The organism is Bradyrhizobium sp. USDA 4501 (assembly GCF_054062115.1).
Map to the genome: position 1 here is coordinate 3119456 of NZ_JBSSEX010000001.1, position 56713 is coordinate 3176168.

Genomic DNA, 56713 nt, shown 5'->3' on the forward strand with positions numbered 1-56713 from the left:
GAACTTCGTTCTCAAACGCGGAGAACTACGGAAACATAACTGCGCGTTGTGAGAAGAACAGGTCGAGTACGGTGCGTTAGGCGCGCACGTTGCGTGAACAGATCGCCGTAATATCCCGGGATAATAGCGAAGGCCGTCTGCGGATTCCCTGGGTCAGGAATCCCTGTCGCGATTGCGCCGGGTGAGATCGAGCCGATCGACGCGCTCGTCGATCCGCCGGTTCAGCTCCTCGTCTTCTCGCGTATTGCTGCCGCGACGGGCGCGAACCACCAATGCACAACATCCGAGCAGAACGATCGCGAAGAACGCGTAGTACCACCATGCCATGCACTGATCTCAAATGAACGCTCGCGATACCGCCGGAAAAGTCATCGTTCAGGCCGATGAGGACGCGCCGGCCTTGGCGCATAATAAGGGTTCACCAGACAGGTCGCCGGCATGCCCACAGCGCTGGCCTGGCACTGATCTATCGACGTGAAGATGCAGTCCATGCGCTCGCCGACCAACTCGCCGTAAACATGCATGCAGACGGGATAGCGCGGATCATACATTTGCGCGGATGCCGGCCTCGTCATCCAAAGCGCGCCCAGCGCAAGCAGCAGCGCTCCAAGCAACCTCACGTCACGTCTCCTGCTGTCGCCAAATACATTGCCGTGCCGACAAACTGTCCCGCGACATTTGCCTGAAGGCTGGAGCGGGCGAAGGGAATCGAACCCTCGTATGCAGCTTGGGAAGCTGCCGTTCTACCATTGAACTACGCCCGCAATCTATTGATATTATTATTATTTTTCTTTCAAGGCGACCTAGCTTGGCACGCTCTTGGCACGCTGTTGCGCGCTGACCTTATCGCACCAGCACATGAAATTCTATACCAATGGCTCTCTTCGATCGTTTCGTCACGATCGAAGAGTCTCAACAAAAACGAGTGGGCTGCCCCTACCCCCAGTCGAGAGCCAGTCAATAGGAAGCGGTCATTAGCAATCGGCAATACCGCCTGCACCTAATTATTCTTGCGCGGTGCTTTGCCAAATCGGCGCATCTTCAGGCGGCTCTTTGGCGCGTGAGCAACGAGAGCATACGCCCTCCGCAGTTCAGGCACTTGAGCCCACGCAAGATCACGGAGGGGCGGGCGTCGTCAATTAGCTATCGCCGAACGCGCAAGCCGTGGCCAAGCCTCACCGATCGTTTTCCACGGCGGTACTGGCCGAAATAGGCACTCACGAGATCAGAACCGCCACTCGGACCGAGGCGCGTTAGGTGGTGTGGACTCTAAGGATTCCCTTTTAGGCGCAAATCAGATTCAAGGCTGCTTTTGGGGAGGCCGCCTTGGGTGTGATGGACCGCTTGGTATTGAGCGACGCGACATGGGAGCGGATGGCGCCGCTGATCATCGGCCGGCCTGACCAGAAGGGTTCGACCGGACGGGACAACCGGATGTTTGTGGAGGGCGTACTTTGGATCGTGCGCACTGGCTCTCCCTGGCGTGATCTTCCGGAGGTGTTTGGAGACTGGAACAGCGTGTTTCGGCGCTTCAGTCGATGGAGCATCAAGGGGGTCTGGTGGCGCATATTCGAAGCGATGTCCGGTGACCGGACTTCGAGTATCTGATCGTCGACCTCCACCATCGTCCGGGCGCACCAGCACGCCGCTGGGGCGAAAAAAGGGGGTCTGAAGATCAGGCGATCGGTCGCTCGCGCGGTGGCCTGAGCACCAAGATACATATGGCCGTTCGCGGCCTGGGATGTCCCGTACGGTTCAAGCTCACCGCAGGTCAGAAGAGCGACGTACCGCAAGCCGCCGAATTGATCGAGGGATTACCTGCCCAGGTCGTCATGGCGGATACGGCTTATGACGCCGATCACTTGCGCCAGGCGATCGCTGCCAAAGGCGCGCTCGCCGTCATCCCCAACAACCCGTCACGTGCGCTCAAATATCCGCTGGACAAGCATCTCTATGCCCAGCGTCATCTCGTCGAATGCTGCTTCTCAAAACTCAAGCAGTTCCGCCGCGTCGCAACCCGCTTCGAAAAGACCGCCCGAAATTACCTGGCCGTCGTTACTCTCGCAGCCATCGTCTTATGGATGCGATAAATGTCCACACCACCTAGGTCATAAGTGGTCGGTGTACACCCAGGGTTAACTATGTCGACAGCAAACCGGCCCCGCTAAGGGAACCTTTTTAGGTTGTATCCGAACATTCGCTCCCGTGTGAGGGCGGGGGTTCTGACGTGACGAAATCAGTTTTGAGAAATCGGCTTTATTTTGGAGACAACCTAGACTGGTTGCAGAGGATCGAATCCAATACCGTCGATCTGGTATATCTGGATCCGCCGTTCAATTCCAATGCCACCTACAACATACTATTCCGCTCCCCGGTTGCAGAGGACGCATCGTCCCAAATAGCAGCGTTCGATGATACGTGGACTTGGGAGAACGGCGCTGAGCGAGCCCTGGACCACGTTCGTACACTGAGCCTCGATACGTTTGTACTTTTGGATGCCCTTCGCCGCACCTTTTTGAAGGAAGGCGACGTAATGGCTTATCTCGCCATGATGGCCCCGAGGCTGCTTGAAATGCGCCGGGTCATGAAGTCCACCGCGACGCTCTATTTGCACTGCGACCCGAGCAACAGCCACTACCTCAAAATGCTTCTGGATTGCGTGTTTGAGGGACAAGGCTACATCAATGAGATCAGTTGGAAGCGGACAACGGCGAAATCAGATTACGCGCAGGGAGCGACTCATTATCCCCGCGTACGCGACGTGCTGTTGGTTTATCGGAAGGATACGACCACAGCGGCTACGTTCACTCAACAATTTGCTGCCTATGACGAGACCTATATTGCGAAGAAGTATCGTTTGAAAGACCCTGACGGTAGAGCGTACCAGCTCGACAACATCACCGGCCCGGGCGGCGCAGCAAAGGGGAATCCCTCTTACCAAGTAATGGGAGTGACGCGGTACTGGCGCTACTCGCGCGCGAAAATGAACGATCTGATATCGAAAGGGCTCATTGTCCAAGCCCAGACCCGGCGCAGTTCCCCGGTTCAAGCGATACCTGGATACGATGCCGGGCGTGACGGTGAGCGATGATTGGGGCGATATCAGCGCCATCAATTCGCAGGCTAAAGAGCGCCTTCATTACCCGACGCAAAAGCCGTTGCAACTCCTCGAAAGAATAATAGCGACATCAAGCAAGGAAGGTGATCTGATTCTCGATCCATTTTGCGGATGTGGCACAGCAATTCATGCAGCCGAGAAGATGGGCCGTAGATGGATCGGGATTGATGTTACGTATCTCGCTATTCAAGTCATACAGGACCGTTTCAAAACTTGGCTTCCGCACGCGGCGTATGACGTTGACGGAATCCCTCGGGACGAACTCTCAGGCAGAAAATTGGCCGCACTTGACCCGTACCAATTTCAGCTCTGGGCTGTAGGAAGGGTTGGTGGTCAGCCGCGTGGAAAGGGTGCTGATCGCGGTATCGATGGAGAAATCATCTTTATGCGTGGCGCCAAGGACTATGGCAGAGCCATCATCTCGGTAAAAGCCGGGAAGAATGTCAATCCAGATATGGTCAGGGCACTGAAGGGCACCGTCGAACGCGAAGGCGCACATATGGGAGTCTTTGTTTGTCTTGATCAGCCGTCGAAGGATATGCGGACCGAGGCCGCGACCGGTCGCAATATAGAGTTGCCGGGCGGCATCCGGCCTCGCATTCAAATCGTGACGCTGGACGACCTTCTTGCTGGCCCGAATTTGGGAATCATAACCAATTTGAATACAGTGCAAGTCGCAGCTGCCGCGAAAGCGAAAGATCGCAAAAAGGCTAAGCGCGCGCCGACACCTGCGGAGGTTAGGGAGTCGCCTCCTTTCAAGTATCCCATTCGGGGAGGAAAATCGAAGGTCCAAGAATCCCTCCCGATGGACGAGCCTCTTTTGGTTACCCCGCAACCGCGATCTAAATCGAAGCGCCGCCGCAAATTAGCTTAGCCGCCAGTATCAAGCGCGCGGAGGGCGCACCTCAATTCTTCGTGCAAGGATAATCGGGTCGAGATCGCCCAGGCCGTGATGGAAAGGCGGAGAATGCACTACTTTCTTAAATGCCCGTCGCGGGAACAGCGGCTCTGACGATGGTTCATTGATGTCCGAACCGCGGAACAGCGAATGCGGAACGTCGCAGCTCCGAGATGTATATAAGCTGCCGTTGGCAACACGACTGACGACAGGCCCGTGTCCGGGTTCGCTTTCTTCAGCACAAAATTTTCGAGAACTTTCCTTTGTCCGGAGTTCTCTAGTCATGTCGTAGAATACGGGGATTCTAGAACAACAGACGTGGAGGCATCATTCTGAACTACCACCTTTTCGCTACTGTGATAGCCGAGAATTGCTCCTCGCTCAATCGCAGCACACCGCTTAACAGTGAATCGGCACAAGACGCGGACGCCCGCACCTAATCTTACTGCGTCACAAGCGATGATCTGTGTAGTGGTCGAACTTGATCGCACAACAAGGACATCTCGACAGCATTCGGACGAGCCCATGTTCGAGCCGCCGTCGCATCGTCGCGATCGAATTTGGAATGTGACGTTGGGTCCGCAGCGGCAGATCCGCGGGGTCTGTAATCTGCGGGAACGCGATCGAGCGGGATCGGCCGGGCGCATCGAGCGCCTGAGGGGGGAATCGTCTCCCGCTCGGAGATCAGGAATCCGTAGGCCGCAATGCACATCGTTGCGTGATGATGAAAGCCGCGCCAGCCGCGTCCCTCGAAGTGGCCGAGCCCGACCTCCTGCTTGAGGTCCTGATAGTCGCGTTCGATGCGCCAGCGCAATTTAGCCGTCTCAACGAGCGTCCGGAATGCCACATCCTCCGGCAATGTCGAGAGCCAGTATTTGGTAGGCTGGTCCTCGCCTTTCGGCCATTCGATCAGCAACCATTCCTGCGCTCGCCGGGTGGTTTGCCAATAATCACGATGCGCGGCACGAACCCGCACGCGGGCAAAGCGCGAGGTCAGCTTTTCGTTCGTTCCTTGCCGCCACGTGATGGTGCGCCAAGCTTTGGCCGGCAGGCCGATCGCGAGCGCCTTGACTGCGGCCGGCTGATGCTGACGGTTGCGGCGCATCAGTTTTGGTGGACGGCCGCGGCCCGACCATGGCTTCGGCGGCAAGGGACCGGTGCCGGGCGCCCATACCGTTGTGCTCGACAGAAGACCCGCCACGTAGGTCAATCCTAGCGCCGTGATCTCCGTGCGCAGGTCGCTGTTGTTGCCATAGCCTGCGTCCATCAGCACGACACCGCGCGGGAGGCCGCTTGCGCAGGCCCACTGCAACTGCTCCAGCGCGATCTCCGGCTTGGTCCGGAAGCCGGCTTCGACAGGAATGCCCACCTTGCTCCGCCGATCGCGGTCCTCAGTCCATTCCTTCGGAAGATAAAGGCGATAGGCGACAGGCAGGCTGGCGTGGTGGTTGGCAATCGATAGCGACACCGCCACCTGGCAATTATCCTGCTTGCCGAGCTGCCCACAATATTGCCGCGCAACTCCAACCGAATGTCGCCCCTGCTTGGGAAATCCGGTGTCATCGATGATCCAGGCTTCGATGGGGGCGCCTTGACGCCGTCTCTAGGCCTCCGTTCTAGGGAGAGGGAAGCGGAATATTCAATTCGCTCAAAGCATTGCTCGGCTTGCTCTTCGCAGCATTTCCCGCACGACCTCTCCCTATGCTTCGCTTCTCGATCTTTATCAGAGCGCCGCACGCGCTCTCGGCTCCTCACTGTGGACCACGACATGCCCGATCGCCGTATAGAGCGCCTGCCGCTCGCAACTCAGGGTTCACCTCTAGATTTCGCGCAAGACGCTGCCGGCCTGCCCCCCAAATGGTCTCGTTGCTGGGAAGCTTGCGCTCTCGCCAATCGTGCGCCGCGCGAAAGATACCGCCATGCCGGGAGATATTCGACCTCTTCTAGCTAGGCGACGCCTCCGCTTCTGCCCGAAAATTCGTCGAAGTACGCTCCGAAATGCCGTTGCACGGCGAGCACCTGTGAGGTCGTGACTTCTCCTCTCGTGGCGGCTTCCTTGAAGTCGATCGCCCTCTTTGGCGCAACAGAACACAACGCTTAACGACGTACTGCGTGCGTTCTCAGCCAAGGAGTATTGCAAGAGAGTAGCCATTCTTCCGAAAGTCCAACCAACGTCGATTGCCGGTTAGCGAAAGGCCATTTTAGGAATGTTGTTTCAATCACCACTATCTGCCGCTTTCTGCGAGGAAGTTGACAGTTTTGTCGCGTGAGGTACCATATTGTAGTTCCAGCCAATTCCTTCGCCTCGTGTGGCTTGTATCGCTTCCGACCACTCGGAATCGATAAGCAGCCCTAGGAGGCAGACATGTTCTTGACAAAGCTATCGAAAGAAACGCCCGCATACAAAGCAATCGTGGCGTTGAATAATGTGAATGGTTTGTCGCCTCGAGAGCGCCAGGCCTTCATAAAGATGATCGTGGACGACGAAGATCCGCTGTACGCAGCGACAGCCCTCGATTTTGCGAACAATGTGTCGCCAATTGAGGCGGAGCTTCTCGTTGGTAGAGTTGTGCAGGCGAAGAACCCCTGGCTTGCCTTTGATCTCCTGCATGGCATCGATCATCTCACAGAACGAGAGAAAGAGCTGCTGCGCCCAGCAGCAGTCTTCGATTAGCCATTTGAGCCGACCCACAGGTCGGCTCTTTTCAAGGTGGGTGTTATGGAAGACTCAGATAAAGTAAGTACTGTATCTGCCGATGCCCGTTATCTCGCCGCATGGTCGGAGGTTACCGCTCGGATTACGCAGCGCCAAAACGCGCTCTATATCTTTATGGCAACAAGCGGCGTTATAATTGGTTTTGCCTTCTCAATGAAAGGATTCCCGGTCGGAGCCAGAGCGCTCGTGTTGTTAGCCGTGCCTTTGACCGCGTATACAATGGCGCTTCTGAACGAGAAGCACAATCAAACTATCGCGTTACTTAGATCGTTTCTTGCACTGTGCGAGAAATCGTCCGACAAGACGACGCCCTCCCTGCGAGACATCTCCTATAACTGGCATATCGACTTCCGTGAAGCCGCACTCGCATTTCGTCGATATCACGATCGCGCATTTGCAATCGCCATTGCTGTTTTGTGTACGATCGGACTACTAACACTTGTAGTACCGCGGCTTGCATCTAAGGGATTTCCCACGAATCTTTCTGATGTGATATCGCCAGGATTTATTATATCTGCAGCAGTCTATTTGGCGATTTATTTGATGTCCTCGATTGTCGCTATGTTGGCTGTTTGGAGAACGGCAGTTTACGAGTTGGAGAGCCCGATCGAACGCCGTCGGCGCATCCAGTCTGGATTTTGATTGCTGCGGAGTTTCGTACGCATACGGCGACGACGTCTACGCCCACTGGCCCTGCACCGCACTCGAGGACGGCAGCGCCGAGCGGGCCCACATCCATCATATGGCATCCCCCGAGATCACCACTGCCGCGGTGTTAGCATCTCTGTTCGGACGATGGAGCGCGGAATTGCAAACGACCCCAACGACTCCGTCACGGGTCGAGACCATTCCCAGCCTGACTTTCTGGGTTCTATGAACCCAAGAAATCTTTACTTTAGTCGTCCGGCGGAGCCGTAAAGGTGGTGTGCGGTGAACCACGATGGGAGCATGCCTCGCCTTGGCGATCCCTTTAAAGCTTCGGCTGCGACGGGTGGACCTTCTCCCCCTGAAGCGTGAACCGAATGAGGGATATGTCTGCACGGGTGAGAGCACGCGCCACATCTGCAGGGATGGCTTCGCCATCCGGCAGAACAAGGAAGCACTTGCAGTCGCCATTCCCGGTAGCGTCGTGACCTACGACTTGCCCGATCGCAGTGTAGAGCGCCTGCCGCTCGCAGCTCGACTTTACCTCGTAGATTGCGGAAACGGGTTTGCCCTTATTGACCCGCACGGCGATCTCGTCTCGAGCGATTGAACTCGTCCGAAGTGCTCAGCAAAAATCCATCTCGTGTCTGGAAGCACAACCGTATTTCTTTCGTAACCGTTCGAGTAGCACACCTTCCGTTTGACGCTGCTCAAACTCCTCGCCGATGAGCCATTCATCTATTGTCCGCACGCGCGCAAATTGAGCGCGGAAGCCCAACTCATGCTCCCAGATTGTGCCCCAAAGTGATACTGACCCAATCGCGAGGGCGACTGGCCCTTGCTGGCCGGGCGGCGGAAGGAGCGGAGGGGACAGCCAAGTGTTTGCTAGCTCTCTCCGCGCTAACACGTTCCCGATGAAGCGCTCGACCTGACCCCTAGTCTTGAGGGCGTACACACCGCCGTGACCGGTTTGATTCACGTTGCCGCCTGACATGGGATCTTGAGGAAGCCAATGGCGCCAGCTATGAGGCCCAAATAGATTTCCGTCCCAAGACACGACCCAATACCGGTGGCCCACGAGTTCGCCGAGAGTAAAGCTCATGCAGGCTCCTTTTCGGGAACCTTGGTAGGGACTACCGGAAGGTCAGGCGGTTCTGGACTGATCACAGGTTCCTTCAGCGGGACCACCTCATGTCGCCTGAGAGGCTTACCGATATCGGGTTCCATGGCAATGGCCCTCGTCTGTGTTGCTCACCTTTGAACCCATTTCGACGTACTTTGTTCTTATTTTCTTCCGTAAAATGATGTGACAGGCCCCCAAAGGGGCGTGGACACATACTTTGAACGGTAATATTTTGCCTCGGGCACTGTTCAGCGCCGATAGGTTTGCCCAAAGTTTAAGTGTGTCAGAGCCCACGTCGGCAAAGAGCGCACCGCCGCGTCTCACCAGACCGCTGGCAGAAGTGATCACATCGGTTGAGCGGCGGCGGTGGTGGTCGCGAGATGAGAAGGAACGGCTAGTTGCAGCATCACTCGAACCAGGAGCCACTGTGTCCGAGGAGGCTCGCATGGCCAGCGTTCACGGTGAGACGAGCGTGGCGCCGTTCGTGCCGGTCGAGATTGGGCCGTCTGTGCCTGCGCGGGATGTGGCCGAAGCACGATCGACGACGGCGGCGGCGCGTCGAATGGAAGCTCCTGCGCCGAGGCGACAAGCCCGCCGGCCAGAGGCTGCCTGACCTTCACGCAACACCGTCATAGAGCTCGCCGTGCCCACGCGCATGCGTCAATCGGCGACCGACGCGTGTCGACACGACAAAGAAATCTGCTCTCAACTGCACCGTTCGGTTTCTGGCCGCCCATCTTGGCCTTGGTGCCGGCGATTCCCCTAGAGTCCTTTGTCGCGCGCCCTAGGGGCGCATCGAATATCGCACCCCAGTTGTGAGCGAAGGACCGCTTTCCAGAGTCTATTTAATCGAGAGCCCAGACACGTTTACAGTTTCGTCGCGAGCATCGAGTCGGCTAGGCCGGATGTGCTGAAATGGACCCCGATTTTGGGACCAGAGGCTAAGTTGGGAAAGGGCCGCTCCGTTTGATAGACGGAGGGCATGATGACGAAGAAGACACGACGGAAGATCGACGCGGCCGTTGAAGGCAAAGATTGCGCTGGAGGCGGTGCGGGAACAGGCGACGGTGGCGGATCTGGCGCAGCGCTATGAGATGCATCCGAACCAGATCTATGCATGGAAGAAGCAGCTGCTGGGCCAGGCGGCCCGGGCCTTTGACGCGGGTGTCGGGGGGAGAGCGAGGAAACGCGCGAACGCGAGATCGAGAAGCTGCACGCCAAGATCGGACAACTGACAGTCGAGCGCGATTTTTTAGCGCGGAGGTCCGGAAGGTGAGCACGCCGGACCGTCGAGGAATGCTCGATCGCGCCGACAAGGCGCTGTCGATCCGCCGGCAATGCATGCTGCTTGGCATTGCGCGCTCTGGGATCTACCGACCGCCACGGTCGGCCAACGACAACGACCTTGCCCTGATGCGGCAAATCGACGAGTTGCTCACCGCCTGGCCGTTCCTGGGCTCGCGGCGAATGACCGCGATGCTGAAGCTGAGGGGCTTCAGGTCAATCGCAAGCGCGTGCAACGGTTGATGCGTAAGATGGGAATCGCGGCGCTGGGACCGAAGCCAAGCACGACGAAGCCGGCGCCGGGCCACAAGATCTATCCCTATCTGTTGCGCAACATGACGATCGACCGGTCGAACCAGGTGTGGGCGGCCGACATCACGTATTTGCCCATCGGCCATGGCTTTCTTTATCTCGTCGCCATCATCGACTGGGCGAGCCGTGCGGTTCTGGCGTGGCGTATCTCCAATACAATGGATACCTCATTCTGCCTCGCTGCGCTCGACGACGCTCTGGCACGGTATGGCAGGCCGGAGATCTTCAACACCGACCAAGGCAGCCAATTCACCAGTGCGGCCTTCACCGGCGCGTTGGCGGGCGCAGGGATCCAGATCTCCATGGATGGCCGCGGTCGTTGGATGGACAACGTCTTCATCGAGCGGCTGTGGCGGTCGCTCAAGCATGAGGACATCTATCTCAAGGGCTATGCCGACGGCCGCGAGGCCAAGAAAGAGATCGCCAGCTGGATCGCCTTCTACAACGATCGTCGCCTTCATCAGGCCCTCGGCTATCGCACGCCGATGGCGGTCTGGCGCGAACGGATGCAGAGTCCGCGAAGGCAGTGGACATGATGGACAACGCTGACGCGTTGACCACATGCCCACAGCAACAGACAGAGTCTCTGGCAGCGTGATAGAAAAGGATCAGGAGCGGTCAGTTTCCAACTAATCAAGCGGTCCCGCTCCGCGGGTCCATTTCAGTGCTTGACGGGTTCTGTCGGGCAATTTCCAGCAGAGCCCCTACTAGATACTGCAGGTGATCAGCGTGCTGAGTTAGCTACGATGGTAGAGGCGCGTCTACGCGCGCTAATGGCTAACTGCCAATCGTGCACCATGCAAAGGGAATGATCGCTATGGCCGAACCTATCATCAAATTAGGCTCACAAGGTGAAGCAGTAAAGAAGGCGCAAAAGGCGTTGATTGAGAGATATTATCTTCATCCCGGAACAGCCCATGGCATCTTCGGACCGGTGACCCGAAAGGCGGTTATAAATTATCAAACTGATCGATCGGTAGGCCATGACTGGGCGTTCTCATTTCCCCTAAAAGTGGACGGCATCGTGGGGCCGGCGACTTGGTTCAGGCTAACGCCAGAGACCGTCAAGAAGGGCTCAAAGGGCGGCGCTGTGAAGCTCCTCCAGGAAATACTCAAGCACTACGCGGATCCTCAACTTGATCCTGGGGCCATAGACGGCGATTTTGGACCGAACACTGAGACCGCGGTAAAGGCATTCCAAGCATCCCACTTTGATTTCGACGGTAATCCCTTGAAGGCTGACGGAATTGTCGGTCCCAAGACGTGGGCCGCCCTCTGGAGTTGATCAAGCCTGTTTCAACTGCGACGCGAAACGGGGAGTTCGAAAGCATCACAATCAGCGACGCGCAAATAACCGACGCTTAAGGAAGCTTCATTTTGCAGAGGAAAGGCACTCGGGCCTTCCCTCTGCGCGCCGAAGAAGCGGACTGCCAGGGGCCAATAAGTGACAACGTTCCCGGTTTGGTGAGACTCCTGGAGAGCTTGGTCCATTCTAACCCAAGTGCGGCTGCGGAACGGTTCACCCGTGTCCACCAGGTCGCCCCTATAACGAAGTTTCGTATCCTCACCGGTTCGTCGATTTCTTCAAGAGGATGCTCAAGGAGGGAATCGCCATGGCTGTACCGCCGCTTGACAATTATGGCCACTATCCGCGGATGGCGCATTGGTTCAATCCAATCCTCCTCTTCAAACTGCTCATCAACGTCATTCTCTCGTCGATATTCGGCTCATACGCCGACCGGCGCCTTATGATCGCGGCGCTCGACACGAGCGACCCGGTCAAATTGTTTGATCGTGCTAAAGGCGCCAAAGATGCCTTTCCCAAAACTCCAGAAGGAGCCATCTGGATCGACTTCGTGGCCGATCTTGGAGATGGCTTTGACAGCACCTACGCCGTAGCAAGCCTGCTCGCGCGGAAGACCCTAGCGCTCGGCAAATTGACATTACCCCGGGGACAGGCACTTTTCATGGGCGGTGACGAAGTTTACCCGAAAGCCACAGAGAATGCCTATCGATATCAGTTGCGCTTACCATACGCGTGGGCGTCCCCGGATTTTCATCCGGAGTCAGAGGCGGGCGTCCCGCTCTACGCCGTTCCCGGCAATCACGACTGGTACGACGGCCTTGTATTGTTCTTGGCTTATTTCTGTGGGCTCAAGACAACGCGCTTTGGCAGCTGGCGCACGTATCAACGTCGCAGTTACTTCGCACTCCAGCTCACCGAAACTTGGTGGCTCTGGGCCATTGATATTCAGCTGGCCGACAACATCGACCAACCGCAGTTCGACTACTTCACGGCTATCGCGGAGAGAATGCCCGACGACTCAAGAATTATCCTGTGCAGTGCCGAACCGGGCTGGCTCTACACAGACACTAACTCCAAATCGTGGGAGATCACTGATTATGCGCTGCGCATCGCCAGCGATGCGAACCGCGGACTCACTGTTCCAATTGTAATCTCCGGCGACACCCATCATTACAGTCGTTACGTGGGGCCAAATGACGCCCAATACATCACGTCGGGCGGTGGTGGCGCCTTCCTGCACCCCACTCACCAGCTTGCTCCGACAATCGATATTAAGTTGCGGGGAGCAGTTCAGAAGCTTCACTTAGCTTTAGCTTCCGACAAGGGGCCGGAGCCAGCGGTGTACCCTGCATTCGATGTTAGTCGACGACTCGTTTGGAGAAATTGGTTCTTCGCATTCACAAACTGGGATTTTTCAATCCTGATGGGGCTTGTGTACTGGCTGTTGGCAATTGGTATTACTCTCCGCAACGAATGGGACATGTACGGCCTTGTCACGGTCGTTTTTTGCTGGTCATTGATTGGTTACACGACGAAGCAGGAGAAATCGTATAGACCGACGGTCCTAATCACCAGCGCCGTTCACGCGACCGCTCATATACTTGTCGTTATATTTGTCGCTCGATTCCTGATTTCTTACAACGACGCGAACTTCGTCCTCACAGGCTCCTGGTATAGCGTCTGGAAGTGGCTTGGCCTTCTTCTGCTGGAAATGTTTCCCGTCGGATTCCTCGTGGGCAGCGGCCTTTTCGGCTGGAACATGATGCTTACTTGCAGATACTTCCGGATGAATCGCAACGACGCTTTCAGCGCCCTCCGTATCGGCTCCTACAATAACTTCTTACGTCTGAAAATCAGTGAAAAGAGCGTCGATTTTTTTGTCGTGGGTCTAGATGCAGTCCCGGCCCGCGATGACTGGCAAAAGAACCCTAAGCACGGACCGCATACGCCAGATGAGCCGCGGTTCGTTCCCAAAGGGGTGCTCAAGCCGCATCTCATCGAGAGTTTCTCGCTGAAGTTCTAGTTGAGCGCCGGACACTGAGGAGGCTCTGATGATCGCACCTAAAACAATTGCTTGGCTGGCGATCTTCCTGCTTTCGTTTGGTTTGGAAGGGCGCGCTCAGGAGGCGCCCGCGAGCAGCCCCACAGAACAACCCGCGCTCAAACAAGCATCGCCGCAGGAGAACAACGATTCGCAGAAGGCGGCGGCTCCCCCGAAGAAACGATACGATCCTCGCGATCTCTGCATCACAGAAGAGGACGCCGGATCCGAGCTCGTAAACAAAAGGCGCCAAATTGGCGGCCGGATCATTTTCGATACTTTCTTGCTCCCAACCGGCCAAGCAGTCGATGTAGGACTAGACGAAGTATTTTCTGAGACTGAATACTACTTCGGGTCTCTCGATCTCGGCACCTCGAAGCCGACTATTCTGGATCGGCCCCTCGTCGTGGCGCGTCAAGCATCCGATAGGGATCCAATCGTCAAGAAAGGTCTAATGCGAAAAGACCGCACCATCCTCGCCGTCCGAATCCCCGATGTACTGAATGCACCTTGGTCGCGAGCCGATTTCTATATTTTTACCTGCCGGGATGGATCGCCGTTCAAAGTATCCGAAGCCAATGTCAGAGTCAGTCCGTCTCTCTATAGTTCGATCTTGGCTGCTCTCAGTGTTTTCGCCGCCTACCTCGTTGCAGCGTTTGCCTTTCGCCCGAAGCGCCCAGAGCGCTGGATATCCTATTTGAATCCAATTCCCATCACATCAGGCATGGACGGTAAGGCCAGCTTGGGAAAGCTGCAGATTCTCATGTTCTCGCTTATTGTGTTTGGATTGATCACCTATTTCCTGCTCAAAACCGGATTGCTCACGGATATTTCAAGCACCGTACTGCTGTTGCTTGGCATCGCTGGCGTCGGATCGACGGTAGCTAAAGGAGCCGACCTTTCCAGGACAACCATCACGCCAGAGAATCGTGCCTGGCTGATCAGGAAGCGGTGGCTTCCATCGAACGTCAATCCTACGACCAGTGATGCGCATTGGCGCGACCTGTTTTCGACCGACGGTGAATTTGACGTTTATCGCTATCAAAGCTTTATCTTCAGCCTGGCGGTAGGTGGCGCTCTCATAATTGGCGGGGTCACACAGCTCTCCTCTTTTGAGATTCCACAGACTTTGCTGGGCATTCTTGGGCTCAGCCAAGTCGTCTATATCGGCGGAAAACTGGTTACGCCGACCTCAATGGCTGACCTCAACAAGCTGATCGGCGAGTTGCGAGAGGCTGAGAACAAATTTCGGTCTTCCGCGATCGCTGCGAACGCTGGCGTCCTTCCTGCATCACTGACCACGGCAGTCGTGCCAGCTAGTCAAGCAGCTTATGATGCATACATGACACTCGCGACCGACGTCTCTACATTATTCACCGCACAAACCAATCTGCCCGTAACCGCCGACAAGCTCAAACCTACTCTTTGACTGTACATCTATCGCAACTTGGGAGCTTGCGCCGACGAGCTGCGCCTCGTCACGTCATCGGACTACGGCCAGGCCGGCTCCGACGCCTCGATGTCAATCGGCCTGCAAATTTGGCTCTGACTCACTTTTGATGCAGTTTGGGGGATGTCTGGCGCTTTGATTGGGGGAGAATCAGCGCCATGCAGCAGGCACTCCAGCGCTCCAATCTGGTGCCGAGTGGGTTTGTTGTAGAGAGTGCGTACTTCGAAGGCGATAAGGCCGTTATTGCGGTCCGGGCGTCCGGAAGCGTTGGTCTGTGTCCATCGTGCGGAACGGTTTCCCGGCGTGTCCATAGCCGATATCGGCGACGTGTGACCGATCTGCCGCTCTCGGGGCGGATCGTCCAGCTCCTGGTAATCGCCCGCCGCTTCCGCTGCGATGCCGTCCTGTGCGGGCGCCAGATCTTCACGGAGCGCTTCGCCGAAGGGGTACTGGCACCGTCGGCGCGGCGCACGGCGAGGATGGAGTCGATCGTTCATCACCTCGGCTTGGCGCTTGGTGGTCGACTGGCGGCAGGCTTCGCAAAAAGGCTGATGCTGCCGGTGAGCAAGGATACGTTGCTCCGCGTCGTCCGGCGCCGTAGCCGTCCGTCGGCTGATGCGCTCAGAGTTATCGGCATTGATGATTGGGGTTGGCGCCGCAATCACCGACACGCCAGCATCATTTGCAATCTGGAACGCCGCCGGGTCGTCACCCTGCTGCCGGATCGGGAGCCTGCGACCGCCCAAGCCTGGCTTGCTGCCCATCCTGCGATCTCGATCGTCGCCCGCGATCGTGGCGGTGGCTATGGCGAAGCGACAGCAAAGGCCTTGCCGCACGCGGTACAGGTCGCGGATCGTTGGCATCTGATGGAGAACGCCAGCCGAGCCTTCCTTGATGCCGTCCGCAAATCGATGCGACAGATACGCACCGTCATCGGTGCGACCACGATCAATCCCAAACTGCTCACAGCCGCCGAGCGCCTCCAGTATGAGGGCTATCTTCGCCGCGAGGAGACCAATGCGGCCATCCTGACTCTTTCGAAGAATGGCTTACCCATCAAGCAGATCGTGCGTCAAACTGGCCACAGCAGGAAGCTGGTTCGGCACGTGATCCGCGGCGAGCGCAACGATGTTTTCCGGACCCGACAAAGCTCGTTGGACCTGCATTTGCCTTGGCTCGACGATCAGTGGGCGTCCGGCTGTCGAAACGGAGCTGAACTTTGGCGCCGCCTGAAGGCGCGAGGCTTTCGAGGCTCGCTTCGCGTCATCAGCGAGTGGGCGACCCGCAGACGACGAGCTGAAAAGGCCGACACGCAAAACCTTCAACGGATTCCGTCGGCCAGAACGATCGCTCGCCTCATGACAATCGGCCGGGACTTGCTGACGAAAGCGGAGACCGTCACGATCGCGGCGATCGAAGCTGGCGTACCAAGCTTGGTCGAGGCCCGCGACATCATCGCCGAATTCCACGTGATGATCCGGCGAAAGGTTGAGGAAGGGCTTACCGCATGGATCGAGCGCGCTCGCATCAGTCTCGTCGCCTCGTTCGCGAGCGGCGTCGTCAGGGACGAAGCGGCGGTTCGGGCGGCAATCACCTCGCCCGAGGCAAGGCACCATAGAAAAGAAAGCGCGGGTGGAGGGAGGTCCACCCGCGCAGGCTTGACGCTCGCATGGGGGTAGCACGAATGCTTGAGCAGCCAAGCCCGCACGTCTCCCGGTAATTCACGTGCCAGATGCCACGTGCTGATCACGACGCTTTCCGCCGGTGCGAAGGTTGGCCGGTAGACAAGCTACGTCGGCGGTCGAAGTCTCGGCGATGTCAGCCATTCAGTCATATGTGCCGTTACTTCTTTCTCACGGGCCTTCCGCAAGGCCTTTTCACGTTTGGCACCGGCCGGCAACTCTCGTTTGCATGAAACGGCGGCGATGCTTTGTCACCCTCACTGCTTCCGCCGAGTCAGCGATGGCAACCGCGTATACTATGTGCCTGAATTCCTCGGCGTCGCCGTCTTCCTTGAAGACAGCAGCTGTCACTAACCAACCATCCATCTTGCCGCACCTCAAGGAGCCGTTGTCTTGTGTGGCGTCGACCCAGCGATCCTGCAATTTCGGAGCCAAAGCCAGATGAAGAACCGCCCTCGCTCCATCGGGCTCGTTGATGGCGTGGCTATAGCCTATGGTGGCGCGCTGGGATGGAGCTCCGGCGCATAAAAGCTCGGGCGCTCGTGCCGTGGAATGTGCGGCGGCTCCGCGTCGATCGCAGTATCTCGCAAGAGAAACTGGCCCGCGTCGCTGGGATTGATCGCTCATACATGGACAACCTTGAACGGCACTCGGAGAACCCGACAATCGATCTTATAGGTCGCGTCGCCGAAGCTCTCGGCGTTCATCGGTCCGAGCTGTTCGCTCTGCCGCACAAAGGTGCCAGGGCTCCAAAGTCACTAGCAAAAAGTTGTCGTAGATGAAGTGCGAGAAGACTAGAACGTTGATCGCTTCACCCTCCAAAGCTGTCGAGATCGTAGCAGGCCCACGCCCAAGCCGTTGTGCCGGGAACAACTTTGCTGCCGGCTGCTATCATTCCAGCAACCTTGCAGTCCGATAGTGTCGCCATGTATCCCTCTAGGATCGTTATTCCACCATCTTCTTTCTGGTAGGTAACCACGCCTAACGCGCCGGATAATCCCTGCTGGAGGGTAGTGTCGTGGCAGACATAGGAGGCGGAAGAGCCGGGCGTCGCAGTCGCGGCTTTGATCGCTGCCTCACCCATCTTCCGGCACTCGTCTATGCTTTGTGAGGGCTGAGCGGTGATGTTGATCGTGGCTAAAACGCTCAGTTGCGTCGAAGCGACTATAACGATGAGCGGCGACATGGCGACGGACCACCTTAATCATCACGGCGTAGTTGCTCTGAGCGCATCAGGCCATCGAAGACGGATGGGGTAGGCCATTGCGCGCACCTCTCTTGGTCGATGTCTTCGGTTCTGTTTGCCCGTACATATAGCCGCCATGCTGTGCAAGCCACATTGACGACGGATACCGCCGCGTCGGCGATGAGAATGGTATGGTTTCGAGCCGGGTTGATGCTCATGGGCGGCGGTCCTCATGCGCAGCCTCGGAGATGATCTTGATCAACCTAAAAAGCGTGAGTGGATGTTTGCTTATCAGTTCTGCGGACGTCCGCAGAGCGAATCGCCGCCTCGAAAGCCGGAATGAATTTGAGCCTGTCCATCGCAGCATGCTCCTTATGACGAGAACTCCGGTTTGGAGGCGGCTTTGGTGGCGGCCTAGCCGCCATACGCTTCGCAATCGCGGCAAGTGCGACGCTCGTTTCCGCCTTCCCTTCGGACCCTTTCTTTAAGCGACGCTATCGCGTTCTCCAAAACCTCTTCAGGGGTCATGGAAAGATCTCCGCAAAGCCCTGTCGCCGAAGACCTTGCGGTCTGCGGCTGCAAAAAGACGCGGGCGTCTGGAGGAACCACCCGCGCGGAGTTTGCTACGCCAAGCCTGGTCTGTCTGGGGTTGCGTGAAGATTGACAGCCAAGCCAACAAGCCTCTCAGCAACTCGCATGCCAGACGGTCACTATGCAGGAGTGAAGACAAACAGCGCGGAACTCGACAGAGCGCAATCTCTGAGGCCGACGCGACGGAAAAGCGTGCGGGCGGAGCTGCTGACGGACCGCCCGCACGAAGTTTCCCATCGAAGCTTGGCCCTCGCGAGGATCACAACTAAAGCGACCAAGCCATACCTGGCTCAGCAACCCGCGTGCCAGACGGCTGGAGAAGACGCGAGAGGACAAAGCGGTAAGCCATCATGGCGCGCAACTAACTACTCGTACCGCTTCCGGACATGCATGTCGTTAACCCGACGCGGCTTAGGCGAAAGCAAACGCGCGGCTAATGGCGCCGGGGACGTGGGGGGATCGGATTGACCTTGTCATCGTGTATCATGATCAGCTCGCCGGGCTTCAAGCCGAGACTTTGCAACATGCCAGCTTCGATCGGACAGTTGAGCATTGCGGCATTGGCGCCGCTGTCTTCGATAGTCAGTTGCACGGCTTCGCTTGGGTCAGCGACCGCGACCGCGTAAGTTATGTGCCTGTACTCTCCGTCGCCATCTTGCTTAATGGCGACCGTCACTAACCAACCACGCATCTTGCTGCGCCTCGGGAAGCATCGCCTATGAGCTACCGAGCCCCCTGCAATTCCGGAGCCAACGAACACCTTACATGCTGTCAACCGAGCGCTGCTCCGCGTGATCACACAACGTAGCGCTCCCGGGCAGGAGCGGAGCAACTCCTGAACACGCGCCATGAAGGTTTCCGTTGAACGCAGCAGTTGATTCGCGCATAATGCGGCAACTTTGGTTTGCGCGCAGGACTGGACCATGCCCGAGGTGATTTATGTTCTTACAAATGAAGCAATGCCGGGCCTGATCAAAATCGGAACCACGAACGGCGACATCGCCGAGAGGATTAAGCAGCTAGATAATACGTCCATCCCGCTTCCTTTCGAGTGCTTCTATGCAGCGGAAGTCACGGACGCAGCAAAGGCCGAGAAGGCGATACATACCGCCTTTGGTGATCATCGGGTCCGGCCAAGCCGCGAATTTTTCAAGCTATCGCCTGATCGTCCCAAAGCCATCATTGAGCTGTTGTGCCTCAAGGTTGTTACGCCCGGCACCGAACTCTTCACCGAGCCGGGAGATAAGGAAGCGCTGGGCGAAGCCAAGAAACGGAGAGCTAATTTTAGCTTCGCAACGGTCGGACTAGCACCGGGGACAATTCTCCAGTCGGTATTTGATGAAAACATGACGTGCACAGTCAAAGGCGAGCGGTGGGTGGAGTTCAGAGGACAAGAGCAAAGCTTGTCTAGTTCGGCTCTCCAGATTGCGCATGAAAAGGGCTTTGGCTGGACTGCCATCGCTGGGCCGGACTATTGGAAATATGACGGGAAGACGCTCTCGGAGTTGAGAGAAGATAAGCAGAGCGAAGAGTAGCGGCGCTCATCGGATCGTCGGCAGCGCGGCGCGACTGTAACAAGGAAGCACTGGGGAAACGCTTAGCTCATGAGGGCTTCGAGCCGCTTCGCGGCCTCGCGAATGAAATAGTCTCTGACTTCAGCGTCGGGAATAAATTTGTCGGCCCGCATGCAGACCTCATCCATCAACCATCGGGGGTCGAGCCGCATGATGAACACCCTGCTGGCACAGCTGCCCTTATCGCGCTGACAGCCTCTTTCTTCACAGATCTGGCCACCACCTTACGCCAAAGCGGCTCCGATGATCATTCCGGCTTATGAATGGACCGGAGTGAAGGCTCAGCACACCAGCGCTGAGCCCTGGTCACCGCCGCTAGTTTAGTCTCACTCCCCTTGGTATGAAATGCAATGAGACGACCGGCGGCACGTTTGTCGGTCAAGCCGGCCACCGCTGCCACTATTTTGGAGAATTGACATGGCTAGAGTTCGGACCGTTACTGCGGTATCAGCAAACCTGATTCAGTTGCCCGGTCCACTCAAGGAACAACTTGTCGTCGTTGCCCTGGGCGATGTCCCGACCACTGGATGGTCTCACATTCGATTATCTCCTCGATATTATATCGCTCCTCCCGCAGACGGCATCTGGGATTTCGACTTCATTGGTGATGAGCCGACAGAAGTCGTTGGACAAGTCATCCTGCCTGTTGCCGCTGAAATTATCGTTCCCTATCCAGCTTGGTGCACGGGTGTTCGTGTTCATTCTGCCAGCAACAATATCACAGCTAACGGTGCACCCGTCGCAGCGACGCTGCTTGCGTCCGCAGCAAACGCACAGGCTGCCCGCGATCCCGTGCCCGCGATCCATCGACAAACGCAAGTTTCGACGATAGCTTTCAGCCGACGGGACGCACAAACTTTGATCCATGGCCACACCTCGAAATGAAAAAACTCCACCACGAGCTTGAGTTCGTGGTGGAGGGACCGGATGAGCAAAAGATAAAAGATTGCGTAGCTCGGGCAGCGGCCGCGGGACTAATTGCGGCCATCATTGCGGCTTTTGCTACCTGCGGAGCCGCCGTGCCAGCTGCAATTTCTGCTTTCCTAGCGGCTTTGCAGAACTGCCTGGGCAACGACTTCACAGTGAGGATCGATAACCACTCGCATTGGGAATACTGGTGGACGTAATCTGTGCAGTTCAAGCTCCCTTCTTCGCGAACCACTGCCGTACGCGTCGCTTTGTGTGTAAGAAATGAGGTTTCACATGCTTCCAATCTCAACAGTGCATGACAAAGAATGCGTTCGCTGTGGTTCTGGATTAGTCACCCTCGAGTGGCACGAGCGCGTCTCCGCGAATGAAGCTCAAGATCTTTGGCGCTGCTGGAACTGCAAACACCAGTTTGTCTCCGTCGCCACTTCAGATGAGAGGGAGCTCTCAGCGGAAGAGATTACAAGACCATTCTTTACGAGCCTGCTCGTCTGACCAATGACGCCGGAGCAGCTCGACCTTATCAGGACGTCATTTGACGCGATGTGGCCGATCCGCCGCGACCTCGCTGACCTGTGCTACAACAGATTCGTCGAACTAGCTCCTGATGCAAGACAAATGTTCGGCGACGATACTGAGAAGCAGCGGATGAAGGTGCTGGATATGATCACGGCGCTGGTCGCCTCGCTCGACGAAAGACCGATGTTCCAATCGCTGATCGCGATTTCCGGTCACAAGCACGCCAGACTTGGCGTTCAGCCATCGCACTTTGTTGCAATGGGCGAGGCGTTGATGTGGAGCTTTGAGTGCAAATTCGGCGCTTCTTTCACCCCTGAGCTGAGAGAGTCCTGGCAAACACTTTACGCCACCGCCCAGAACGAGATGCTGCGCGCGACTGGCCGGCATCGTTCGTTTTGACAATGGCGGGCGAACAATGGCGGGCGAGAGGCCTAGTTCGTGACGTCGGACACCCATAGGACGTAGGTCAGCGCACAACGCTCAGCACCACGCTGACCTGTGGAGTGGGCAGTTCGACACCGTTCGGACAAGCCCTTCCTCGATCCGCCGTCGAATTTGGCATGTGAATGGGGTTCGCGGTGGCTGATCGGCGAGACGGCGAGTGAACGGTGTCGGCCGGGCCGGCCGACGCCCCGAGGGCAGAATCCGCCCCCGCTCGGAGAGCCTGACACTGCTAAAGGTGTTTCTGAGCTATCCAATCATGCGCATCCTCTCGTCTACCACGGAAAGGCGCGCCGTGGGTGCCACCGGTGCTCGTGCTCTTGAGCCGGACATTCCGCGATCCGCTGAATTGCAAGGTCTCCAACGCGTGCATCGACCAGTGCTAAGCGATAAGACGTTAAGTGTTGAGATCCGCAGCTACTTGCCGATCGAATATTCGATCTCGACTTGCGACTCATTTACCCCTGCTTTGGGATCGGCGTGGCCAGTGGTTCGCGCAATTCCCCGGATATTAGCCAGCGTTCCCGTGCCGCCCGTGATATACGAGACAGTCGTGTTGCTAAGTTTTCCCGGCCCCGCACTATGAGCGAGCACAGTACCGCGGGTGAAGAACTTGTCGCCGTTCTCGAACACATAGACATTGTATATGCTGGCGGGACCATTATTGTCGACGTAGTCGGAAACGCCCCGCGTCCACGTTTCCTTGATCTTCAAACCATTGACGACGGGAGGGTTAGTCGGAAAAGTGCGATAAATTTCAAATGATCGCACCTGATGGCCCGCGGCATCGCCGACGTCGAGAAACTGCTGTTGTGTGTATTTGGCATTTTCCGCGCCCGCTTTGTAGGATACGCGCTGCGTCTGTTGGGCGAACGCATCGCCCATCGGGACGGCAACAGCGAGGCACAGCAGAGCTGCTGTAGATAGAATGGTAGCGCGTCGTTTCATGGCAACCTCCTGATCTGGCAACTGAACGCCCCTTTGATGTTCTAGCCCTGATTGCCGCACTGCTTCGGGGCAACGAAAAGCGCAGAGTCCTCGAGCGCGTGTCCGAGCTTCATGCCGCCATAAGAACCGATAGAGCACGTCGGCACGGCGACTAGCTTCAGCCCTCGCGTAAGAGCCTTCCTAAGTAAAAGGGATCGCGAGCACCGCAAACTTAGTCCACCTCAAGTATCATTTCGACTTCGACCGCGGCAAGGCGCGGAAGCGCCGCCACGCCCAGCGAGGAGCGGGCATGTTTCCCAATTAATTCCCCGAACACCTCGACCATCAGGTCGGAATATCCATTGACCACCTTGGCTTGGTCACCGAAGTCATCGGCCGAGTTCACCCATGCCGACCACCTTGACTACGCGTTTCACCCGATCGAGGCTACCGAGCGCCGCTCGCACCTTTGCCAACATGATCAAGCCGGCCTGCCGTGCAGCTTCGTAGCCTTGGTCGACGGTCAGATCCCGTCCGAGCTTACCCTTCAAACCGCCTGAAACGTTGCCCGCCATGAACAAGAGAATTCGGACTTGTACCGCGTTGACGTAACTGCCGACCGGAGCGGCCTCAACCGGCAGCGTGATGCTCTTCTCTCTCAAGCGCGCCTCCGCACTCGGCGAATTCTCTGCCTGCGCGCCGTCAAATGCAGAAGCTAGGATCACCAAACAAACGGCGATCAATCCGGCGAATTTCCTCATCGAGGGGCTCCCGCACTTACGTGGCCGTCATTGAATCGAAGCTTCTGGCTTATTTTCACTAAGGGTAGTGTGGGGTATTAATTTGCGCGGGTCTCCTCCCAATTGGGGTAGGGGTAGCAGTTCGGAGCCCTCTCGCGTTCGCTCTGTCCTATTGCGCTCCTTAGGCACTCCCGGTTCACAGCCTTCTGCGACGCTCTCCGCCAGAGCCTCCGCCGCTGACAGAAGTAGAAATTGAAAACGACACACAGCGGGCTGCGTGCCCCACAGAGAATGACCATCCATATGATGGCTCTACCGCGCGATATCTGATACCGCACAGTTCACGCCAGTCTCAAGCGCGCTCAACCGATCCATCTGCTTGTTCATTTTGCCCCTTGCATCCAGCGATCACCTGCACCAATGCTGAAGCAATCGCTCTACCTCCTCGTAAACAAATCTGGGCCAGTCATTTTGTGGAAGTTCCAGTCCGTCCCCACGTAGTACATTATCCATCGAGTTGGAATTTTGTCACCGGCCACACGTCCATGCCAGATCGTCATTGTCCTGCAGCTCGGAGCTGTGGCGGAGGTCCAATTGACGTAGAAATCTATTTTGTTCGCCGTGACGTTTCCGGCTACAGAGTAAGGATGTCCCTGACACGACAAGCCCGCCGCGTTATTCACATACGTTCCTGTGAAATCGCCTGTTAATGCGTCGAGCGCCTGTATCGAAAGAACCGAGCCCCTCTGATTGACCCATGTAGACGGGACTGCCAGCTGCGCGTGCGCTGGTAGCGATACGATGGAAAAGAGCAGTAGCGCAAAAAGGCGTGTCATAGTGTTCTCCTTGGCCGCCCCAACAAAGCCAGCCTGGTCATGATCCGGTTCATGAAGAACAGTAACCTGACCATGTGCCCCAGCGCTTCGTTCCAACAGAACGGGACAACCTGAGGCTTGCAGTCGCACTCGTTCGCTTGGCTGCTTACGTCGACGACCGTAGCAAAGCATTAGATTTGAAAACTATCGACCAGATCTGGTAGTCGACAATGCCAGTTCGCGATGTTTTCATTATCGATGTGTATGCCAAGCGTCGGTCGAACGCATTGGCCTCGGTTGAGTTGCAGAACAGCTGGTCGCTGAAAGGCTCCCAGCCAGAGCTGTCTGCGGAACGGTATTTCCTCGCTCTCTTCAACGGAACAGCCAATGCCTGGTAAGGCTCCGCAGGTCGAACCGCTTCCGCCAATCGAGCCCCAGTATCTTCAAGCAGCCACCATACAGGCTGGCCAGCTCAACACCCTGGTTTGGCAGAAGATGGGGCTTATATTCGCCGTTCAATCAGCCACCATCTTTGCCGCATATTTCTTACGAGGCTCGTTCCTCAGTTGGATGACGCTTCTCGTGGGCCTTCTCTTCTGCTCAGGTGTCGTTATGAGCATTCATCTCGATGTGAAAGGACGCGGACGCCTTCTCGCGCAAGCAAATTACATCGGACGGCATTTACTGCGTTTATCCCGCCGGGATATCGTTTTTTCTCTAGAACCCTATCCTGATTGGACGCATCGCCCGCACTGGACATTCTGGAGGCTGGGACTCTTGACTGGAATTTATCTTTTCGCTGCGTTCGCTTTCAATGTCCCATGCTTTCGTGAACAAGCGGACGTGTATTTGCCGGCTCCTCTCTTGCCGTCGACGCATTGACAACCTACGGTTGATTCTGCAATATTGCACCCAGTGATCCTCGGTTCGTGGAGCTAGTAGCTAGATCGATTTGGCTACCGCCTCCATCAACCGGAGGTGAAGAATGTCAAGGCGCGATGTGATCGGCTGCTCGTTCGGTGCAGTTAAGGCCGATCTTCAAGGGAGTCAGTCGATCGCCGATTTCAGCAACGTCTCGTAGCGAAAAGAACGACATCGTCCGCAGCGCTTCGAGCTTCTCGATCAGTCCGTCAATATCGGCCTTCAGACTAGTTAGGAAGCTGTTCTCCTGAGCCGTCAGCTCAATCTTGGCCTTCGTAACTTTGTCGAGATTATCCCGGCATTTCTCGCTGAAGTACTTGCCCAGCCGGTCGATGACGCCCTTTAAGGTATTCAGGTGACCTACTGCAGTTGCGTCATACTCCTTCTCGACTGCCAAGACCGTGTCTTTTTGTTTTGTCTCCGTCAGCGCGGTCGAACAATAAGGGCAGCGGTCCTCGAGTTGGAGTAATTAGTTTCCTTTGATCTGCCAGGCAATCCACGGGCAGGCTCCTGGCTCTTAATAAACGTCTCGAACGGCTTCAGCGCGTCGGGAATGTTCGCGATCTTATTCCCGGAGCCGAATGCCTTGTGGATCTTGCTGCTTTTTGGAATGGCGCCGGTCTTGGAAGATTTACCGAACGCCTCCCGCAACTCCTTCAGATCGCTAATGACCAGTCCGATGTCGGCGTTGTCAGCGAAGGCTTTCTTTATCCCGGCCAGCAAAGCATCGATTTCAGCTATTTCTGCCAAATACTCCGGTGTCTAGATAAAAATTTCGAAACTGTTTTTTACGACCTCATCCTTTTGAAAAGCAAATTGCTGTACGAACTCCTCATCGAAGACCAGCGCGGAATTCAGATTGTCAACTCCTTCGAAGGTCGGGGCCCCCACGCCCGTCTTTCCGCGATTCTTGAAAGGGACAAGATTTTGAAGCGAGCCATCGCTGCGTACTTGGCTCACAATTGCCTTCGCCAATGTGCTTTTGCCGAGTCCGTTCGGACCATACTTGATATTCAGGGCCCCTTCGACAATCTCGATCGTTGCCTCGTCGACGCTGTTGCAATTCGATATCTTGACGGTGAATACGGCCACGATAATCCCTCTACGAACCACGCACATATGTAGCGAGAAGCATTACCTACTCTTGCAGAAATCTTATTCGCTCGCTCCTCGCTAAATGGCGAAATAGTTCCGTAGCTTCAAGCGATTCGCAAACGTTAGTGCAGCGATCCGATGGGGAACGGCCCATCGTTGATGACCCCATGCTTTGAGCCGTGTGCGCGATATTAACTATTAACTGCGCTCCTACGCCGATGCAGGCTGCTAATTGCAAGGCACGCAGGTGGGCAGATCTCCCATCAATGCCGGCCCGATCTCGACAATTGGCTTTTGGGAGCAGTGGCGGTCACCGTTGTAACCCACGATCATTGACTACACAGTGCGCTACCAGAGATCGAGGCACACAAGCCGCTCCAGCGTCGAACGCTCGGCATCTCATAGCACAAAGCAATTCTAGATTTCCAAAGACATTAGAACCCCGCATCTTTTCGTACAGCAATGATCGGGCACGTGCGCCTCCACGCCCTACTAGTTTCGGTAGCTTAACGCACGCGAGCGGCCGCATTATCAATGCCAGCTGGCAGTGAGCTCATGAATGCCCGAGTTTGCTAATCTGCCGCGGCAGTTCTGTTATTGCCTTAAGCTGGTGTCTGAGGTTCTTACAGTAGGGAAGGATCAAAGAATGCGCGCTTCCGCTTTGATAGGTATTCTTTTGCTTTCCTGGAGCGTGGAGGCTTCAGCTATTGAACTGAAGAAAAATGGCAAGTCGGTTGATGCGCCTGTTTGTGGTGGCTTTCTCGGTATACAATGCAACCCGAACCAATGGTGTCATTATCCTGAGGGAGCCCGGTGCGGACTCGGCGATCATTTCGGTGTGTGCCGGCCACGGCCGGAAGCTTGTCCGGAAGTATATATGCCGGTTTGTGGATGTGATGGCACTACTTACGGGAACGCCTGTAAAGCTGCCGCCGATGGATCGGACGTCGCTTACGTCGGCAAATGCAGGACAGGCGAGTCGGCCAAGTAGTGCGTGGTTCAAACTCCTTGAACTCCAGCTAAGCGTGCACCTCGGGCTTAGCACGAGCACGTCGCAGCCGAGCTACCGCGGTAGCTGCCGTTGGGTGCGTCAATCCCGAAGCGACTGTTCCATGCCTATTGCGGGAAATGACGAAATGACAAACCAGAGCCACCGTGAATCGGGTTCGTTTGGCTCGCCACCCACCCCGCCCACAGGCTCGATGAGCTGCTGCCCTGGAACTGGAAGACCGCGCAACAGCAAGGCCTTGCGGCACAGGCGGCTTGATGGGGCACGTCAACAAGGTCAGCCACGTGTTCACTCTCAGCCATGTCGCTGAGATGCTCGGCGAAGACGAGGATGGCTGTTCGAGGCCGCCGAAGAAATGGACACCGAGGATGGCCAGCTATGGGTCGTCGGTGTCGGTGAAGACGGGGTGATGGCTTTCACCGATGATGAAATCGAGAACCTCAAAAATCTGATCCAGATCCACAAGGACGCTCCTTGGATCATTGAAGAACGCCGCCAGGTGCTCGCGGCGATCGTTAAGCCGAAGGCCGAAAAGCCCGACGAGGTTTAGCCGGTAACCGGACAAACCGGCCAGCCGGCGGCCTACGCCGCATGCTTACCCTTTTTCAGGTGAACTTCCAACTTCTTCAGCGCCGCTCGCTTCTCAGGCAGGTAATCGTACCGGTCGCAAATTTCATCAAGATCAGTTTTGCCTCCACCGGTCACATGGTTGAGCATGATCTCGGCGATCTCACGCGCGATCCCTAGGCGCGCGAGGGTCGAGCGGAACGTGCGGCGCAAATCTCGTACTTGCCATCCGGTTACGCCTGATTGCTTATCGAGCTCCTTTTTCAGCTTCCCCCAAGAGCCGTCGTTGAAGTGCGTACCCTTGATGTGACCGGGGAAGTAATAGTCAATGGTTTTGTCTCGCCAGTTATCACCTATCTTTTCTTGCCGATCGAGGATAGCACGCGCCATCGGAAGGATCGGAATTGCGTGGGCGCGCCCATTCTTCGTGAACTCACCCGGGATGGTGAGCACACCCTTTTCTTCCCAGGCGCGTTGTAATCGGCCGATCTCGCCGTTACGGCATCCCCACAGGATAATGAGGCGGATCATATCGCCGAAGAACCCCTCGCACGCGTGCCAGATTTTCTTCAGCTCGGCATCGCAGAGAATTCGACTACGCTTCTTGTCTTTGCCAGGTGCAGGATAACCTTCCAACGGACTGCGCTTGATGTAGCGGTGGGGAGGTTTCGTGCACCAGCGGAGCATCGCCCGGAGCGCGCGGAATGCGTGAAGTTGCTCACTGGGCACGTCGGCGAGCTTCCCAAGTTCACGCTCAATCGTCGCGTCGTCAAGGTCAGCGAGCGTACATCGGAAATCTAAGCGGTTAAGGAGGCGAAGCGTCTCGGATTTGGTGCGCTCGCCTTTGCCCTTGTAGTTCTCCTCGATAAAGATGAGCTTCGCTTTTGGCACACCGACCGCGGTCACCGTAGCCACCCGGCATGCCAATTCATATTGAACACCAGAGGGGAGTCAAGCGCGCCGAGTACCTTGTGAGACGTCCGGACGGTTACTATGGGCGCCGACTGCACGACCTGTTTGCCGCCATACCCCAAGTCGGCGTAAAAAGCGTGCCCTTTGGACCCTCGACAAAGAGCTTCGGACATATTTCGTCCGATTGTCACGCACCCGGCTCGAGGTCGATTGTCGAATGCTTCCACGGACGCGACATTGCAGGCAGCATTGCATCCAATTGGGTAGCGCCGAGCTTTGACCTTGCTGAATTGATCAGACAATCAAATACTTTGAAGAGTATGGGGCCCAGGAAAGGATTGCATAGGCAGCAGATCAACTATTTGATCCTTATAACTAATTTTCCCGCTAGCGACAAGTTGTTTGCCGCCTTTACCGCCGACAGCCATTAGGGCCTCGCTTTGCGTAGGCGTTCGATTGGTCGCCTAGCGAGCGCGGAGTAACGCTCCAAGCGCTCCTCGTGGAAAAGTTGGGCTAACCGCCGTCTTCAACTCAGAATAACATTACAATTCGAAGTTTCGTTAGATCATTCAACGGGGCGCAAATGGAAACGCAGGTAAGCTCAGCTCTGGATGCTTCTTTCACATCCGTCAAGACGGCCAAAGCGCTGGTTGCAGAACAAGCCAGCAACGAGATCGTGTTTGCAGTTGTCGGTTATGTCGGCTCGGGCACGAGCGAAATCGCAACTACTTTAAAAACACTCCTGGAAAATCCAGCACTGCCTGGCGGTCGGTATGAAGCTCATATCTTGAAGGCGCGCAAAGTCATTGAAGACTGGGCAATAAACTCCGGTGAGACCGTGCCGGTCACTCCGCAGAACGACCTAGCTACTACAACGAGATTTCAAGACCTAGGCGACAAGATGCGAGCAGGCGGCGATTACGCAATAGTTGCGAGACGTCTGGTTGATGTGATTCGCCTCACCCGCGCGGCTAAGCTTGGTATTTGTAATCCGGGCGAAGACCCGGTTCCTCCCGATGGTGTGCGACGCGCCTACATACTCGATTCCATCAGGCACCCAGCAGAAGTCGAACTATTACGACGCGTTTATCAGGACGCATTCGTTTTGGTGGGAATCGTTTGCGAGGCCAAAGTTCGCCAGAACCGCATAGTAAACAAATACACAAATGCGGGCGCGGGAGATGCAGAGAAGTTCATGAGGAGAGACGCTCGCGATATCGAGAAGCATGGGCAACGTGTCTCTGATGCTTTTCATATGGCCGATTTCTTCGTCGATAACACGACCGACCAATTTCTCGAAGGGCAAGAACCGAATCCTGATTGGGACATAAGCGATAATCTATCACGACTTATCCGAATCATGACCGTCGCAGACGTTGTTCGGCCGACCATTTCGGAAACCGCAATGCATGACGCATATGGAGCTTCCCTCCAGAGCGCATGCCTGTCGCGCCAAGTGGGTGCCGCACTCCTGGACGCCACGGGAAATATTGTCGCCACCGGAACAAATGAAGTGCCACGCGCAGGAGGGGGCGTTTACGGCGAATCCTTTCAGTCTCACCAGGACGACCACCGCTGTGTATTCCAAAAGGTCGGGAAGTATTGCAGCAACACAAGAGAACAAAATACCATCATCAACAAACTTATTGAAGACATTCCAGAATTACACGCTCTCGACAATATTCGTAAGAATAAGCTGCGATTGGACCTGCGCGAGAGCCGCGTCGGCGACCTTCTGGAATTTAGTCGGGCAGTGCATGCGGAAATGGACGCTGTCTTTTCAGCCGGCCGGAAGGGCGTTACTACGATCGGGACCCGACTATTTGTGACGACATTCCCTTGTCACTATTGCGCCAGAGGCATCGTCGCCGCAGGCATTGATGAGGTGCAATACATTGAGCCGTATCCCAAAAGCCAAGCCCTATCACTTCATCCGGACGCGATTACGATCAACGCGAAGGACTGGAGGGAGCCAAGCAAAGGTGGAAATAAAGTGTTGTTTCGAGCCTTCACAGGAGTCGCTCCACGTCTTTACAAGCGGGCGTTCCTCAAAGATCGAGACCTGAAAGACTCAACCACAGGCAACTTTCAAATCGGAACGCCGGAATGGGGCTCGCCATGGCACCTTCATGGTGTCAGCTACGTGGAACTGGAATCAGCTCTAGTGAAGTCAAAATGATGAGCCGCCCTGTCAGACCAAAAGCTAATTTTCTTCAATTGGTCGACTCCGGCCCTGCGGAGCCCTTGACTGAAAACTCTTTTGCTCGACCAGCATGGCAAAACACTTTGTTTGCCAGCGCGAATCCTTCGCTGATTGTCATCGTCGACTGCGAGCACGTCACTGAACATGAGCTAACAACAACACTTGCCGGCTCGAAGCCAAAGTACGTGTTAGACATTCGCCGCGTTCCCCGATTTGACATCGGTCGCCTTACGCGACGCGCTGCTTTTGAAGCGTTCCAGGCCGCTGGAGCACAATATATCGATTTGACGAGCATTCATCGCCAGAACAAGTCTAGTTCATCCCCCGAAAGCATTGGACAAGCGATTAATGACGCTCTTTCTTTTTCGTCGAAAGATGGCGCGATAGCAGTACTGGTTGAGAACAATCAATTTTCTGAGGATTACATCACTGCTGTTTTGGACGCATTGCCTTCTGAGAACGATGAGCCCTGGGACGTGTTTAGAGTGCCGCTTGCTGCAAGCGCCGTACCAGCACCGAGCTATCGTGAAGTTGTCTTCATTAGTCATGCGAACCCGAAAGACAACGAATTCGCAGTATGGCTTGCTCAACAACTCACCCTTTGCGGATATTCCGTTTGGTGTGATGTGAACAACCTTTCGGCCGGCGACAGATTTTGGGAGGACATTGAGAATTGCATCCGTAATCGGTGCGCCAAAGTCATAGTGGTGTTATCGAAAACTTCGCAATCGGCCTCCGGCGTCCTCGACGAAATTGATCTAGCGATTCGGGTGGAAAGGGCATCTCAGCTCACGCGATTTGTTCTGCCAGTGCGACTTGATGATCTACCTTTCGCTGAAGTGCGTGCCAATCTCGGCCGAAAGAACATAATCGACTTCCATAAGAACTGGGCATCGGGACTTAAAGCGATCATAGATGTCCTTGCCCGAGATCGAGTGCCTCGGATAGACAGCGCGGGGCTTAGCGTCCTCAATTTTGTCTCGCAAAAGAACCACGCCAATCGCGTGATTGATCAACCCGAACGGTTGACGAGCAATTGGTTGGCGATCAGAAAGCTTCCGCCGTTCGTATACTATTACGACGTTGCGGCGCCCCTAGAGCAAGTCGATGCGATAGCCGCCGCCATGCGAACGCCTTCGTTCAGGCATCTTCGCCTCATCGGGACGTTTTCTGACGCGAAGCAATTCGCCCTTTCCGATCACCCTGATATACTGACCGAAAGATACAAGGTCGGTATTGAAGACTTTCTGACTGGTCACTCAACGAATGCCTCCTCCGTGAAGCCACGAGAAGCGCATAGCATAACGATCAGCATGTTGCGCCAAACTTGGAACAAAGAAATGGCTGACCGAGGCCTCAGAAGCTTCGCCATGGCCTCCAACTCTCTTGCTTGGTACATGCCGTCGAATCTTTTGGACCGCAACACAGTCACCTTCCTTGACTCCGACCAGAAAAAGCGCAGGAAGGTGATGGTGAACTGGAGCGAGCGGAGAAAGGTCTTCTGGCATTTCGCGGTCGAGGCCCGCCCTAGCCTTGGACTTCAACCAAGATATACACTTCGCCAGCACGTGATTTTTACGGCTGACGGGCAGACACCGCTTGTCAGCAAGGAGCGGATGCATGTGCTGCGCAGACGGTTTTGCAAGAGTTGGTGGAACGACCGTTGGCGCGATCTGCTCATTGGATTTGTGGCATGGCTAAATTCTTCGCCAAACAGGTTGACATTGGACGCGAGCTTGCAGGTAGAGCTTGACCAGCAACTCCTAAGCTTCGTCTCCCCTGTGTCTCTCGAAAGTGATCAAGACATCATCGACGGTCACACCGAGACGGATGATGACGAGCTTTCGGATGATGACTTTGACGTCTCGGACGAAATGGACGATCTGGGTTCAGATATGCAGGATACTAGCGAAGCATGATTGAATCCGATCGGATCGAACTCGTGCCGGAGCCGAAACTAGAGTTTGGCTTTAGGCAGCAACTGGAGGATCCCCGCGACGGTCTCTTCCTCTTCGGACCTATCGCTGATCATCGTAAGCCAGCCCAGATTCGTGCAGGGGTGATAGGGACGCAACAAGGCGTATCTATCTTCAGGGAATGGTTAAGGAAGGTTGGCTCGTTCATTCCCGCTCCGGCTAACAGTGCATCCCGCCAATTCGCGTTTCCAGGGTTTGAGGCCGCTTTCCGCACGCCCTGGCCAATAAACTCCGTTGCTGAGCTTGCCGTATCTGCAACTGACGTCGGAAACGCGATCCGCCAGAGTGACCGTCACAAAGCTATTTATGACACCGTTTCTCTGTTTGAACGTTCAATTAGGAGGCAACTCCGAGATGACGACGCGCAAGTGGACGTTTGGTTCGTCGTGATCCCGGACGAGGTTTGGCGACTTGGGCGACCACTATCCAGACTGAGCAAAGCTGAAGCGATAATTTCCAAACCTTCGATGGGCGCCCGCGTCGCTCGGCGACTATTCCGCGAACCTTCGTTGTTCTCCGAGGAAATGAACGAAGCGGAGATGTACCGCTACGAATTGAACTTTCATCATCAGCTAAAGGCGCGATTAATTAGGTCGCGGGCTGTTGTTCAGGTTGTGCGCGAGAGCACCCTTCTAGTAGGCGAAATTGACGACGCCTCCCAGAGGCGACTACAAGATGGCGCTAGCGTCGCGTGGAATCTCTGCACTACCGCCTACTTCAAGAGTGGGGGCCGACCTTGGAAGCTAGCCAACGTTCGCGAAGGTGTCTGCTATGTTGGGCTCGTCTTCAAGATGAACACGACGGATACCACTCAGGGCAACGCGTGTTGCGGGGCGCAGATGTTCTTAGACTCAGGGGATGGGCTAGTCTTTAAGGGAGCAATGGGCCCTTGGTATTCCGGCCAGACGAAGGAGTTTCATCTTCCTAGAGTTGAAGCACGGGCTTTGATGTCTAGTCTGCTTCAATCCTACTATGACGAGCACAAGCGAGAACCTGTAGAGTTATTCATCCACGGCCGCACTCGTTTTAGCAACGAAGAGTGGCAGGGCTTTCGTGAAGCTGTTCCCGAAAGAGTAAATCTAGTCGGAGTACGGATAACTCGATCTCAGGAGATGAAGCTGTTTGCCACGGGTCGTTTGCCAATCCTACGTGGCACGACCTATCGGCTCAGCCAAAGGCGTGCATTGCTTTGGACAAGTGGTTTCATTCCCCAGCTTGGAACGTATCCCGGCCGTGAGACGCCGAACCCACTTCTTATAGAAATAGCGCGGGGAGAAGCAAATCTTTCAACGGTTGTTGCGGACGTCATGGGTTTAACGAAGGTGAACTTCAACGCATGCCTCTTCGCTGATGGATTGCCTGTGACGTTGCGGTTCGCGGACGCTGTCGGAGAAATCTTGACGGCCGCACCAATCTCGGAAGGTGCCCCGCTGCCATTCCGGCATTACATTTAGCGAAGAAGCATTCCTCGCTCCTCACACTTGGTACCCGCGAGGCCGGGCGAGATCAGCTCGGGGTCCCAACGATGAGCGGCTTCCTCGTAGCAACGGCAAGCGGATCTCTCCCCGTGCCCGGTCAGTGGATTGGAAACAGCACAAGGCGCCAATGCCTACCAAAACCGCCTAGCGCCGAAGCAAGAATCTAAGATCACCGAGGCTTTGCCTGTCGCGAATGCCCCTATAACGAGCGCAGCGATGAGAGCGAAGAATAACAGTGTGGAAATCTTACCTTCCACGCTGAAACCGGACCAGCCGACAGAGACACGCTCGCGTTCGTGATGATTTTGCTCGCTCATCTTGCAGCACCTCCCGCAAGGCCGTCGGCTAGTTAAAGCGAAATTAGCGATTCGGACAAGGAATCAATTCTCCAGAGATGGCTCGCCTGTTGACACAGTCTAAGCGGGTTATCTCAAACCGGGGGCACGCTCGGCTCCAGGGGAACTATATTGAAGGACTTCAGCTTTGAACGTTGTGGCGTTGTTTCTCAGATAGTGCCTGTCAACAATCCTTCGCAATTCCTCAGACCGCGACGAAGACTGCGCACCGATGATAACTTCGGCTAGTTGAAGCTCGTTATCGAACGGCAGAAAATGTAATCGCCCTTCCTCGGTGCAATTCTCTAGCGGTACGAGGATGCGATGCTCCTTCTCGTTCTTCCAGCTCGCGAACTTGGTTTCGATGATTGCATCTTCTAAACCCTGGTCGGCTGAGTCGCCTGAAAATTCGGTCATTCTATCGGTGACGTACTTCACCTTACGCAGGATGTTGCGTTTTACATTGAAGCCCAAGCAAATTCCGGTGTGCCTGGCGCCATAGTGCGTCCACAGTACCGGGTCTACCCAGTCACCGCTAAAGCAAACGACGCCGTTCATTTCGTCGAACTCGCGTTTGAACTTGCTCATTGACTTCCGCAGGATCGAGCTCGCGAACTTCGGCGCTAATAGTTCGAATGGATCGTTCAGCAAGCTGAAGCGTGCCACCTTAATACGGCCGAAAACGATATTGCTGAGCGCGTGCTCGGCTGAAGTGATATAGTATACCCGCTGATATTTTTTTATCCGGCGGGGCGGTAATGGCGGCGCTGCCCATTTTCGAATGGGTAAGGCGGGTCCGTCCAAAATCGGCGTAGGTGATTGTTCAAAGGCATCGCTCTAAATCCAGGCGCCGCGAAAGAGCCGCGCAGCCAACGCGGCATCAAATCATAGGGAAAGGCTGGCTGCCAAGCGGTCCGATTTGGATTGCTAGCGGAAATTCATGTAGCGATGAGCTTAGACAACAGCGATCACCTGTGACGCTCCGCCGGCCAAAGCCGCTTGCAGAGTATCGTATCTGAGACGTGATCTCGTGGCGGCGGCTCGATGCTTTCCCCCGTACCCTTAGCCAACTTCTGAAGCCTTCTTCATCCAATGGAATGACCGGGTTGCCCCCATACCGTTCATCCGTAACCTTGTTGAATTCACGAAAGGCGACGCTGACGCCGACTATGGGACACTTACATCTTTGCTGCATTGGAAGACAGACAGCGCTACGATCACGCGGAAAGTACTAGCCGAGGTCTACAATCGCGTGTTCCATTCAACCATAACGCTGCCCGATGGCGGCGGCTCTGTATTGTCGGACGTTTTCACTGCCGCCAAGGAATGCCTCGACGCGACGGAAGGTATGAACTTCGAGAATAAAGTCGTCTTGTCGATAGCCACGCGAATCGCTGCTGAACACTTCATGGCCGAACGAATAAAGGATGAGAAGCTGCTAGCTGGTATAACTTCGGCCCAAACCCCTAAGCTGCTCAGAGAGTACAAAAAGCAGTTCGGGACGGAAACCGCCAACATTGCGATCATTGAACGAGTGATGTTGATGACCCCGGAGAACATCCATTTGAACTCGTTCATGTATGAGCCCATCATCGACATGTCCGACGATCATCTTCGAAGGCTATATCAGGAGGTTGAGACGCTCAGTTGCGGCGGCTAGTTTTGGCCTTCTCTTGGAGTGGCTGTGAATCGTCGGCCTTTTTGCCCGAATGATCACGGGAATTAGTTGCCCGCCTTGTTTTAACACGCGGCCGTTCGGCCTGTTCGCAATAACTTCCCCCGCGGAATACACGCGGCACAGTGCAAGGAGGTGCGCCCATGCGACAATCTCATCAAGCTGGCAGTGCACCGAACACTCCCCGGCGATACCGGCGAAGTTGAAGCGATCGGCAATGCCGAACTGGTTGGTAGACCGCCACTGAGGCGCCAGCATTCGCTGCCTTGGCAAGCCCTTAGACGCCCCTGGAGACACCCCCTGACGCCGTGTCCAAGCCACTGACCCAGGGGATAAAGCGCCGAATTAACAGCGATGCCAAGGGGTTACCTCTTCCTTCCTTCGGGCCAATTCCAACACGACCGTCTGCGAGCTAGCTCGTCGCCTGCCTCCGAGGCTCACCGCCTCATCGGAGGCAGCGTGGTCGCGTTGAAAGCCGCCGAGGGGACTCCATCGATCATAAGCTTCAGGTAGATGCGATAATTCGGTAGCTGCAATAGATCGATCTCATCAAATCGTCCCTGAAACTCCCGAGCAAGATTTGGCGCATCCTCCGAGCCAACTCTGAACGAAATAATCGTTCCGGCATTTCCCAGAACCGCGTGGCGCACGTCTGGTTCAAGCTGATGAAGGTACTGGTGGGCGACGGTAAAGCCGACCCGATACTTGCGAAGCTCTGAAAACATATTCGCCATGGCGAGCGTCGTAAAGTTTTGAAATTCGTCAACGTAGACGAAAAAGGGGCGTCTTTCATACTCGGGCAGGTCCGCGCGACTAAACGCAGCAAGCCCGAGCGTCGTGACGAGCAATCCGCCCAGGAGCGACGAGCTGTCCTCACCGATTTGCCCTTTGGCCAGGTTCACCAGCAGTACTTTGCGCTCATCCATGATTTGCCGCACGTGGAGATCATGCTGGGGAGCAGTCAGAAGTCTGTTGAGTATCGGATCTGAAAGGAAGGCGCCAACTTTGTTCTGGATCGGCGCTGTGCTGTCGGCACGATAGCCAAACGAGAATCGCTCAAACTCTTTTATGAAGAACGTCCTGACCGTCTCATTCTTCAAGTGTCGCGCAATCTCGGCGCGGAACTTTCGGTCCGACAGGATACGCAGCACGTCGTGCATCGTGGCGTGCGGTTGCTCCAGCAGCGCCATCAGCACATTTCGCAAAATGTGCTCCATGCGAACGCCCCATGCATCCGGCCACATTTTCTTGAACACTTCGATGAAGCCAGAAGCGGCGAGCGCGATCCGATCCTCACGGACATGCCGCAGGGGATTGTAGCCATACGGCTGGGATGGATCGCATGCGTTTAAGTAGACCACGTCTGACGCACGTCTCGTCGGAACTTGAACCGCGACGCGCCCCACCAAATCGCCGTGGGGGTCGATAAGAGCAAGTCCACATCCGTGCTCAATGTCCTGGAGCGCCATCGTCTCGATTAAAGTCGACTTTCCGGTACCCGTTTTACCGATGATGTAGATGTGCGAGAAGCGGTCTTCATCCTTGATTCCAAAGGCGCAATGGTCGTTGCGGTGATCGGTACGGGCGAAGTGTGTTATTCCGGGTGACATGAGCCACATCTTCTCGCTCCATACGCACTTACAGAGAGGGTGTAACGCCCTCCCAGGTCACGTCGGCGTCGTGACCTAGGAGCACGATTTCGCCTCTCTACTCAATTGGCGTTAGCCGCGACAATCGTTGCAGATTTGATCTTTCACGTTCCGCCCTGCGATCCGGGACCTGCATGCGTGTCCGGGTTTCGGTGGCGAGGCGGAGGCATCGCGACGAGCGTCCATACGATCGATTGAGCATTTCTTCTGATTTCGCTCGGTAGTGGACGCTCGCTCCGCCTCGCGAACGAGCACCCGAATGGGTCGGGTGCTCGTAGCGAGGAGGACACGATGTCCAACATTGCTCTTTCCCAGAATGCGCTAAAGCTGATGAGACTTTGCGATGTCGAAGGCTACGAGAGCCTCGACGATCTTCTGTTAGCCGTCGCACTTAAGGACTCGGTGTGTCCGGCCATCTGCATGACGGAAGGATGTGACCACATTGCAACAATGGAGCCTGATCAGGACCAGGGGTTTTGCGAAGCCTGCGGCGGCAACACGGTTGTATCAGTGCTTGTGCTCGCCGGATTCATCTAGGAGGCCGGTCATGCAGCTCAGAAACGTTCATCACTATGCGGAGGAGAGCGATGATGAATAAGATCGCTGTTCTCAACGATGAGTTCCGCCGCACATTCCGCGGGGGACGAATCATGCTCACGTGCGGCGTTGCCGCCCTTCCCGATATGGTGACTGCGAAGGCGCTTCAGTTGGTTGCTGCTTATGCTCAATTCACAGAAGACAACGATCCGTACGGAGAGCACGATTTCGGCAGTTTCGACTTGGTCAATCGCACGTTCTTTTGGAAGATCGACTACTTCGATGAACGTTGTGAGTTCGGATCAGAAGATCCGAGCGATCCTAACCGGACGACGCGCGTGCTGACGCTCATGCTCGCAACCGAGTACTGATAAGGCAAGAAGTGACCGCCCCCATCTAGACAAGCCGAATTGATGCTCCAGCAGCAGGAGCATCGGTGCGGGGAAGATCGGATGGCCTGCCGGACAGCATGTGCCTGTTAGACGCCCGATCAGTGCGGATTTGCTTCGGACGGTTTGTCCAGCCCTCGCTTAAGCGGGGGCTTTTTTTTATAAGGGCGACGTAACAGACAAACTGCACAAGCTGGACGGGAATTCGGAAATGAGTGCAGTCACACCTCTTGGGGATTGATGAAATCAGCTCTGACGTCGACATCTTATTCTCTCAACGTCGGCGGAGCTGGATGCGGAGACATCTCGGATCGGGGCTTGAGTATTTTGGTTTGGGTATTCACCTGGTCGACTCGTCCAACCGCACCGATGAAGTCACAATGTCCGGTCTATGAAGACCCGAGGCACAAGTATATTCGATCGGGTATGCTACCCATCGGCCACCAGGTCTCGCCTGAACGGCTCGAAGAGCTTCGTCGTATATACAAAGAGGTCTCGGGGGAAGAGATCACCGTTGCAGAGGCGACTGATATCACGCATCGTCTCCTTGCGCTCTATAGGTTGAAGTCGCGCCCCTTGCCCGCCGAACACGAGCAGCCTCCTCCTTCGCCATCACCTCCGAGGAGCCGTTTCTAGATGTCGACAAGGTACGCCAGCTCCGCGCAAAGCTGGAAAAGGGCATTGCACCCCTCAAGAGCAGTGAAGGTGGTGAATTGCAGATAGAATATACTCTCAAGCGCGCCCGGACTGCACGATGGCAACCAAGGCTCGGCTCCTTCAGACAGAAGCTTTCTTTATGCCCGAAACGATTCTTGCATTACTCCACTTACGGCTCGTCCAGTGAGGCCGTCTGTCCACGCCTCTACTACGTCTGGCAGACCCCCATTGCGTCAGCGCCAGCCTGCGCTCAAAAATCAACTACCAACGTTAGCTGTTGATCCAATGGCGGGAGCACGTCAAACTTCTCCTGATGAGCATTGGGCTGGCCAGTTGGGGGCTTACAATGTATCGATCGTTGATCGTCGCGTCACTCCTGATGTGCTACGCAGCAAATTCGGCTCGCACCGACCCGATCCTTTGTCCCAGACAGAAGGAGCCGGCTTGTCAGGACATTCTTCCAGCGCACGAGATTAATTGCGACCGAGCTTTCTGCAACGTCGCGAAAAGCTCGAACGACGGCCGGACGTCTTGTCTGTGGACCTGCGCGGCGCACTTCGAGAATTTCAGCATCAACGGCATACCTCTTCAATCGCTATTCGACGCTCTTAAGAAGTCGCAACAGCAGCAGTGACGCTTGGAGCGATAATCATGAAACGGGCGAGCACGTCGGCCGCCGCGGCGACAGCGATATCCGTAACCCTGGCCGGATGCGGGACTCACATCCCCAAATGCAAGAAGCCTGGGAGACTTCTCGTACACCGGTGCTTACGGCGGGTGGTTATTTGGAGTTCAAGATACGCGAGAAGATCTACTGCGACATCGTTCAGGCCGTGCACGACAACGACTCACTATTGCCGGCCAAGTGGGGAGCACAGACGACGGTTGATCTTCAGGTCGACGAGACCGGGGCCTTGAATCCGGGCGTTTCCTTTATCGATCCTTTGACGGATGGTCAATCGCGGTCGCTCGGGCTCGGAGCGACACTTTCGTCCCAAGGTACGCGAGAGGATAAGTTCGGCACCTACTGGAACCTCGACAAGCTCCGCAAGTTCTCGGGCGGCACCTGTGATCAGGACAGGCCCGCACTCCATGGTTCGTCGCTCTTATTGGAAAGCCACTTGGGAATCTCGGAATGGTTAAGGGACCGGCTACAGTCCGAGCTAGCGCTCCCGTCATCTCAGTTACCCACGGATGCCGGCGATACGTTCAAGCAGGACGTACTGTCCTACCACGTGAAGTTCGTTCTGATCTCTTCGGGCACCATCAACCCGGTCTGGAAACTGGTCCGTTTTTCAGCCGGCGACGGGTCGACGTTGGCGTCAGTGAACCGCACGCGGACGCACGATCTTCTTATAACGTTCGGTCCGGCCTTCAAACCAGGCACCGCCAATGTCGCACTTATTTCCCATCAAGCCCAGGAAATCGGTATTGCAGTCTCGAACGGCAATCGGACGGTGTGCCCGCGCTGATCCGCTCTTCATAACGCAATAGCATAGCGGATCGGCCACGTGGCACGATGACCAAATGCCATGCTCGATATCAGACAGGAAGGTGATTTCTATCGTCGCGTCGGGGTGAATTACCCGGGGGACGTCGCCGGCAACGACGCAGCTGCGACCAGCAGTGGACATTTCGATTGATCCCGATCAAGGCCCGTCTTGCATCCTTTGGTTACACTCACTTGGATTTCTAAAGGCGCCAGCCATGCCGTTCGACCGTCGAGACGTTCTGCGCGCCCTGCTTGGATTCGAAGCTAGCTCCACGAACTACGCGTCGCCTGCGGCGGCAGCATCCATGACTTATGAGGATGTTGCACGCGAGATTCGAGCCCCGTTGCTGAGCGCACCAAGAGATCAGGAACTCGTGCGGTTTGCCAGCCTTGCCGCCAACAGCCACAACACGCAGCCTTGGCGTTTCAACGCGAGCGATACACGGATCACCATTACTCCAGACTATGCACGCAGGTGCCCGGCGGTGGATCCGGACGATCATCACCTATTCGTCAGCCTCGGATGCGCGACGGAGAACCTCGTGCTGGCGGCGTCCGCCATTGGACTCAGGGCCAGCCCCCGCGTCGACGGTGACGCCATTACCGTGGGGCTTGAGCCGGGACCGGTTGTCAAGTCGACGCAATTTGAAGCCATACCTGTACGCCAATGCACGCGCGCCAAGTATGACGGCCGACCGGAAGGCGGCCTGGCGCTACTCGAGAAGGCTTGCGCAGAACCCGGCGTGTCGGCAATCTTCATAACCGACAAAACGGGAATCGCGAACGTCATCGACTACGTGCTTCAGGGCAATTCGGCGCAAATGCGCGACAAGGCCTTCATGGATGAACTGGTGAGTTGGATGCGTTTCAGCGAGGCCGACGCGGTTACGGCGATGGACGGCTTGTTCTCGCGCGCCACCGGCAACCTCGCTTTGCCGGGTTGGATCGCGCGGCCGCTTCTTCGGTTATTCTTCACCGAGAGCGGAGAGAACCAGAAATATCGCGAGCATATCGAAAGCTCGGCCGGCATTGTCATCCTGACCGCCGATGCCGCTGACAGAGCTCATTGGGTCGCGGTGGGTCGTTCATGCCAACGCTTCGGGCTGCAGGTGACAGCTCTTGGTCTCAAGTATGCGTTCATCAATCAACCCGTCGAGGTGGCGGCGTTGAGAACGCAATTTGCCTCATATCTCGGCATCGGGCAGCGTCGCCCAGACATCGTCATGCGGTTTGGCGCGGGACCCGATCTGCCAAAGTCACTACGCCGGCCGCCGCAAAAAGTGATCGCTACGCCGTGATCACAATATTCGCCACAGTATCATTTATCTCCCAGAAGGCCGGGTATGCTGCACCATTCTCCTTGCCGGTACCGAAAACAATGTTCCGCGCACCGTCTTCCGTATCCACTCCCAACGTTTCCTTTGCGAGGCCAAGTTCCTTCGCGCCGACAGTCGCTTCAAGCGTAGCAAATAGTCGAAGGCCAGCTCAGCGTTCACCGCTCCTACGCTTAGGTCGCGGCTGTTTGACCGTAAACTCTCGAGCCCTTGAATGTTGCTTTTGTGCATCGACGGGCCGAACGTCATCACGCCTTCAAGGCGCCCGTTGGGGAAGACGCCAAGCGCGAAGAAAGCATTGTTGACCGTCTTGTGGCTGTAAGGGAGCCGGATGATCATCTCGTCGGCATCCATTTTAATATTGGCGCGACGCGGATTTCCCTAGCTTGTCCGATGGGTGGTCACTGAGTTCGTGATTTCAAGGCTCCGGTTCGGGTCGGTCCGCAGCCCACAACAGCCAGTCGCGGAGAGGCCAATGCTCTGAATTCACTTCCGCTTTTAGGCACGGCGGATATTGCCGGACTTGCTGCTAGCTCGACCCGGTCGAGAATGACCCCAAGCCGTCTTGGCCACGGACGTCGCTCGTGGTGCAGCATTCTGTTACTGTAGCTTTTCTCATTGTTGAAAATCGACCAATGGAGCAGGCGCATGCCAAACAGCCAGCAGATCGCGGCGAAGTCGAACAGCCCGGTGCCGCAGGGTTATGTGCTTGGTGCCAGCGAGGGTGAACACCTGATCCATTTTCGTGATGGCGGCAACATCTTCATCATGGTCGACCCCGTAACGGGATCCAACAATCTCGGCCTTGGTACGCAGCAGTTACCCAAGGGGTCAGGCATTCCGGTTCACCGACACCTCGACAGGGACGAAGTTTTCTACGTTCTGGAAGGCAGTGGCACGGTTACACTCAATGAGGTGTGTCACTCTTGCGAAAGAGGTGGAACGATTTTCATACCCAAGAACACGTGGCATGGCTTCAGTAGTCCAGATCAGGAACTGGTTCTGCTGTGGATCATGGCACCCCCAGGCCTCGATGGTTTCTTTCGCGAAACCTGCAGCCGACCCGACGAACCGCGAAAGGAATTGACGCAGGAGCAGATCAACTCGATCGCTCTCAAATATGGGCAAGAATTCAGGTAGGCGGGCTCAAACATTTGCCCACAAGAGCAAGGACGCGGATCCCGGAATTGGCCCATCGCGACATTTCGCTGCGCTGCGATACTTGGTCGGCATCGAGGGCATAGCGGACATCGAGCAAGCCGCACCGATCAATCTCGATTTATGCGGCGCGCCCTAGTCTTACTGCGTCACAAACGAAGCATCAGAGGCACAATCCCGGGTCTATGGTTCGCAAGCTCGTTTCGTAGGATCCGATCATGCACATCACCGTCACCACGTAACACCCCGAGCGGCTCGAAGAGTTTCGACGCATATACAAGGAAGTTTCGGTAGGAGGAGATCACTACACCGGGGGTGACTGATATCGCCGCATCGTCTCCTCGCGCTTTATGAATTGATTTCGCGCCCCTTGCCCGGCGAGCACGAGAAGCCTCCTCCTTCGAAGCGCTGCCGGAGACGCTTATGGTCCGTGGGATGTGCTGGCCATCTTCGGTTTGCAGTTCCCGGAGTAGTTCTTGTGCCCATGCGGCACGTCACCAGTTAACGTTGTAACGTCGTCGTCGACTCCCAGCTGATGAGTTTCTCATGAAGCCTTCGAGTCGCTCCAAAGCGGGTGACGCGATTTCTGCGCGAGTGTGCGATTGTGATATATTGATCATATGAAAAGTCTTTTGAAAGAGGCGATGGCAGAAGTGGCACGACTTCCCGAAGCGACTCAGGACAAGATCGGCGAGGAGCTGCTTCTGCATGTCGACAAGGTGCGCCAGCTCCGCGCAAAGCTTGAAAAGGGTATTGCATCGCTCGAGAGCGACGAAGGCCGTGAATTGCAGATAGAAGATATTCTCAAGCGCGCCCGAACTGCATGACGGCAAACAAATCGCGGCTCGTTTGGTCTACGGATGCAGAAGATGATCTCATCCAGCTGTTGCGTTACGGCGCCCGCGAGTGGTCGCAGGATGTTTCCGATGCGCATGGACAAACAATTTGGCAGAGCTGTAGCCGCCTCCTTCAGCATTCGGAGCTTGGCCGATTGCGCGACGATCTCATTCCCAGCCTACGATCAATCGTTATAGATCCACATGTCGTATTCTATCGGGTGTCCGATGATGCGATCGAAATCGTCCGCGTGATCCACCAACGCGAAGATACTGAAACTGTTTTTCAGTGAGACGGCGCTCTCAGCAGGGTTTGACAGTGAGCTCAAATCTCATTCCTCAACGAGCAGCACCGGACAGCTACTATGGGCCCGGCCCCAATGGCGGATACTGGCGTCAATCTAATGTTCGATCCGGTTATGGACACACAAGAGCCGAGCCCCTATTCTCAAAACGGGACTCTCCTCAATCCTTATAGGATCGGGCATCTTTACGCGACGCGAATTGTGCCATCCGTGCAGCGCCACTGGTAGGCTGCAGGTCAACTGGTCCTCGAACGGGAGGAGATCACTACAGCAGAGGCGACTGATATCGCGCACAGTCTCCTCGCGCTCTATAGATTAGATTGAATACGCGCCCCTTGCCCGGCGAGCACGAGCAGCCCCTCCTTCGTCTCCATCTCTGGCTCAAAGCGCTGCCGGCGAACTCTGATATTATTCAAAGTGCGCTGACCATCTTCAGTTTGCAGGTCACGCAGGATTTTGCCCCCACTCGGTACGTTCACTATTCAAGGTTCGAATGCCCTTGTGACTCCCAGCCTGAGATTCATGAACTCTCGCGAGCTGCTCAAGCAGGCATTTGAACGCTGGAGTTGTATTCAGGACCAACCTGGTGTATCTTCCAAGCGAACACAGGCAGGTGGCGCCCATGCTCCTTGAGCCTCCGCACCTTGCCCTAATGCACGTTAGCTGCCCCAGGGCAGCTTCGCGGTTTACGGCTGTCATGAGTCCACATGCAGATAATTCAATGATTGCAGCGGGAGATAACAATGAGCTCGAGAGATAAAGAACCCAAGAAGACAGTGCGACGGGATTCTGAGGATGGTCGGTTTGTTACGAAGCGCTACGCAGACAACCATCCGAAGACCACCGAGACCGAGCGGGTTCGGGTCAAACCGCCGGCGTCACCCAAGAAGCGCGGAAGATAAGCCATAAGGGGGCCGATCTAATGACGAGCTACCAAGTTACCTGTCATGTTCCTGACGGAGCCGATCGAGATCAACGTATCGACGCGATCGGAGGCGCTGAATGGAAACACCTTATTGATGATGCAATCTACAACATCGACAAGCGCATACACGATTATTGGACGTATGCCGCTGGGGCACGCACCAAGGTTATAGTTGCCGAGCGCAGTAACGGTCGAAAGTACCTCAAGACTGTTGCCGACGGCATTGAACCAAACAATCTTCTGGCACTACCTCGGTGCTCTTGATCGCATCGAAGGGGCGACGCAAAGCCGTGGGCAGGAAATCGGTATCGCAGTCTCGAACGGCAATCGGACGCTGGCCCGCCGTGCTGCCCTCCTCGGATCACGGCGAGCCGCTTACGCTGCTTTGGTCCGACCGGAAATCGACTGGTGACTACCGGCGCTTCGATCATGTCACCTCACGGCGGGCATGATCGAGGCCAACAAGGGCTTCCGAGATTGAAGGCGCATAAGCAATTGTCGGTTCTGCGTGCGGCCCTTCAAGCTCGTCACAATCGCCATGACGATCACGCCCGTTGCCCACGTCACGACGGCTGCGAACATTCATTCCGGCAACGCAGTTCAACAGCGATAATCCCGCGTCGACTCCCACCTCTGGCTTACTGAAGGTCTCTGGCCCAGGCTAGACAAGTCGTTCACGAACGAAAGCGGGTCAATTGCAGAGCCTCCAGTGGAAGCCCGCCTAAGATTCACGGACGTCTCCTGTGGTCACGGCTCCGCGCCTGGCCGTCGTTCCAGTCGGCGCGCAACATGTGCACATGCTCAAACCTCCCAACAATGGTAGAGTCGAGATGCCAGCCGGCGATGATAATTCGCCGGCGCCGTATGGTTCTTTGAAAACTCCCGACTGTTTCAGAGCCGATGCTGAGTTATTGACCACCGCTGAAGTGGCCGAACTACTGAGGATTTCCACTTCTAGCGTGCGACGCCTGCAACAGCGGCGACGCATTCCCTTCCTCAAAGTGGGCGGCAGCATTCGTTTCGCCAAACACGACATCATTTCGTATTTGGCGAGGCAGCGGACCGAAACAATCGATAAATAACGGATATGACAGTACGAATGATAAAAACCTCGTGGTGGGTCGATTTCACGGTCAACTCCACACGATATAGAAAACGTAGCCCTGAGAACACAAAGGCCGGTGCGCAAGCGTACGAAGCTACCTTGCGACAAAAGCTAGCACGTGGCGATTCGATAGAACTCGGAGCGCTACGGTCGAAGGACCTGACCTTTGCCGAGTTCGCGGTGAAATGGTTTGACGACTATGTAAGACCGAACAACAAATATTCTGAGCAACTGTCGAAGAAGTACATTCTATCTTCGTCTCTGCTCCCATTCTTTGGTCGCAAGCCGGTGGGACAAATTAAAGGACACGACATCGAACGTTATAAAGCTCAGCAGGTCCAGCAAGGGTACACCAACAAGACGATCACGAATCGCCTGACGGTGCTGAACAAGTGCTTTCTCACCGCATATGAGTGGCTGGAGCTTGAGGAAGCGCCACCGAAGATCAAATGGCCAAAAAGGGCGTTGCCCGAAATTGACTATCTTTCGCCGGAAGAGTGTGAGTTGCTCCTTTCCCAGGCCAATGGCCTAGTGCGCGAACTGGTTCTGACGGCGCTGCGGACAGGTATGCGGCAAGGAGAGCTCAGGGGCCTTCAGTGGTCATCTCTCGATTGGCTCACGCGCACCGTTGCGGTGAGACATTCATACGATGATCGTGGGAAGACGCTCGTCGCGCCAAAGAATAACCGCACGCGGCATATACCGCTCGACATTGATGTGTACACGATGCTTTACCGGCGTAAAAAGGATACCGGGTACGTGTTCCGAGGCTCGGAGGGTCGCCCGTTCACCAACTACCGAATGCACTACGCGATCCGCAAACTCTGCAAGAAGGCTGGGTTTAGAACCATCGGCTGGCACACGCTTCGCCATACGTTTGCTTCTCACCTCGCAATGCGCGGAGTGCCACTCCCGGCAATCAAAGAATTAATGGGACACTCCACCATAACGACAACTATGAGATACGCCCATGTGGCGCCGTCCACGCTCCGGACAGCCATCGAAATGCTGAACCCAAAGACAATGATGGCGACGGATTCTGGGCAACCCGTGGGCAACCGGTGGCAAGAGATCCAAAGGAGCGTTGCGCGTCAAAACAACTCTGCGGCAGAATACGCTTGATTCTAGCGACGAAATCGTAGCGTCGCGCGACAAACGTAGACCATCTTTCTTGTGACCCTACGGGGAATCGAACCCTGGTCTGCGAGCTTTGATTTGAGCTTGGAAATGGACCAAAAAGAAGGAAAGACTAGAAGTAGAGCCAAAAATTGGAGACTTCAATCGTACTCAAGTTAGCCGGGATTAGTCAGGCTTTATCACTTTTTGGGCAACCCGTGGGCAACCACGCAGTATTATTAGCAAAGGCGATACGGCAAAGGTGATGAAGCATAACGTAAAAGCCGCCATATGGCGGCTTTTGCGTTGAAGAGACCGAACTGGCGACCGAGCAAGTGAGCCCTGATTGACCAATGGCAGCGGCGAAAGGTCGAAAGGATCGATGGATGTCAATCGGCCCTTTAACTGCGGGCTGTTTTCAAGCTGCCATTCTTTCTCTGAAGTGGCACGCCAGTGGCGATTGCTCCGTCGGAGCTGGTCGGGGGTACGGAGACGGAGCGATCGCGGCTCGGCGCGACGATCGCCTAGCGGGCTTGGATAATCGATGCGTCCTACATGACAACAGTCCGGAACGTCAAAGCGCGGCAACCGTGTTGGTCTGCAACCTTGCCTCGCCCGACCGACCGACAAACTCCACTTGCGCTTGGTTGCCGAGATCGAGACGTGCGGCACGAAGCGCAGACACTTAGGATCAACAGCGAACGTCATTTTGACAACACCTTCCTGTCCGCCTCGAACGCTTCCTGATCTTTCGGGTCGGCAAGCTCAAACCAAGAGCCGGGTGCATACGTTGCGATAACCTTGGCAAAGAACGATTTTGGCTCCCAATCTTGCCCTTCGCGCTTCTCGAAAATGATGACTCCGTCGCGGGTGAAATAACTAGGTCCGGAAACATTGCAGTCGACCGAAAGCCCGACGCGCCACAGCCCGCCCTTCACGGTTTGCTGCTCATCTATCATCGGCGAATAATGCACTCCAACCGGCTCGTCGATAGAACAGCGGCCACGCCGCAGAAGATCGCCCAACTTGCCCTGCGCGGTGGTTACGAAGTTGAAGTTGGCGGGATTATGCAGAAAGTGACGGTTCACGCCGCTTTCGTCGTTTGTCACTTCGTGCGCAAGGAGCGAGAGTGCGAACGCCTGCCAGCCTAGTTCCATCGGCTTTGCATACGGCGCCACAATTTTCACGGTGCCATCGGGCGCCACTTCCCAGGTCACAGTATATTCTTCGTTTGTTTTATCGGTCCGGTGTTTGGCCCACGAAAAGATAACTCGCTCGCCCGAGTCGGTCTTTTGACCAACCTCCCATCCCCTGGGGATGAAGTGTGCTACCTTTGAGACCTTAGTGAAGATTTGCTCCGCTGTCTCACCATCCTGCGCTCGCCAGGTTGATTTGACGTTATCGACAAGCGGATTGTCGCTCGTACGAACATCGTCGCTCTTACCGGCTAGCCCACCCGGCAAAATGAACCATACGCCAAGGCCGACACAGAGGCCAAGACCAAGACAAAACCAAAGCACGCGCCGATCGATCATTTTCGCTTCCCCGAGCAGGTGGTTCCTATACCGTTGTTGTTGGGGGGGCGGCGGCGATACTTATGGAGCATGGCGACAATTTCCACGAGACCGGGTCGGGATTTCAGTTCGGGATTGGGGTCCGGAGGGAATGCGCGCCGTCGGCCCTATTTCACGCGTGGCCGATTACTTAACTTACCGCAGGCCGATGGACGTGTTTCAAACGATCCAATATCTTTGAGCCTTCGCTGAACGATTTCGACCAAGATTGCTCCGCAAAATCCAGGTGGCACTTCAGTAGCTCAGACGGGGTTTTCGAGTCGGCAAGAGCTCTCAGAAAAGCAGCCTGGTCGTGCAGAGAGGAAGCAGCCAATTTTAACGTGTCATTCAGTGACGCGGCGAACAAGTTCCTTGTCGCTTCGATTGATTTTTGCCATTGCGGAAACGTAAATGAAACGCGCGATGCAGCTGCGGCCTTTTCTCCAAGATGATCAGTCGCGCCGCCTGCTCCAGGGGGTGACGCCTCGGCCAGTTCGGGCCCACGTGTTCGCCGTTCGCGTTTCTCGTCTTCGTGTATAGTCGCGGTCATCCGATATCTCCCGGAAAGGATTTCTACGTGCTGAGTGGCTCGCCGCTCAGTTTCACTCAGCAAGCTGCAGAGGGTACCACCACCTTCAACATGTCATACCTGCCTTATCTGGTAGCGCTCGATCGGGTACTGTCCAGAATCTTTCGCACTTTTGATCAAGGGACGGCGGCGCAGGAGAACTGGCTGGCCAAAGCCCCGACGCACGCGTCACGGCACGCCAGCACGCCTCCGCGGCGTTCCTCGCAGATCACTTCGATCTCTGGTAGCAGACCTTGCGGCGGATCTCCGGCAATCAAAACCGGCCGAGGAATCACTACGCGGTCTCGCGCCGCGGAGGGACCTGTGGTGTGAGCGCAACCAAAGTGTTGCTTCGTTCACTGCAGTAAACGCGAATGAGAATGCAGGGAACTTGAGCCCGCAGATCACTTTCGCGCGAGACCGTCTTGTGGGCAACAGAATAAGAATGCTACTTTAAATTGCGTGAGGTAGATCTTTTCCTCATTGCAAACATACAATTGGAGGTTGTCGTGACAAATGCAGCAGCGGCGCTTACCCACTCGGTATCAGTGACAGAGAATTCCGATGGACGATTGGAGGTGTTCAGCCTCGGAATCGACAGGGCGCTCTGGCACATCTGGCAGGAAAAGCCGAGTTCAGGTCCATGGTCGAGTTGGGCCTCGCTTGGTGGCGCTCTCACCAGCTCGCCCTCCAGCGTCGATAACTCCGATGGTCGGCTGGAGGTCTTTGCGCGCGGAACCGATAACGCACTCTGGCACATTTGGCAGGACAAGCCGCATGCCGGACCGTGGTCAGGCTGGGCCTCCCTCGGCGGCACCGTCACCAGCGATCCGGCCGTGGTCGACAATTCTGATGGTCGTCTCGAAGTGTTCGCCCGTGGTACCGACAATGCGCTCTGGCACATCTGGCAGGAGGAGCCGCATGCCGGTCCGTGGTCCGGTTGGGCCTCGCTTGGCGGCAAGATCACCAGCGATCCGGCGGGCGTGATCAATTCCGACGGTCGGCTCGAGGTTTTTGCGCGCGGAACCGACAACGCGCTCTGGCACATCTGGCAGGACAAGCCGCACGCCGGTCCGTGGTCAGCCTGGACCTCGCTTGGCGGCCAGATCACCAGCGACCCCGAGGTGTTCATCAACTCCGATGGCCGGCTCGAAGTGTTCGCCCGTGGCACCGACAAAGCGCTGTGGCACATCTGGCAGGAGAAGCCGCATGCCGGACCGTGGTCAGGCTGGGCCTCGCTCGGCGGCACCATCACCAGCGATCCGGCCGTGGTCGACAATTCCGATGGCCGTCTCGAAGTGTTCGCCCGTGGTACCGACAATGCGCTGTGGCACATCTGGCAGGAGGAGCCGCATGCCGGTCCGTGGTCCGGTTGGGCCTCGCTTGGCGGCCATATCACCAGCGATCCCGCCGTGATCGCCAACAGCGACGGCCGGCTGGAAGCGTTTGCGCGCGGGACCGACAACGCGCTGTGGCACATCTGGCAGGATAAGCCGCACTCCGGACCGTGGTCCGGCTGGGCATCCCTGGGCGGCGTTCTCCTGAGCGATCCACTCGCGGCCTGATACGGAATGCACAAGAGGCCGGCCGTCTCACAAGGCGGCCGGCGCCTAACTGACGCATCATGATGATCCACCGCAAGATTGGTGGCGATGCGGTGCTGGGAGCTCGCTTCGGCCCGCTGCTCGATCTGGCGCAGCGGGTGCGCAGCCAGTATCAGCATCAGCGCGGTCCAAAGGTTTATGCGTCACATGCCCCGGAGGTCGAGTGCATCGGCAAGGGCAAAGCCCGCGCGCCTTACGAGTTCGGATGCAAGGCAAGTATCGCCACCCCCGTGACCTTCCCGAAGGGTGGACAGTTCGTGCTCCATGCCAGGGCACTGCACGGCAATCCCTTCGACGGGCACACGCTCGGCCCCGTGGTCGCCGACATGGAGAAGCTCACTGGCGTGGAGGCTCACCGCATCCATTCGACAAAGGGTACCGCGGCCACAACCACCCGCATCGGTTCAGGGTCTGGATCTCGGGGCTCGTCCGCCGCGTCACGGCTTCCATCCGGCGCGAGATGAAGCGTCGTGCGGCTCGGTCGCTTTACCTTGCGACGAACAAGAAAAAGGATGCATCAACCGGCGCACTGCTAGTCTGGCAGTTCACCCAAACCGCATTGTCGTTGCCGGCCCGATCAGCAGTGTTACACCAAGCGTTTTCCGCACCGATCGTCAAGGTGTCCGCCTGAACCCACCGACTCCAACCCTTGATTGCTTGTACGTTGTGCCCGAAATCGATCTGATATATGCCAGCCCCTAACCTCTTGGTGTTCGCGGTGTTGCAACCGAAGCAGCCCGCTATGCTGCCGTCTGAGTTGATTGCCGCTGTTAAAAACACGACTCCTCTGGTCGGCTGCACTGAGCCGGGCGCAACACTGAGAGCGCGCTCCTGCCCTGGAAGGGTGTTGTTATCCTGTCTAGCCGCCTGTGCGACGGCAACACTGGAAAGGGCGATTCCCAGACACGTTAGTGCGATGGTGGCGACAGAACGATCCATGATATCTCTCCTCTACTATTTGGGAACGCCCCCTGCCTTTGCGCAAGCCGGCGCTTTGACCAGCGTCAGCTTCGCTAGCAATGTTGGCATGCCTCCGTCGCTCTAATCAACAACTAGTCCTGGTAGGTGAGCACGCGCTGGCTGTTACAATTCGCGACGTTACACGCATTTTCGAGGCTCAATTTGCTTCGCATGAGGGCGTGTCCCTGGCGTAGCTAATTGTTTGGACAGCCGCCAATCCTAGTAGGCGCCGCATGCCCCCTCTTGGCGCTACAAAGCCTGGCTGGATAAGCCGGGCTGCTAGCAATCCAGATCTATGCCATGGTTTGACGGGGAAGCGCAATTTGCCGGCGAGAGCTGTCGTGTATTGATCCGTCATGTCGTTCGACCGAATCATTTCGTTCTCGGGTTGACCAGGCGAACGCAGCCTGATGCCCCTGCAATTCCATCGCGCTGCCGAAGACATGGAAATATGGAGCGCGATCAGCGACGGCTATTCGTTCGTGATCAGCTTCCAGAGCCCGACTGGTCGTGGCTTCCGCGGAAGGTCGGGCTACGTCGCCTCGTGGCGTCCGCTTGACCAGAGCCGTGGCTCGATCAGGATTCTCGGCTGGCCGCTCCAAAGCTTCGCTGAGGCCGAGAATGCGTGCAACAGTATGCTGAATTACCTTCGAGACGTGAACTGATTCCTACTCGCTGAGAATACCGAGCCTCGCCAAATGCCACAGTCGCGAGCGCCGCCCGGGATACTCGATCGACTCTCACCGCTCACTCATTATGTAAAGGCGTTGGAGGTTATGCTGGCAGCCGATGCAGAGAAGTTGATCTTTAGGAAACGGGCATTCGGGATGATGGGTGATGTGCAATGAGCAGCAGACAGCTTGAAGAAGATGAGTACGACCACGAGGAAGCCGAGGCGATTGCCGCGGCACTTGACCTCACGCTCGATGAATTAAATCAAATCGAGTATACGATAAATGAGATCGCCAACGACGATGGGCTGGTTTACGCATACGGCGTAGAAATCAAAGAAGGAGCCCCGCAGCACATCCTCGATCGGCTTGCGCCGCTGCCCAGGCAGGGCAACTTAGTTCTGATCCATGTGCGGGGATATGCCCACGACGCAGACCAAGAGGAAATGGAAATAGAGATGGCCAGGACCACCGTTTACAAAGTAAAGCTCTACAACATCGCTACAGATGAAGTGGTTATCTCCCGGCGCATGGCCACCTACGAGGGGGCGGCCAAGATGGGAGGGTGGACGGTTGAAGGCACGGGCCATGTAATTGACCTAGCTGACCTAGAACCCGGAGAGGAATGGACACCTCGCGATTTCGATCCGACCACGATATGACGGTGCTCACGACTGAGCATCCGCTCATTTGGCTAACGAAGCACTTTTTCTTCGGAACGCTGTTGCGACTGGTGTCCTGGAAGCATGCTGGCGCTGGCTAGGCGGGCGGTTGATCAGAAGCACCATCAGCGGGGACCGAACGCCTATTCGCTGCGTCCGCTGGCATGCTCATCCGGCAACGGAATGGGAGTAAACTCCATTGGAGTTTGATGCGCCAGCCCGTCCCTAGTTTGCTAGCGTCTTTCTCTCCGCGAAGCCCTGAAACTGTCCGCCTCACTCGTCAGCCACCTTAGCGAGCTTCTATGCATCCAGGAGTGCTCTATTCGCCGATTGGGAGGCCGTCGATCCCGCCGCGGCGCGGCCATCGGAACTTGTCCTCGGTCAGCCGCTTCAGGACCAGCACAAAGCCGGACCGGTCGAAGAACAGCAACTTCATCCGGTCGCAACGGCGATTGCAGAACGCAAAAACCGCCGGAGTGAATGGATCGAGCGCCATCGCCTCCTGGACCAGGACCGCAAGGCTGTTGATGCCAGCCCGGAAGTTGATCGGCTCACGCACTTCATCGCAAGTCGCCGGCAAATCCACCGTCGCCACGCCGTCTTGCCGCGACAGGGCTCGATCGGCGGACCCCTCAAGCTGAACCGGGATGAACGCCGGGCGTGAAGACGGCGGCAGCGACCTGATCGCGGTGTGCTTCTTGATCCACTTCCGAAGCAGGTTCGCGTTGACCCCATGTTCGAGCGCAAGCCTCGATACCGAAACCCCAGGATCAAGGCGGGCCGTGACAAGACGCTCTTTGGATGCCGCCTCGTAGCGCCGGCGACCGTTCCGGCCAACAAGCCTGACCCGCAGTTTCTGATCATCCGCTGCCATCACAAGGTGTCCACCTATTTTATTTTGGTGGACACCTCATGCATCAGAGCACTCAAAAGCAAAAGGTGCGGAGAAATTCGCGCTTACTGGAAGACTAATCTGAACCGCGATCTAACTGAGACTACACGGCCGCCTCCACCGCGGCGACGGCAACCACGCTTCGGGTGGGATCGATGGGCTTCTCGCCCATCATCATCTTATAGTGTCCGCAGTGACCCGTTTTCTCGAATATCCGGCGGAACACGTTAAGATATCGGTCTACCACGCTATTCTCCACGGAAACGTAGAGATCGTCGTGCGCGCTGTGCGATCCGTCATTCACCCAATAGAAGAGTGAGGCGCAGAGCTGCTGGTCTTTGCCTTCGAACTTCCCGACGATGTCGTCTGTGTCGCCATTGCCCAGAATCTTGAAATAGCTCTCGATGATGCGCCTGAGGGTATTCTGGATGGTCATGTTTGAGCGGTTCGGGTTGCGTACTCCGGCCCAGAGTAGTTGTTAGGGCGTCTTGATCCGGTTGTATTTGCAGCCCACCGCCTTTGAGACTTCTTCGACCTCGCGGATAATCCAGAACGTCTCGTGGGCCATGCACTCTGTTCTCCGGCTCGGATCGAACGAGACTTCCTTGTGGAGGTAGATATTGTGGTCAGCAGGAAGACCTGCTTGCCACTGCCCTCGGACAGAACTGAAAATCATATCGAACGGCATCATCACTAATGCAGGAGATGGTTCAAAATGTCTTTTTTGCGGCTCTGTGAGCCGTCATTCCTGGTAGATGAAGCGTTTAGTTTACCCAATACAATCCGGCCAGCCGACTAATGCCGATTGTTCCTTTTCTTGAGGTAAATGTGATGGCAGGCGAGGATCCAGGGGGACTCAGGGCTTTTCTTCAGCGGGCAGAGACCCGATTGGCGACTATGCACGCTGTCGCCGCCGCGTTTATCGGAGGGGCCGGATTGCTCGCCCTGTTTCCCGTCATTCTCCGCGATGCGATCAGCACAGTGCTCAAGGTACTGATTGCTCAGATTTCCGCAGGCAGTCCGGTTGACATGATGTGGGCTTTTCCGTTCGCTTTGATTTTGGTTATTCCCATCCACTCACTCTACTTGCTTCTGCAGCAACTGGTGGAGTTGTATTTCGTCCCTCAAGCCCGACAAACCGAAGAGAAGTTTTTCCCCTTCCTCACCATTGGAGCGATCCTACCGGCGACGGACGAACCTGGCCATGATCTAGTGCTCGACGACTTACTTGCCAAAGAGAATTTAAGCATTGTTATGCCCGGGGGCGAAGCCGCACACAGCGAGAACATTCGACTCAAGCATGTTAGAAAAACATTTCCGAAGATGGCCGATTCCTTGCCCATCGAGAATCAGCCCTATCCGCCGAGCGATAATCAGCCCGATTTATTCCGTGTGGCCGCCGGAATTGCATCTGTTGAATTGCACTCGCTCTCTGCGCAGGCGGCAAGGGTTATCGCAATTCTTATAAAAACGAACATCAGCGTGAGAGTCATCGTGATCAGGTACGCAAAGGCTCTTATTGTTTTTGTGTGGTCAACCCTGTTCATCTTCTTAATGAACTCGATCACACAGTCCAACGAGATGCTCGGTGAATATCGAAAGGGGTGGCTGGTGATCCTGGGACTCATTTGGGTAGCGGTGACGCCCACGCTAACCGCAACTCCTCTCCGCTGGCTAAGACGTTTAGGAAAACCTGCCGGTCAGAGCGGACTGCACAGCGATGCGCACTTTTTTCAGTTTGAAGCTGCTGTCTACTCGGCCTGCTTGGTCGTGGCGCTCTGTATACTCGCCATGGCCCTGATATTTTCGACTGCACTGGGAGCGATGGCGACCT

Annotated in this window: 54 protein-coding genes, 1 tRNA gene and 6 pseudogenes (1 of these 61 only partly in view); 38 read left to right on the top strand and 23 right to left on the bottom strand. The window is 56.1% G+C overall.

Annotated elements, in window-relative coordinates; genetic code table 11:
* Window positions 1-153: 153 nt before the first annotated feature.
* The 3 genes from ACVWZM_RS14325 to ACVWZM_RS14335 form a co-directional block, all read right to left on the bottom strand.
* Window positions 154-327 carry a hypothetical protein gene (locus tag ACVWZM_RS14325; protein ID WP_194295406.1) on the bottom strand — a complete coding sequence of 58 codons (174 nt, stop codon included), beginning with the start codon at window positions 325-327 and terminating at the stop codon, window positions 154-156.
* Between the two features lie 41 nt (window positions 328-368).
* Window positions 369-620, bottom strand: coding sequence for a DUF3551 domain-containing protein (locus tag ACVWZM_RS14330; RefSeq protein ID WP_456853620.1), 252 nt, complete (start codon window positions 618-620; stop codon window positions 369-371).
* Window positions 621-690: 70 nt separating this feature from the next.
* Window positions 691-764: transfer RNA gene (locus ACVWZM_RS14335), tRNA-Gly, on the bottom strand.
* A 562-nt stretch (window positions 765-1326) separates the two neighbouring features.
* Between ACVWZM_RS14335 and ACVWZM_RS14340 the strand changes: the two are divergent.
* From ACVWZM_RS14340 to ACVWZM_RS14350, 3 genes and pseudogenes are all read left to right on the top strand, one after another.
* Window positions 1327-2090 (top strand): annotated as a pseudogene (locus tag ACVWZM_RS14340) (IS5 family transposase).
* A 137-nt stretch (window positions 2091-2227) separates the two neighbouring features.
* The gene (locus tag ACVWZM_RS14345) at window positions 2228-3091 is read left to right on the top strand and encodes a DNA methyltransferase (RefSeq protein WP_456853622.1); all 864 of its coding nucleotides are present in this window, start codon (window positions 2228-2230) and stop codon (window positions 3089-3091) included.
* Window positions 3066-3992, top strand: coding sequence for a DNA methyltransferase (locus tag ACVWZM_RS14350; RefSeq protein WP_456853624.1), 927 nt, complete (start codon window positions 3066-3068; stop codon window positions 3990-3992). The genes ACVWZM_RS14345 and ACVWZM_RS14350 overlap by 26 nt, the downstream gene beginning before the upstream one ends.
* A gap of 466 nt (window positions 3993-4458) precedes the next feature.
* On the opposite strand, the pseudogene ACVWZM_RS14355 reads toward ACVWZM_RS14350, so the two are convergent.
* Window positions 4459-5598 (bottom strand): annotated as a pseudogene (locus tag ACVWZM_RS14355) (IS701 family transposase); the annotation flags it as partial.
* A gap of 783 nt (window positions 5599-6381) precedes the next feature.
* Here ACVWZM_RS14355 and ACVWZM_RS14360 point away from each other — a divergent pair.
* From ACVWZM_RS14360 to ACVWZM_RS14405, 10 genes and pseudogenes are all read left to right on the top strand, one after another.
* Window positions 6382-6690 carry a hypothetical protein gene (locus tag ACVWZM_RS14360; protein WP_456853626.1) on the top strand — a complete coding sequence of 103 codons (309 nt, stop codon included), beginning with the start codon at window positions 6382-6384 and terminating at the stop codon, window positions 6688-6690.
* Window positions 6691-6735: 45 nt separating this feature from the next.
* Window positions 6736-7374, top strand: a complete 639-nt coding sequence (locus ACVWZM_RS14365; protein WP_456853628.1) for a hypothetical protein — start codon at window positions 6736-6738, stop codon at window positions 7372-7374.
* Window positions 7375-7690: 316 nt separating this feature from the next.
* Window positions 7691-7987, top strand: a complete 297-nt coding sequence (locus ACVWZM_RS14370) for a hypothetical protein (RefSeq protein ID WP_456853629.1) — start codon at window positions 7691-7693, stop codon at window positions 7985-7987.
* 853 nt (window positions 7988-8840) lie between these two features.
* Window positions 8841-9113 (top strand): transposase, encoded by a 273-nt coding sequence (locus ACVWZM_RS14375; protein ID WP_456856694.1) that lies wholly within the window; start codon window positions 8841-8843, stop codon window positions 9111-9113.
* Between the two features lie 409 nt (window positions 9114-9522).
* Window positions 9523-10632: pseudogene (locus ACVWZM_RS14380) on the top strand (IS3 family transposase).
* Window positions 10633-10913: 281 nt separating this feature from the next.
* Window positions 10914-11381: a peptidoglycan-binding domain-containing protein gene (locus tag ACVWZM_RS14385; RefSeq protein WP_456853631.1), complete on the top strand. Its 468-nt coding sequence runs from the start codon at window positions 10914-10916 to the stop codon at window positions 11379-11381.
* Window positions 11382-11709: 328 nt separating this feature from the next.
* Entirely contained in the window at window positions 11710-13425 is a 1716-nt protein-coding gene (locus ACVWZM_RS14390; RefSeq protein ID WP_456853633.1) for a metallophosphoesterase, read from the top strand.
* A 28-nt stretch (window positions 13426-13453) separates the two neighbouring features.
* Complete coding sequence (locus ACVWZM_RS14395; protein WP_456853635.1) at window positions 13454-14872, top strand: hypothetical protein; 1419 nt, start codon at window positions 13454-13456, stop codon at window positions 14870-14872.
* A 179-nt stretch (window positions 14873-15051) separates the two neighbouring features.
* A pseudogene (locus ACVWZM_RS14400) lies at window positions 15052-16494 on the top strand (ISL3 family transposase); the annotation flags it as partial.
* 605 nt (window positions 16495-17099) lie between these two features.
* Window positions 17100-17357: a helix-turn-helix domain-containing protein gene (locus tag ACVWZM_RS14405; RefSeq protein ID WP_456856695.1), complete on the top strand. Its 258-nt coding sequence runs from the start codon at window positions 17100-17102 to the stop codon at window positions 17355-17357.
* A gap of 29 nt (window positions 17358-17386) precedes the next feature.
* Here ACVWZM_RS14405 and ACVWZM_RS14410 read toward each other — a convergent pair whose 3' ends face one another.
* Window positions 17387-17761, bottom strand: coding sequence for a hypothetical protein (locus ACVWZM_RS14410; protein ID WP_253637940.1), 375 nt, complete (start codon window positions 17759-17761; stop codon window positions 17387-17389).
* 1024 nt (window positions 17762-18785) lie between these two features.
* Window positions 18786-19043, bottom strand: coding sequence for a hypothetical protein (locus ACVWZM_RS14415; protein WP_456816958.1), 258 nt, complete (start codon window positions 19041-19043; stop codon window positions 18786-18788).
* Between the two features lie 232 nt (window positions 19044-19275).
* Here ACVWZM_RS14415 and ACVWZM_RS14420 point away from each other — a divergent pair, with 232 nt between their 5' ends.
* On the top strand, window positions 19276-19887 hold the full coding sequence (locus ACVWZM_RS14420; protein WP_456816957.1) for a GIY-YIG nuclease family protein: 612 nt from the start codon (window positions 19276-19278) through the stop codon (window positions 19885-19887).
* Window positions 19888-19949: 62 nt separating this feature from the next.
* Here the strand turns inward: ACVWZM_RS14420 and ACVWZM_RS14425 are convergent, their stop codons facing one another.
* Window positions 19950-20078 carry a hypothetical protein gene (locus ACVWZM_RS14425; protein ID WP_456816956.1) on the bottom strand — a complete coding sequence of 43 codons (129 nt, stop codon included), beginning with the start codon at window positions 20076-20078 and terminating at the stop codon, window positions 19950-19952.
* A 265-nt stretch (window positions 20079-20343) separates the two neighbouring features.
* Here ACVWZM_RS14425 and ACVWZM_RS14430 point away from each other — a divergent pair, with 265 nt between their 5' ends.
* Complete coding sequence (locus ACVWZM_RS14430) at window positions 20344-20811, top strand: hypothetical protein (RefSeq protein ID WP_456853637.1); 468 nt, start codon at window positions 20344-20346, stop codon at window positions 20809-20811.
* Between the two features lie 540 nt (window positions 20812-21351).
* A complete protein-coding gene (locus tag ACVWZM_RS14435) occupies window positions 21352-21771 on the top strand; it encodes a globin domain-containing protein (protein ID WP_253637946.1) in 420 nt (139 codons plus the stop codon).
* Window positions 21772-22230: 459 nt separating this feature from the next.
* On the opposite strand, the gene ACVWZM_RS14440 is transcribed toward ACVWZM_RS14435, so the two are convergent.
* From ACVWZM_RS14440 to ACVWZM_RS14455, 4 genes are all read right to left on the bottom strand, one after another.
* Window positions 22231-22761 carry a hypothetical protein gene (locus ACVWZM_RS14440; RefSeq protein ID WP_456853639.1) on the bottom strand — a complete coding sequence of 177 codons (531 nt, stop codon included), beginning with the start codon at window positions 22759-22761 and terminating at the stop codon, window positions 22231-22233.
* Window positions 22762-22972: 211 nt separating this feature from the next.
* Window positions 22973-23146 carry a RidA family protein gene (locus tag ACVWZM_RS14445; RefSeq protein ID WP_456853641.1) on the bottom strand — a complete coding sequence of 58 codons (174 nt, stop codon included), beginning with the start codon at window positions 23144-23146 and terminating at the stop codon, window positions 22973-22975.
* Complete coding sequence (locus tag ACVWZM_RS14450; RefSeq protein WP_456853643.1) at window positions 23130-23501, bottom strand: hypothetical protein; 372 nt, start codon at window positions 23499-23501, stop codon at window positions 23130-23132. The genes ACVWZM_RS14445 and ACVWZM_RS14450 overlap by 17 nt, the downstream gene beginning before the upstream one ends.
* A 416-nt stretch (window positions 23502-23917) precedes the next feature.
* Window positions 23918-24487: an avidin/streptavidin family protein gene (locus tag ACVWZM_RS14455; RefSeq protein WP_456853645.1), complete on the bottom strand. Its 570-nt coding sequence runs from the start codon at window positions 24485-24487 to the stop codon at window positions 23918-23920.
* A gap of 195 nt (window positions 24488-24682) precedes the next feature.
* Here ACVWZM_RS14455 and ACVWZM_RS14460 point away from each other — a divergent pair, with 195 nt between their 5' ends.
* Window positions 24683-25177: a hypothetical protein gene (locus ACVWZM_RS14460; protein ID WP_456853647.1), complete on the top strand. Its 495-nt coding sequence runs from the start codon at window positions 24683-24685 to the stop codon at window positions 25175-25177.
* A 106-nt stretch (window positions 25178-25283) separates the two neighbouring features.
* Here ACVWZM_RS14460 and ACVWZM_RS14465 read toward each other — a convergent pair whose 3' ends face one another.
* The 3 genes from ACVWZM_RS14465 to ACVWZM_RS14475 are packed head-to-tail and all read right to left on the bottom strand — an operon-like array spanning window position 25284 to window position 26308.
* Window positions 25284-25613 carry a hypothetical protein gene (locus tag ACVWZM_RS14465; RefSeq protein ID WP_456853649.1) on the bottom strand — a complete coding sequence of 110 codons (330 nt, stop codon included), beginning with the start codon at window positions 25611-25613 and terminating at the stop codon, window positions 25284-25286.
* A gap of 26 nt (window positions 25614-25639) precedes the next feature.
* Window positions 25640-25966, bottom strand: a complete 327-nt coding sequence (locus ACVWZM_RS14470; RefSeq protein ID WP_456853651.1) for a hypothetical protein — start codon at window positions 25964-25966, stop codon at window positions 25640-25642.
* A gap of 12 nt (window positions 25967-25978) precedes the next feature.
* On the bottom strand, window positions 25979-26308 hold the full coding sequence (locus ACVWZM_RS14475; RefSeq protein WP_456853653.1) for a hypothetical protein: 330 nt from the start codon (window positions 26306-26308) through the stop codon (window positions 25979-25981).
* Window positions 26309-26870: 562 nt separating this feature from the next.
* Between ACVWZM_RS14475 and ACVWZM_RS14480 the strand changes: the two genes are divergently transcribed.
* Together ACVWZM_RS14480 and ACVWZM_RS14485 are read left to right on the top strand one after the other, a co-directional pair.
* Window positions 26871-27302, top strand: a complete 432-nt coding sequence (locus tag ACVWZM_RS14480; protein WP_456853655.1) for a hypothetical protein — start codon at window positions 26871-26873, stop codon at window positions 27300-27302.
* 373 nt (window positions 27303-27675) lie between these two features.
* Complete coding sequence (locus ACVWZM_RS14485) at window positions 27676-27870, top strand: hypothetical protein (RefSeq protein ID WP_456853657.1); 195 nt, start codon at window positions 27676-27678, stop codon at window positions 27868-27870.
* A 32-nt stretch (window positions 27871-27902) separates the two neighbouring features.
* On the opposite strand, the gene ACVWZM_RS14490 is transcribed toward ACVWZM_RS14485, so the two are convergent.
* Complete coding sequence (locus tag ACVWZM_RS14490) at window positions 27903-28793, bottom strand: site-specific integrase (RefSeq protein WP_456853659.1); 891 nt, start codon at window positions 28791-28793, stop codon at window positions 27903-27905.
* A 589-nt stretch (window positions 28794-29382) separates the two neighbouring features.
* Between ACVWZM_RS14490 and ACVWZM_RS14495 the strand changes: the two genes are divergently transcribed.
* The 3 genes from ACVWZM_RS14495 to ACVWZM_RS14505 are packed head-to-tail and all read left to right on the top strand — an operon-like array spanning window position 29383 to window position 34432.
* Entirely contained in the window at window positions 29383-30978 is a 1596-nt protein-coding gene (locus ACVWZM_RS14495) for an anti-phage dCTP deaminase (RefSeq protein WP_456853661.1), read from the top strand.
* Window positions 30975-32921: a toll/interleukin-1 receptor domain-containing protein gene (locus tag ACVWZM_RS14500; protein WP_456853663.1), complete on the top strand. Its 1947-nt coding sequence runs from the start codon at window positions 30975-30977 to the stop codon at window positions 32919-32921. Before ACVWZM_RS14495 ends, ACVWZM_RS14500 begins: the two co-directional genes overlap by 4 nt.
* A complete protein-coding gene (locus ACVWZM_RS14505) occupies window positions 32918-34432 on the top strand; it encodes an argonaute/piwi family protein (protein WP_456853665.1) in 1515 nt (504 codons plus the stop codon). The genes ACVWZM_RS14500 and ACVWZM_RS14505 overlap by 4 nt, the downstream gene beginning before the upstream one ends.
* 449 nt (window positions 34433-34881) lie before the next feature.
* Here ACVWZM_RS14505 and ACVWZM_RS14510 read toward each other — a convergent pair whose 3' ends face one another.
* Window positions 34882-35379, bottom strand: coding sequence for a DUF2971 domain-containing protein (locus ACVWZM_RS14510; RefSeq protein ID WP_456853667.1), 498 nt, complete (start codon window positions 35377-35379; stop codon window positions 34882-34884).
* Window positions 35380-35977: 598 nt separating this feature from the next.
* Between ACVWZM_RS14510 and ACVWZM_RS14515 the strand changes: the two genes are divergently transcribed.
* Window positions 35978-36451, top strand: coding sequence for a hypothetical protein (locus tag ACVWZM_RS14515; RefSeq protein ID WP_456853669.1), 474 nt, complete (start codon window positions 35978-35980; stop codon window positions 36449-36451).
* 452 nt (window positions 36452-36903) lie between these two features.
* Here ACVWZM_RS14515 and ACVWZM_RS14520 read toward each other — a convergent pair whose 3' ends face one another.
* Window positions 36904-38085 (bottom strand): type IV secretion system DNA-binding domain-containing protein, encoded by a 1182-nt coding sequence (locus ACVWZM_RS14520; protein ID WP_456853671.1) that lies wholly within the window; start codon window positions 38083-38085, stop codon window positions 36904-36906.
* A 321-nt stretch (window positions 38086-38406) separates the two neighbouring features.
* Between ACVWZM_RS14520 and ACVWZM_RS14525 the strand changes: the two genes are divergently transcribed.
* From ACVWZM_RS14525 to ACVWZM_RS14540, 4 genes are all read left to right on the top strand, one after another.
* On the top strand, window positions 38407-38652 hold the full coding sequence (locus tag ACVWZM_RS14525) for a hypothetical protein (RefSeq protein ID WP_456816951.1): 246 nt from the start codon (window positions 38407-38409) through the stop codon (window positions 38650-38652).
* Window positions 38653-38702: 50 nt separating this feature from the next.
* Window positions 38703-39023, top strand: a complete 321-nt coding sequence (locus tag ACVWZM_RS14530) for a DUF3768 domain-containing protein (protein ID WP_456816950.1) — start codon at window positions 38703-38705, stop codon at window positions 39021-39023.
* 1406 nt (window positions 39024-40429) lie between these two features.
* Window positions 40430-41170: a hypothetical protein gene (locus tag ACVWZM_RS14535; RefSeq protein WP_456853673.1), complete on the top strand. Its 741-nt coding sequence runs from the start codon at window positions 40430-40432 to the stop codon at window positions 41168-41170.
* A gap of 235 nt (window positions 41171-41405) precedes the next feature.
* Window positions 41406-42488: an Acg family FMN-binding oxidoreductase gene (locus ACVWZM_RS14540; RefSeq protein ID WP_456853675.1), complete on the top strand. Its 1083-nt coding sequence runs from the start codon at window positions 41406-41408 to the stop codon at window positions 42486-42488.
* 24 nt (window positions 42489-42512) lie between these two features.
* Here the strand turns inward: ACVWZM_RS14540 and ACVWZM_RS14545 are convergent, their stop codons facing one another.
* On the bottom strand, window positions 42513-42878 hold the full coding sequence (locus ACVWZM_RS14545) for a Mom family adenine methylcarbamoylation protein (RefSeq protein ID WP_456853677.1): 366 nt from the start codon (window positions 42876-42878) through the stop codon (window positions 42513-42515).
* Between the two features lie 294 nt (window positions 42879-43172).
* Between ACVWZM_RS14545 and ACVWZM_RS14550 the strand changes: the two genes are divergently transcribed.
* The 6 genes from ACVWZM_RS14550 to ACVWZM_RS14575 all read left to right on the top strand — a co-directional run bounded on the left by ACVWZM_RS14550 (window position 43173) and on the right by ACVWZM_RS14575 (window position 47975).
* Window positions 43173-43664 (top strand): cupin domain-containing protein, encoded by a 492-nt coding sequence (locus ACVWZM_RS14550; protein WP_456853679.1) that lies wholly within the window; start codon window positions 43173-43175, stop codon window positions 43662-43664.
* A gap of 638 nt (window positions 43665-44302) precedes the next feature.
* Window positions 44303-44509, top strand: a complete 207-nt coding sequence (locus ACVWZM_RS14555) for a hypothetical protein (protein WP_456816946.1) — start codon at window positions 44303-44305, stop codon at window positions 44507-44509.
* The gene (locus tag ACVWZM_RS14560; protein ID WP_456853681.1) at window positions 44506-44811 is read left to right on the top strand and encodes a type II toxin-antitoxin system RelE/ParE family toxin; all 306 of its coding nucleotides are present in this window, start codon (window positions 44506-44508) and stop codon (window positions 44809-44811) included. Before ACVWZM_RS14555 ends, ACVWZM_RS14560 begins: the two co-directional genes overlap by 4 nt.
* Before the next feature lie 934 nt (window positions 44812-45745).
* Window positions 45746-46012: a DUF3892 domain-containing protein gene (locus ACVWZM_RS14565; protein WP_080586328.1), complete on the top strand. Its 267-nt coding sequence runs from the start codon at window positions 45746-45748 to the stop codon at window positions 46010-46012.
* Between the two features lie 479 nt (window positions 46013-46491).
* Window positions 46492-46830: a helix-turn-helix domain-containing protein gene (locus ACVWZM_RS14570; protein ID WP_456816944.1), complete on the top strand. Its 339-nt coding sequence runs from the start codon at window positions 46492-46494 to the stop codon at window positions 46828-46830.
* A gap of 17 nt (window positions 46831-46847) precedes the next feature.
* Window positions 46848-47975: a tyrosine-type recombinase/integrase gene (locus tag ACVWZM_RS14575; protein WP_456853683.1), complete on the top strand. Its 1128-nt coding sequence runs from the start codon at window positions 46848-46850 to the stop codon at window positions 47973-47975.
* A 698-nt stretch (window positions 47976-48673) separates the two neighbouring features.
* On the opposite strand, the gene ACVWZM_RS14580 is transcribed toward ACVWZM_RS14575, so the two are convergent.
* Both ACVWZM_RS14580 and ACVWZM_RS14585 read right to left on the bottom strand, forming a co-directional pair.
* On the bottom strand, window positions 48674-49504 hold the full coding sequence (locus ACVWZM_RS14580; protein ID WP_456853685.1) for a nodulate formation efficiency C protein: 831 nt from the start codon (window positions 49502-49504) through the stop codon (window positions 48674-48676).
* A gap of 169 nt (window positions 49505-49673) precedes the next feature.
* A complete protein-coding gene (locus tag ACVWZM_RS14585) occupies window positions 49674-50072 on the bottom strand; it encodes a phasin family protein (RefSeq protein WP_456853687.1) in 399 nt (132 codons plus the stop codon).
* Window positions 50073-50599: 527 nt separating this feature from the next.
* Here ACVWZM_RS14585 and ACVWZM_RS14590 point away from each other — a divergent pair.
* Together ACVWZM_RS14590 and ACVWZM_RS14595 are read left to right on the top strand one after the other, a co-directional pair.
* The gene (locus tag ACVWZM_RS14590) at window positions 50600-51655 is read left to right on the top strand and encodes a hypothetical protein (protein WP_456853689.1); all 1056 of its coding nucleotides are present in this window, start codon (window positions 50600-50602) and stop codon (window positions 51653-51655) included.
* A gap of 65 nt (window positions 51656-51720) precedes the next feature.
* A pseudogene (locus ACVWZM_RS14595) lies at window positions 51721-52172 on the top strand (IS5/IS1182 family transposase); the annotation flags it as partial.
* An 8-nt stretch (window positions 52173-52180) separates the two neighbouring features.
* Here ACVWZM_RS14595 and ACVWZM_RS14600 read toward each other — a convergent pair.
* Complete coding sequence (locus ACVWZM_RS14600; protein ID WP_456856875.1) at window positions 52181-52633, bottom strand: hypothetical protein; 453 nt, start codon at window positions 52631-52633, stop codon at window positions 52181-52183.
* 431 nt (window positions 52634-53064) lie between these two features.
* Between ACVWZM_RS14600 and ACVWZM_RS14605 the strand changes: the two genes are divergently transcribed.
* Both ACVWZM_RS14605 and ACVWZM_RS14610 read left to right on the top strand, forming a co-directional pair.
* Window positions 53065-53319, top strand: coding sequence for a hypothetical protein (locus ACVWZM_RS14605; RefSeq protein WP_456853691.1), 255 nt, complete (start codon window positions 53065-53067; stop codon window positions 53317-53319).
* A gap of 179 nt (window positions 53320-53498) precedes the next feature.
* Window positions 53499-53987, top strand: coding sequence for a hypothetical protein (locus ACVWZM_RS14610; RefSeq protein WP_456853693.1), 489 nt, complete (start codon window positions 53499-53501; stop codon window positions 53985-53987).
* 319 nt (window positions 53988-54306) lie between these two features.
* Here the strand turns inward: ACVWZM_RS14610 and tnpB are convergent, their stop codons facing one another.
* Both tnpB and ACVWZM_RS14620 read right to left on the bottom strand, forming a co-directional pair.
* Window positions 54307-54861 (bottom strand): IS66 family insertion sequence element accessory protein TnpB, encoded by a 555-nt coding sequence (gene tnpB / locus ACVWZM_RS14615; RefSeq protein ID WP_456853695.1) that lies wholly within the window; start codon window positions 54859-54861, stop codon window positions 54307-54309.
* Between the two features lie 121 nt (window positions 54862-54982).
* Window positions 54983-55342: pseudogene (locus ACVWZM_RS14620) on the bottom strand (AAA family ATPase); the annotation flags it as partial.
* 368 nt (window positions 55343-55710) lie between these two features.
* Here ACVWZM_RS14620 and ACVWZM_RS14625 point away from each other — a divergent pair.
* Window positions 55711-56713, top strand: partial view of a hypothetical protein gene (locus tag ACVWZM_RS14625; RefSeq protein ID WP_456853697.1) — the 5' portion only. The gene runs 113 nt beyond the window's last position; 1003 of the gene's 1116 nt are visible here — the first part of the coding sequence; it begins with the start codon at window positions 55711-55713; its stop codon lies off the right edge, out of view.

What these genes read in the sequence shown, in the direction of transcription:
- ACVWZM_RS14545 (WP_456853677.1), bottom strand. Translation starts at nt 42,878, where the DNA reads ATGGATGCCGACGAGATGATCATCCGGCTCCCTTACAGCCACAAGACG.
- ACVWZM_RS14525 (WP_456816951.1), top strand. Translation starts at nt 38,407, where the DNA reads ATGTCCAACATTGCTCTTTCCCAGAATGCGCTAAAGCTGATGAGACTT.
- ACVWZM_RS14460 (WP_456853647.1), top strand. Translation starts at nt 24,683, where the DNA reads ATGCCTGGTAAGGCTCCGCAGGTCGAACCGCTTCCGCCAATCGAGCCC.
- ACVWZM_RS14585 (WP_456853687.1), bottom strand. Translation starts at nt 50,072, where the DNA reads ATGACCGCGACTATACACGAAGACGAGAAACGCGAACGGCGAACACGT.
- ACVWZM_RS14440 (WP_456853639.1), bottom strand. Translation starts at nt 22,761, where the DNA reads ATGAAACGACGCGCTACCATTCTATCTACAGCAGCTCTGCTGTGCCTC.
- ACVWZM_RS14430 (WP_456853637.1), top strand. Translation starts at nt 20,344, where the DNA reads ATGGCTAGAGTTCGGACCGTTACTGCGGTATCAGCAAACCTGATTCAG.
- ACVWZM_RS14425 (WP_456816956.1), bottom strand. Translation starts at nt 20,078, where the DNA reads ATGCGGCTCGACCCCCGATGGTTGATGGATGAGGTCTGCATGCGGGCC.
- ACVWZM_RS14560 (WP_456853681.1), top strand. Translation starts at nt 44,506, where the DNA reads ATGACGGCAAACAAATCGCGGCTCGTTTGGTCTACGGATGCAGAAGAT.
- ACVWZM_RS14495 (WP_456853661.1), top strand. Translation starts at nt 29,383, where the DNA reads ATGGAAACGCAGGTAAGCTCAGCTCTGGATGCTTCTTTCACATCCGTC.
- ACVWZM_RS14565 (WP_080586328.1), top strand. Translation starts at nt 45,746, where the DNA reads ATGACGAGCTACCAAGTTACCTGTCATGTTCCTGACGGAGCCGATCGA.
- ACVWZM_RS14455 (WP_456853645.1), bottom strand. Translation starts at nt 24,487, where the DNA reads ATGCTTTGCTACGGTCGTCGACGTAAGCAGCCAAGCGAACGAGTGCGA.
- ACVWZM_RS14535 (WP_456853673.1), top strand. Translation starts at nt 40,430, where the DNA reads ATGCAAGAAGCCTGGGAGACTTCTCGTACACCGGTGCTTACGGCGGGT.
- ACVWZM_RS14390 (WP_456853633.1), top strand. Translation starts at nt 11,710, where the DNA reads ATGGCTGTACCGCCGCTTGACAATTATGGCCACTATCCGCGGATGGCG.
- ACVWZM_RS14420 (WP_456816957.1), top strand. Translation starts at nt 19,276, where the DNA reads ATGCCCGAGGTGATTTATGTTCTTACAAATGAAGCAATGCCGGGCCTG.
- ACVWZM_RS14600 (WP_456856875.1), bottom strand. Translation starts at nt 52,633, where the DNA reads ATGGATCGTTCTGTCGCCACCATCGCACTAACGTGTCTGGGAATCGCC.
- ACVWZM_RS14505 (WP_456853665.1), top strand. Translation starts at nt 32,918, where the DNA reads ATGATTGAATCCGATCGGATCGAACTCGTGCCGGAGCCGAAACTAGAG.
- ACVWZM_RS14325 (WP_194295406.1), bottom strand. Translation starts at nt 327, where the DNA reads ATGGCATGGTGGTACTACGCGTTCTTCGCGATCGTTCTGCTCGGATGT.
- ACVWZM_RS14350 (WP_456853624.1), top strand. Translation starts at nt 3,066, where the DNA reads ATGCCGGGCGTGACGGTGAGCGATGATTGGGGCGATATCAGCGCCATC.
- ACVWZM_RS14415 (WP_456816958.1), bottom strand. Translation starts at nt 19,043, where the DNA reads ATGCGTGGTTGGTTAGTGACGGTCGCCATTAAGCAAGATGGCGACGGA.
- ACVWZM_RS14580 (WP_456853685.1), bottom strand. Translation starts at nt 49,504, where the DNA reads ATGATCGATCGGCGCGTGCTTTGGTTTTGTCTTGGTCTTGGCCTCTGT.
- tnpB (WP_456853695.1), bottom strand. Translation starts at nt 54,861, where the DNA reads ATGGCAGCGGATGATCAGAAACTGCGGGTCAGGCTTGTTGGCCGGAAC.
- ACVWZM_RS14450 (WP_456853643.1), bottom strand. Translation starts at nt 23,501, where the DNA reads ATGAGGAAATTCGCCGGATTGATCGCCGTTTGTTTGGTGATCCTAGCT.
- ACVWZM_RS14385 (WP_456853631.1), top strand. Translation starts at nt 10,914, where the DNA reads ATGGCCGAACCTATCATCAAATTAGGCTCACAAGGTGAAGCAGTAAAG.
- ACVWZM_RS14395 (WP_456853635.1), top strand. Translation starts at nt 13,454, where the DNA reads ATGATCGCACCTAAAACAATTGCTTGGCTGGCGATCTTCCTGCTTTCG.
- ACVWZM_RS14480 (WP_456853655.1), top strand. Translation starts at nt 26,871, where the DNA reads ATGCCCGAGTTTGCTAATCTGCCGCGGCAGTTCTGTTATTGCCTTAAG.
- ACVWZM_RS14530 (WP_456816950.1), top strand. Translation starts at nt 38,703, where the DNA reads ATGATGAATAAGATCGCTGTTCTCAACGATGAGTTCCGCCGCACATTC.
- ACVWZM_RS14610 (WP_456853693.1), top strand. Translation starts at nt 53,499, where the DNA reads ATGAGCAGCAGACAGCTTGAAGAAGATGAGTACGACCACGAGGAAGCC.
- ACVWZM_RS14575 (WP_456853683.1), top strand. Translation starts at nt 46,848, where the DNA reads ATGATAAAAACCTCGTGGTGGGTCGATTTCACGGTCAACTCCACACGA.
- ACVWZM_RS14365 (WP_456853628.1), top strand. Translation starts at nt 6,736, where the DNA reads ATGGAAGACTCAGATAAAGTAAGTACTGTATCTGCCGATGCCCGTTAT.
- ACVWZM_RS14520 (WP_456853671.1), bottom strand. Translation starts at nt 38,085, where the DNA reads ATGTGGCTCATGTCACCCGGAATAACACACTTCGCCCGTACCGATCAC.
- ACVWZM_RS14555 (WP_456816946.1), top strand. Translation starts at nt 44,303, where the DNA reads ATGAAAAGTCTTTTGAAAGAGGCGATGGCAGAAGTGGCACGACTTCCC.
- ACVWZM_RS14500 (WP_456853663.1), top strand. Translation starts at nt 30,975, where the DNA reads ATGATGAGCCGCCCTGTCAGACCAAAAGCTAATTTTCTTCAATTGGTC.
- ACVWZM_RS14510 (WP_456853667.1), bottom strand. Translation starts at nt 35,379, where the DNA reads ATGAGCAAGTTCAAACGCGAGTTCGACGAAATGAACGGCGTCGTTTGC.
- ACVWZM_RS14360 (WP_456853626.1), top strand. Translation starts at nt 6,382, where the DNA reads ATGTTCTTGACAAAGCTATCGAAAGAAACGCCCGCATACAAAGCAATC.
- ACVWZM_RS14550 (WP_456853679.1), top strand. Translation starts at nt 43,173, where the DNA reads ATGCCAAACAGCCAGCAGATCGCGGCGAAGTCGAACAGCCCGGTGCCG.
- ACVWZM_RS14605 (WP_456853691.1), top strand. Translation starts at nt 53,065, where the DNA reads ATGCCCCTGCAATTCCATCGCGCTGCCGAAGACATGGAAATATGGAGC.
- ACVWZM_RS14540 (WP_456853675.1), top strand. Translation starts at nt 41,406, where the DNA reads ATGCCGTTCGACCGTCGAGACGTTCTGCGCGCCCTGCTTGGATTCGAA.
- ACVWZM_RS14485 (WP_456853657.1), top strand. Translation starts at nt 27,676, where the DNA reads ATGGACACCGAGGATGGCCAGCTATGGGTCGTCGGTGTCGGTGAAGAC.
- ACVWZM_RS14435 (WP_253637946.1), top strand. Translation starts at nt 21,352, where the DNA reads ATGACGCCGGAGCAGCTCGACCTTATCAGGACGTCATTTGACGCGATG.
- ACVWZM_RS14410 (WP_253637940.1), bottom strand. Translation starts at nt 17,761, where the DNA reads ATGTCGCCGCTCATCGTTATAGTCGCTTCGACGCAACTGAGCGTTTTA.